Source organism: Cloacibacterium sp. DMC96, from assembly GCF_056313765.1.
On sequence record NZ_JBQUZQ010000001.1, the window covers coordinates 325942 to 383612 of the forward strand.

Genomic DNA, 57671 nt, shown 5'->3' on the forward strand with positions numbered 1-57671 from the left:
ACAAACGGCGGGCGAAATTGAAGACCGATTTGAATTGGTATTTATGGATAAATCACAAAATTCAGGTAATACCGATACAGCTTTACAAGAGGTTAGAGTGATAGACCAAGCAGACCATTACCTCGTGATTTCTAAAAATGAGAAGATACTAGAACTTTATTTGAGCAATGCTCTAGGCAATTTCAATAAAAAATATACTCCAAAAAATAAATCTATACTAATTCCAAAATCAGAATTACCACTTCCGGGAGTGTATTTCATCAAAGGGAAAACAGAAACCAGATGGTTTGAAGAAAAAATCATCAAGTAATCCCTTTACAAATGGAAGTGAAAATGAAAGTAAGCCGAGAATTCGTTCTCGGCTCTTTTTTTAGTGGTTGCTGATAAAAAAGCATCAACGATTCTTAGATAAAACACAAAAAAAGCGGTGCTAAGTGCCAAAAATGGGCGCCGAATTTTAGATTTTGAGCGATAAAAAAGCACAATGTTCTATGTGAATAAAATTTAACATTTTCTGAAAACCCCTTCATTATTAAGTAATTGATTATCAGGAAACGTTTTTTTTTATTTTATGTTAAAAAAATCATAAAGATTTCTTAAAAATGATTAATTTTATCGTCCGTTTTATTAAATAACTTACATACTCTTAACACAAATGAAGAAAACTCTACGAGTTTTATTTTCTCGCTTTGCTATACTCCTCATCTCTCTAATCTCCACTTTTGGGTGGGGGCAATATTCAATTGCTGGACTTGGTTCTGGGAATACTTATATACAAAATTTTGATACTTTTAGGGGTACCTCCGCTACTTTACCAACTAATTGGGCCGTTGTAACCGCTTCTTATAATGCTACTTATCCAATAATAACTTCTGGTGCTACAACTCCTACAGTTGCTAATGCATCTGGTAATAATTGTTATGCCGGAAGAGCATCTTCAAGTAGTACAGACTATTCTATATTACAGAAGCCAGCAACAACAGGAACAACTACTTTTACTTTTAATGCTAAAAATAATACGGGAAGTACAATTGATGGATTAACTTTAACATGGAATGTAGAACAATTTAATAAAAATGGTAGACCAGCAACTGTTGATTTTTCTTACAGTATTAATGGAGGTGCTTATGTCAATACTGGAATATCTGGGACTACACTATATACATGTAGTACTGGAACAGAAACTTTATTTAATTCAACAAGCACCGCAAGATCAATAACAATTTCTGGTATAAGTATTCCTAATACTCAGAATATAGATTTTAGATTTACAATAAATGGAACTTCAGGAACGGGCTCTAATCCATTAGTTGGGATTGATGATTTTACAATGTATGCAACATCAAATTCTTCGGGTGCATATACAGTAGCTTCTGGAGATTGGAATACGGGGTCTACTTGGAATACCGGTACAGTGCCTACTTCTTCCGATAATGCTACTATTTCTGCTGGTCATACTGTATATACGGGTACTTCTTTAACAAGAAATGCTACTACTACAGTTAATGGAACCTTCCAAATTAATGCGGGAGGTTGGGCAGGCGGTACCACAGATTTTACCTATGCTGCTGGTTCAGAACTGATTTTTAATCATGCTAATTCTACAGATTATGGACCAATAGACAATACACATAAGTATTGGCCAAGTACTAACGGACCTACTAATGTTACGCTTAATGCTAATAGCCCAATTAATCTTGGTGTGGCAAGAGCGGTTACCAATTTATACACTTCTTCAGCAATAAAAGGAGCATCTAATCTTACCGTAAATGGTATCAATCAATTGAATAGCAGTGGAGCAATCTTTGATTCAGCGCTTAATTATGGGAGTTCAGCTACTTTAGTGTATAATTCAGGTGGTATTTTTGGGAGAGGCAATGAATGGAATAATAATCCAGCCAATGTAACTTTACAAAACAGCACTGCCCTAAATTATCCTAATGGATGGGGGGCGATATCAAGAACGCTTACAGGTAATCTTACCATAGGGGCAAGTTCTGCATTATATATGGATTATGGTACTCCTGCTACAGGAGTTGGATTACTCACCATAGGAGGAAATGTAAACAATAGTGGTAGTTTGTCTTTAGGAAATCAAGCAGGTGGAGATTTGAAAGTTGCAGGCAATTGGTCTAACTCTGGTACTTTTACACCTAATAACAGAGCTGTGTTTTTTAATGGTTCTGGTATGCAGACTGTTACCAATTCTTCTGGTACAGAAACTTTTAATTTTTTAAATGTAGAAAATAGTGCTTCTCTTAAATTAGCAACAGGTACTAATGTGCTTGTGAATGGGATTAATGGTCTCACACTTTCTACTACACATGCAAGTTCATCTATTGATTTAAACGGTCAAACATTTACACTATCTGGTGGTGGTAATTTGTCTTTATCTTCAGGGAATAGATTTATTAATAGTAGTGTTACAGGTGGTATTTTTAAAATAACCACTTCAGTCATTACAGTTTCGAATGGGGGAACGCTTACATTTGGAACTACTGCCAATCCTACTTTTGCGACTTTAATTCTAGAAAGTGGCTTCAATGCTGGATCGGGTAGTGCCACTACGCTCAATAGTGTTCTTCAAATTAATAATGGAGGATTTGTAACAGGAAATACGCTTAGATACAGCACAGGTTCTTTACTTAAATATAATGTAGGAACTGTTTATAATAGAAATTTTGAATGGAATGGAACCGCTTCGCCAATTGGAGTACCTTATAATGTTCAGTTGTCGAATAATACAACGCTGAATTATGTAAATGCGGCAAACTTAGCACAGCAATACATCACCAATAATCTAACGATAGATAGTGGCTCAAATTTATATATGGATTATGGTTCCGCAACTTGTGGAGGAGCCTTGAACATAGGAAATAATCTTGTATCTTCTGGTGGGATGACTCTAGGTTTTGCATCTGGAGATGATTTGAAAGTTGGAGGAAACATAACATTCAACGCTGGCTATACTTTTAATGCAAAAGGAAGAGCTATTTTCTTTACCAAAGCTGGAACGCAAATAGTTACTGCATCTAGTAAACCTACTTTTCATTATGTTGTTTTTTCTGGAGCTACCACTACAGTACAGTTAGCTTCTGGAACAAGTTTAGATATTACAGCACCCAATGCAGGTAATGTTATTTCTTTTAATGCAGGTACCAATGTTTTTGATATCAACGGTAATACATTAACGTTAGGAACTACAGGAGTGGCCAATACAATTTCTGGAAGCGGAACTTTTAAAGGAAGTACTACATCTAATCTTACATTATTAGGAAATGGAAGTATAGGAACTTTAAATTTTACAACGGGTTCACAAACTTTAGGAACATTTACGGTAAATAGACAAACTTCAACTATAGGAGCAGTTTTAGGAACACCTTTGGTAGTAAACTCTACCTTAGTTCTTACCAATGGAATTGTAGATTTAGGCTCGAATATGTTAACGCTTGGTTCAACTTCAGGAGCAGGCACACTTACAGGAGGTTCTTCTTCATCTTACATCATAGCAGACAGAACAGCGGGTGGATCTTTTAAAAGATTTACTCCTACTATTAGCTCTTATACTTTTCCGATAGGAGATGCTTCTGGCACAGCAGAAGGTACACAATATTCTCCTGCAACAGTAAATCTTACTACGGCTACACTTGTATCAGCTTCTTTCTTACAAATGAATGTAGAAGATGCAATAGAGCCAAACAGTCAGGCAACAACGGATTATATTACCAGATATTGGAACCTAAATGGGAATAGCATAACCAATGCTACCTATAATTTTACAGGAAATTATCTCCCTGCAGATATCGTCGGAACGGAGTCTATAAGCAAATCGGGTAGATATGCTACAAGTTCAGGATGGACAGAAGGAGCTACCTTATCCTCTAACACTGTTTCATTAACTGGCTTAACTACAGGTGCTGGTGCAATAAATGCTACAGCAGACAGCAATCATTATACAGGAGGTTATCCTTTTACAAAAGCAGAAATTAATATCAAACAAGGTACTACAAGTTATGCTACAGGATCAAGTTATGCTTTTGGAAATGTAGAAGTTACAACGAATAAAGATATTACTTTTACGATTGAAAATTTAGGATTAGAGGCGCTTAATCTAAGTGCTGCCACTGTTTCTGGAACAGGTTTTTCTCTATTAACGAATTATACTTCTCCTGTAAATGGCAATGCTAACACTACTTTTGTTATTAGATTTACTCCAAATGCTTTATCAGCATTTTCAGGGAGTATTAGTATTCCTAACAACGATGTTTCAGGCTCCGAAAATCCTTATATAATTAATTTCACAGGAACAGGAATTGTCAGTTCTTTAACAGATATTATTGCTTCAGGAACAGAACAGAATACCATTTCTTCTACTGTAAATAACATTCCCATTACTGACAATACAAAAGGAGTGCAAGTATGGCAATTTACCATAAGAGATGGTGGTGCTACGGGAGATAATGATAATTTAGCAAGTATTCTTACATCATTAAATATTGCTAAAAGTGTTTCTAGTTCTATTGGAGATTTCAGAGATGCGATTTATTCTATTGGATTGTTTGATGGTTCTACATTATTAGCGACTGGTAATGTAGTAAGTGCTACTCAGATACAATTTACAGGATTAAATGTTAATATCCCTGATAATGGTTCGAAAACATTATCAGTGAGACTTTCCTTGAAATGTCCATTGGGTGCAGGTGCTGTAGATGGAGATGATTTGGTATTTAGCATTTCTAATACTAATGCAACTTTTGATGCTACGGGTTCTGGGAATGCGGCCTTTTCTGCAGCAGTTTCAGCAGATACTAAAAATATATTAGACGTAATAGCAACTAAATTAACATTTACCACCCAACCAATAACTACAGCAGTCAATCAATCTATGCCAACGGTAAGAGTAAGTGCAGTAGATGATTGTGGAAATATTGATAAAAATTATATAGGTACAGTTTCTATTACAAGTACAGGTTCATTACTTACCACACCAATTACTGCTTCACTGAGTTCGGGAGTAGCAATTTTTAATAATATTGTCCATACAGTGGTGGGTACAAGCAAAACACTTACGGCTACTGAAGGAACAAAAAGCATGATAAGTAGTTCTTTTGATATCATAGCCAATTCTTTCTTTGAAAAGGGAGATTTTATGGTAGTGGGAGTGAATTCTAATATAGTTAATTGTTCAGGTACCAATCCTGCATATGCTGCTGCGAGTGGTTTTAATTCTGGTGCTGATGAAATAAGCTTTTTCAGTTTTAAAAATATTTATAATGGTGATGTGTTTTTTATTACGGATAACGGGTATGAAAGAACTACTGCAGGAAAATGGGGAGACTCTGAAGGAGTATATAAAATTACAAGAACAGGAGGAACTATTGCTGCAGGAACGGTCTTAAACATGTGGTTATATGACTCAGCTCCGTTTCTTACGTTTACCTCACCTGATAATGGATGGACGGTAACTCGAGAAACTGGATTCACAAATCCAGTGGTTCTAAATACGAATGGAGATCAAATCTATTTTATGCAAGGGGGCTCTTGGAGTAATCCTGCTGGAACTCACGATGCAGAGTATATACCAGGAACAATTTTATTTGCATTCAATACCAATTCTTCATGGACTTCAATGACTAATTCTTCCCAGCAATCTGGATTGTATCCAGGGGTAAGATGTTTTAGTGTATTGCCTAATGCAGCTACAGATTTTCTAGAATATACAGGTCCCGTAACCGCTGCAAGCAGAAGAGATTGGATAGAAAGAATTAATAACCCAAATAACTGGTCTAATAGATTATCTTGTACAGGATATACGAGGATGCATGTAGATCAAGTATATACGATATTAAATGGGGCTACTGTAAATGGATTATGGAGAGGGAGCTCAGATGGTAACTGGTTTGATTGTTCGAATTGGGATAATTTAAATGTTCCTGATCAATCTACTAATGTTTCTATTCCTAATACAGCAACGAATGATGTTGTGATAAGTGCAGCAGCAGTAGATTCTGATTTATATGGATACATTGCAAAAGCCAATAATATTGACATTGAAAAAAAATTAACAATAGAAGGAAACGCTAATGACAAATTAGAAGTATATGGTAATTTAACTTTAAATGCTGAAGGCACTTTAGACATGGACGATAGCAATGCCACTACACAAGATGGTCAAATCTATCTCTATGGAAACTGGACGAATAATGCTGGTGATTCAAGTTTTTTACAAGGACAAAGCACTGTTCATTTCCTTGGAAACGCTACCCAAGTAGTTAATAACAATAATCATAGTAATGTTGAAACTTTTGGAAACGTAGTGTTAGGAAATAATTTTGATACAGCGGTTTCTAATGACTTATACATCGATGGAACTCTTACCATAAATGCAAATAAAGCACTAACAATCAATTCATCAAACAATTTTGTAGAAGTGGTAGGTAATGTAACCAATAATGGAGCCCTAACTGTAGAGAGTGACGGCAATTTTATACAAAGAAATGGAACTTATACTGGAAGTAGCATCACCGTAAAAAGAAATACAAACCTTAAACGTTTAGATTATAATTACTGGGGAACACCTGTTTCTGGTCAAAATCTAAAAGCATTCTCTACGGGTACTCTTTCAAGTAGATTCTATACCTATAATGAAGCTACAGATGGTTTTGTATGGATTGATCCTAATAGTAATAACTTCTTGCCAGCAAAAGGTTATGCGATTAGAGCAAGCAACACAGCTACCACTACCCCGCAAATTTTCGCTGGAGAATTCAGAGGTTTGCCAAATAATGGAACATTATCTCTCAATTTATCCTATACAGATGCAGCACATGGGTATAATTTAGTAGCAAATCCATATCCATCAAATATAGATTTAGACCAATTATACACAGACAATAGCGGAGATATTACAGGAACATTTTATTTCTGGACCAATATCAATCCTAATCCTGCGATGCAATATTCTAATTATCCTCAGTTAGGTTATTATAACAATTACGCAGTGTATAACGCTTCTGGGGGAGTACCTGCAGCTGCGCCAGCAATATGTGCAGAAGGTTGTGTGGCAGATTCGTCTACGCCAACCAATATAGTGAAGCCAGGGCAAGGATTTATAGTGAGAGCAACAGGGGTGGCTAAAACGCTAGATTTTAACAATTCACTAAGAAAAGCATCCTCTGGAATATTCTTTAATAGAATGGCAAGTCAACAAAAATCTAATAATAGGTACTGGGTACAGCTCATAACGCCTCTTAAATTAGTCAATACCATTCTAATTGCATATAAAGAAGGCTCTACGAAAAAATTTGAAGAAAATTTTGATTCCAAATTATTGGTAGAAAGTCCAGACTCCTTCTACTCTAAAGTAGATGATAATAAATTATTAATACAAGGAAGAGGATATCCTTTTAATGTAAATGATAGGGTAGGTTTAGGAACATCTTTTTATCAAGCAGGAGTTCACACGATTTCTTTGACCAAAAAAGAAGGTGAATTTTCAGATGGTCAACCCATTTATCTTCACGATAAAAAGGAAGGAAAATTGACAGATTTACAAAAACAAGAATATTCGTTTATTGCAGAGCCAGGAGAAAGTACAGATAGATTTGAAATTGTTTACAATACCACAAATAAAATCTTAGGAACCAATGAAAATAACAAATACGGATTGCAAATTTATGAGGCAAATAATAATTTTATAATTAAAGCAGATAAAGTATTTGATGAAGTAAAAATTTATGATATTTCTGGTAAACTTTTGAAAACCATAGAGGCAGGAAAAAAACAATTATTGATAGAAAAATCTATTTTAAATACAGGTACTAATGTTTTTAGCATTATATTTGCCGATGAAATGGTAAACAAAAAAATAATATCAAAGTAAATGAAAGCATTAATTTCCACACTGTTTCTTTTGTTAGCTATATTTTTTGTGAAGGCTCAAGAAACAGAAGAAAATAGATTTCAACAGTCAGAAAATGCAGCTACAGGTACTACAAATACCAGTGGTGCTTTAGGCGGTATTGGAGGAGAACAAGATGCAGGGCCAGGAAATCCACCGGGTGATGAAGAAATTCCTATTGATGATTATTTACCATTTTTGGCTATTACAGCATCTGCAATAATGGTTTATCAGTACAAAATGAAAAATCGTAAAATGGTTAAATAAATTAAAAAAAACCGGAAGTTAACTTTCGGTTTTTTATTTTTGTAAATATGCAAGAAAAAAAACTTTTTCCCTTTCAAGAAATTAAGCAAAAATTAGTCAATTTTTGTGTCTACCAAGACAGATGCCATGCAGAAGTAGAACAAAAAATGAAAGAATTTGTCCTGATTCCTGAAGCAAAGGAAGAAATAATCCTCTATCTCATAAAAGAGAACTACTTAAACGAAGAACGCTTTGCCAAAAGTTTCACCCGAGGAAAATTCTACATCAAAAAATGGGGAAAAAATAAAATCAAGCAACAACTCCGTCTCAAAGGAATTTCAGATAAACTCATTGTCAAATCTTTTTCGGAAATAGATGAGCGTGATTATCAAGATACCATTCGTGATTTTATCGAAAAACTATTACCCACTTACAAAGGATTGAAAGATTATCAAAGAAAACAGAAATTGATAAAATTCTTGATGTCAAAAGGTTATGAATACGAAGAAATTGTGAATCAATTTCAGTCTTAAAAAAATGTTAAAAAAATAACCATTCCCTGAAAAAAAAAAGTAAATTTGTGGGTTGTTATGTATAAAAAATTTTTTAAACCTTTATTAGATTTTGTGCTGTCGTTATTAGGAATAATCGTTACGAGTCCTATTTTTCTGATAGTATTTATCGCTTTATTGTTTGCCAATAGAGGAAAAGTTTTTTTTCTACAAAATAGACCCGGAAAAAACGAGGAAATTTTTAAAATTATCAAGTTTAGAACCATGAACGATAAAAGAGATGCTCATGGGAATCTCTTACCAGATGAAGAACGATTAACCAGCATTGGTAAATTAGTAAGAAAAACTTCTTTAGACGAAATCCCACAACTCATCAATGTGCTCCTAGGAAACATGAGTCTCATAGGGCCTAGACCATTACTCCCAGAATACCTGCCTCTTTATAATGATTTTCAAAAGAAAAGACATCTCATAAAACCGGGCATTACTGGCTGGGCACAAATCAATGGAAGAAATGCTGTAGAATGGGAAAAAAAATTCATGTTTGACGTTTGGTATGTAGAAAATCTGAGTTTTTTGCTTGATTTACAAATAATGTTCTTAACTTTGAAAAAAGTGCTTAAATTAGAAGGAGTAAATCGAGAAGGAGAAGCTACTAATATTGCTTTTAAAGGAAATGAATAGTCTAGTTTTATACGGTGCAGGTGGTCATGCAAAAGTGATTTACGATATCATTTTATCAAATGATATGTTATTAGAATATCTGGTAGATGACAATCCTCCTGCAGATTTTTTCCACCATCTCGAAATTTACAAACCTACAGAAGAATTATTAAGAAAGCACAAGGTAATTGTAGCCGTAGGAGATGCCAATGCCAGAGAAAAAATTGTAAATAAACTCTCTGGAATTTGTACCTTCGAAACCTTGATTCACAGAAGTGCTTTTGTTTCTAGATTCTCAGAATTAGGAGATGGAACAGTAGTGATGCCACAAGTTTGTGTAAATGCAGAAGTGAAGATAGGAAACCATTGCATTATCAATACAGCATCTGTGATAGAGCATGATTGCGTAATTGAAGATTTTGTGCATATTTCGCCTTCCGTAACTTTGGCTGGAAATATTACCATAAAAAAACGTGCGCAGATAGGAATTGGAGCGAGAATTATCCCAGGGGTAACCATAGGTAAAGATGCAATTGTAGGAGCTGGTGCAGTGATTATAAAAGATGTCCCTGCAGGAGCCACAGTGGTAGGAAACCCGGGTAAAATTATTAAATTGAGTGAATTACGTGAACAATAAATCAAAAATTTGGCTTTCTTCTCCGCACATGAGCGGGAATGAAATGAAATATATTCAAGAAGCTTTTGATGGGAATTGGATTGCTCCTTTAGGACCAAATGTAGATGGCTTCGAAAAAGACTTAGAAAATTATCTGGGACAAGAATCTCATGTAGCAGTAGTCTCTACAGGTACTGCCGCCCTACATCTTGCACTAGCCATGTTAGGCGTAGAAAAAGATGATTTTGTTATCTGTCAATCCCTTACTTTTGCCGCTTCAGCTAATCCTATTATCTATTTAGGAGGAATACCCGTTTTTGTAGATAGTGAAAAAGATACTTGGAATCTTTGCCCTATTGCAGTAGAAGACGCCATTAAGGTTTGTATAGAGAAAGGCAAAAAACCAAAAGCTATTATTACGGTTTGCCTTTACGGAATGCCGTATAAAGTAGAAGAAATAAAAGCCATTTCAGAAAAATATAATATTCCTATCATCGAAGATAGTGCAGAAGCATTAGGAAGCACTTATAAAGGTCAAAAATGTGGAACATTTGGAGATATTTCTGTCTTGAGTTTTAATGGAAATAAAATTATTACCACTTCTGGAGGAGGGGCATTAGTGCTCAAAGAAGAAATTTATAAACAAAAAGCAGTTTTTCTTTCCACTCAAGCCAAAGATGACGCACCACATTATCAGCATTCTATTGTAGGATATAACTATAGATTAAGCAATATTTGCGCAGGAATAGGGCGAGGTCAAATGGAAGTGATAGACCAAAGGGTAGCAGAGAGAAGAGCTAATCACGAGTTTTATAAAAATATTTTCAAAAATCAGGAAGGAGTAGAACTATTTACTGAACCATCCGAAGATTATCAATCCAATCATTGGCTCAATGCAATCATTATACACCCTGAAAAAACAGGAAATAAAGATAGAGAGTTCTGGAGATTGGCCTTTGCAGAAGAGAATATAGAGACTAGACCACTTTGGAAGCCTATGCATTTCCAGCCACTTTTTGACAATGAAATGTATTTTGGCGCAAATATTGCTGAGACGCTGTTCAATAATGGATTGTGCCTGCCTTCTGGCTCTAATCTTACAGACGACGATAAAGAAAGAATTAATAAGGTAATAAAAAATTTGTTAGGATAAATCTATTTGTAAATGATGCCGAACAGTTCTAAAAACAAAATGACCAGTGGGGATAATTACCTCAGAATTTCAAGTTTAAGATACCTTCCACGTTGGATGGTGTTTTTAATTGATGTCTTTATTTTATTTGTTTCATTGGGTGCTGCTTTTTTTATATTAAATAAAATCACCATTCTTCCAAAGTATTTACCCATAGAATGGAAGTATATTGTCATTATTGGCACCAACATCATATTCATGTATGTCTTCAAAACCTTTGCGGGCATTATAAGACATTCTACTTTTATTGATATTCAAAAAATATTTTGGTCGTCTTTTATAACTACAGTAAGTTTATTGGTGCTAAAGTATTCTACTTTTTGGCTAACAAAAACCAAATTATTTTACACTCCTCTTTTACTGCTGTATTTTGTAATATCTTTTACCGCATTGCTAGTCTTTAGATTAGCGGTGAAACAAGCATTTTATTTTATTAAGCATGTTAAAGCAAGCACTCAGAAAAAGAGAATTATGATTTTGGGAATCTCAGACCATTCTGTGGCTATGGCGGGAGCTATTTTAGATAATGACAATTTACCATACGAATTAACGGGTTTCTTAACCAAAAGAAATGACTCTAAATATGCTAAAATTTTAGGGCTTAAAATCTTAACTCAAGATAAATTCCTTAATAAAACTAAAGAACAAATTGGGTTAGAAGGTGTTTTAATATTGAAAGAAAGATTAACCAAGGAAGAACTGGAAGAGTGGGTGAATATTTTGCTTGATAAAGATCTAGAAATTCTTCAAGCACCAATGGTAGAAGAATTCAGCAATAAAAAAATTGAAGCCAATATTAGAAATCTTCAAATTGAAGACTTGTTAGATAGGGAACCTATTTCTATTCAAAATGAAGAAGTGATGAAACGTCATTTCGAAAAAGCAGTCTTAGTAACCGGAGGCGCTGGTTCCATAGGAAGTGAAATCGTAAGACAAGTTGCGCAGTTTAAACCTTCTCTTATTGTAGTTTTAGACCAAGCAGAAACCCCTCTGCATGAAATACAATTGGAAATGGAAGAGAAATATCCAGACATTAACTTTAAATTTGTCTTGGGAGATATTTCTAATAAACATAGATTAGAACCACTTTTTGAGAGATATAATTTCTCAATGGTCTATCATGCTGCAGCATATAAGCACGTTCCCCTAATAGAAAATAATCCTCACGAAGCTATTTTAGTAAATGTTTTCGGAACCAAAAATCTAGCAACACTTTCTTGTAAATACAATATCAATAGATTTGTCATGATTTCTACGGATAAAGCAGTGAATCCTACTAACGTAATGGGGGCTTCTAAGCGAGCTGCAGAATTATTAGTACAAGCCTTACAAGATGTGCCAGGAAACACCACCAAGTTTATTACCACAAGGTTTGGAAACGTTTTAGGAAGTAATGGCTCTGTGATACCTCACTTTAAAAAGCAAATCGAAAAAGGAGGACCCGTTACCATCACTCACCCAGAAATTGTTAGATATTTCATGACCATTCCAGAAGCTTGCGAATTAGTGCTACAAGCTGGAACCATGGGTAAAGGTGGGGAAATTTTCGTTTTTGATATGGGAGCTCCTGTAAAAATAAAGGATTTGGCGATTAAGATGATTAAACTTTCTGGACTAGAACCAGAAATCGATATTAAATTAAAATATACAGGACTGAGACCTGGCGAAAAATTGTATGAGGAATTATTAAGTGATGATACTAAAAACCTTCCTACACCTCACGAAAAAATAATGGTTTCTATAGATCCTCACATGGAGTTTGAAGAAATTGAAACACTTGCAAATAAAATTACAAAAGCTGCGTTAAGAAGAGATAAAATAGAGGTGGTAAAGCTGCTTAAAAAAATCGTCCCAGAGTTTATCAGCAATAATTCTATATTCGAAAAATTAGATAAATAATAAATTGTATATTTGCCCTGCTGAAGGGATTCTAGAAAAGGATTTTACTTGGAAAAAGTGAGTTTTTCTGGTGCTTTAATGTAGAAAATTTTCATTAAACATGCTAAATAGTAGTAATACAGATAAATTTAAAAATAAAAAAATATTGGTTACAGGTGGAGCTGGTTTTATCGGCTCTAATCTTTGTGAGACACTCTTAGATTTAGGAGCAATCGTGACTTGTCTAGATAATTTTTCTACAGGAAGAAAAGAAAATATTGAAGCGTGTCTTCAGAATCCCAATTTCACACTTATCGAAGGAGATATAAGAAACTTAGAAACTTGTAATAAAGCTTGCGAAAATCAAGATTTTGTCTTGCATGAAGCAGCGCTAGGTTCGGTTCCTCGTTCTATCAATGATCCTATTACAAGTAATGAAGTCAATGTAGGTGGTTTCTTAAATATGTTAGTGGCAGCAAGAGATGCTGGTGTAAAAAGACTCATCTATGCAGCGAGTTCTTCTACTTACGGAGATTCTGAAGCATTGCCCAAAATTGAAGAAAGAATTGGTAAGCCGCTTTCACCATACGCAATAACCAAATATGTAAATGAGTTATATGCTGATGTCTTTAAAAAGACTTATGATTTTAATACCATTGGTCTTAGGTATTTTAATGTCTTCGGAAGAAAGCAAAATCCAAATGGCGCCTATGCTGCGGTAATTCCTAAATTTGTAATGCAATTCATGAACTATGAATCACCAGTGATTAATGGAGGCGGTGAGTATTCTAGAGATTTTACTTATATCGATAATGTTATTCTAATGAATCTCTTGGCATTAACTGTAGAAAATGAAGAAGCACTCAATCAAGTTTACAATACCGCTTTTGGAGAAAGAACAACCTTAAATGATTTGGTGAAATATTTGAAAGAATACCTTTCAGAATTTGATGCAGAAATTTCAAAAGTAGAGGTAGTATACGGCGATTATAGAAAAGGAGATGTTCCCCATTCTCTAGCCAGTATAGAAAAAGCAAAAACACTATTAAATTATAATCCGAAATTTTCCATGAAAGAAGGGCTTGGAGAAGCCGTGAAGTGGTATTGGGAAAATTTAAAACAATAATCGTGATGAATCATAAAATTACAGTAATAGGTTTAGGATACGTAGGATTACCTTTGGCAAGACTATTCGCTACTAAATATCCAGTCGTAGGATTTGATATCAATGCGGCAAGAGTAAAAGAACTCAAATCAGGAAAAGATGCAACCTTAGAAGTAGAAGACCAGTTGTTACAATCAGTTTTATTAAATGAAAATCCTTCTAAAGACAAAACTGGACTTTTTTGTTCAGACCAAATAGAAGATATTGCAGATGCGAATATCTACATCATTACCGTTCCTACTCCTGTCGATAAAAACAATAGACCAGTTTTAACACCTCTATATAAGTCCAGCGAAACCGTTGGAAAAGTGCTAAAAAAAGGAGATATTGTTATTTACGAATCTACCGTTTATCCTGGTGTAACAGAAGAAGAGTGTATTCCAGTGCTTGAAAAAGTTTCTGGACTTACCTTTAACGTAGATTTCTTTGCCGGATATTCTCCAGAAAGAATCAATCCAGGAGACAAAGAACATACTGTAGAAAAAATTCTGAAAGTAACATCGGGTTCTACCCCAGAAATTGGGAAAATTGTAGATGATTTATATAAATCTGTCATTACAGCAGGAACGCATTTAGCTCCAACCATCAAGGTGGCAGAAGCAGCTAAAGTGATTGAAAATTCTCAAAGAGATATCAATATCGCTTTTGTAAATGAATTGGCTAAAATATTCAATCTCATGAATATTGATACGCATGAAGTGTTGAAAGCTGCAGGAACCAAATGGAATTTCTTGCCTTTTAAACCTGGTTTGGTTGGCGGACACTGCATCGGAGTAGACCCATATTATTTGGCTCAAAAAGCACAAGAATTTGGCTATCATCCAGAAATTATTTTGGCAGGGAGAAGACTGAATGATTCCATGGGGCAATACGTGGCAGAACAAGTCATCAAAACCATGATTAAGAAAGACATCAATGTAAATGGTGCCGAAATCTTAATGTTGGGAATTACCTTTAAAGAAAATTGTCCAGATGTAAGAAATACCAAAATCGTAGACGTAATTAGAGCGCTAGAAGATTTCGGGGTAAAAGTAACGACTTTTGATCCATGGGCAAATCCTGAAGAAGTACACCATGAATATAAATTAGAGTGCCAAAATACCATTCCAAATAAAAAATTTGATGCCATCGTTGTAGGTGTTGCACATAAAGAATTTTTAGATCTGGATTTTTCTGTATTTCAAAACAAAAAATCAATAATTTATGACGTTAAAGGAGTTTTAAAAAATAGTACTTTTAAACTTTAATTACTTAATATGAAAAAACAAATCATTATATTTTTAAATCTTCTATTTTTATTTTTTATTTCTTGTACCCCCAAAAAAGATTTAAATTATATGCAAAATATAGAAGATATTGCATTAGAAGCCACTATTAAAAATGCTAAATCTAAAATACAAGCTAATGACCAATTAGTAATTTTAGTAACTGCTAAAGATATGGAAGTAGTAAAACCTTTTAATCAGAACTATTCTTCTGGTCAAATTTTACAATATTCCATCCCAAGCTCAAATGCCCCTACACAAAACCAAACAAGTTTTTCAGGACCTACATATGTTATTGATTCAAAGGGGTTTTTAGATTTCCCGATTATTGGTAAAATCAATACTGAGAATCAAAACACCGAAGAATTAAAAGAGGTTCTAAAAAAAGAATTATCAAAGTACATTATAAATCCTCATGTTTCGATAAGAAATACGAATTATAAAGTAACAATTCTGGGAGAAGTAAATAGACCAGGAACTTATAATATTCCAGAAGCGCAAACTACTTTATTAGGTGCTTTAGGAATGGCGGGTGATCTTACTATTTATGGTAACAGAAACGATATTTTGGTTCTAAGAAATTCAGATGGGATAATAAACAAAGAAAGAATTGACCTTACAAAAGCAGATTTTATCAATTCACCTTATTTTTATTTGAAACAAAATGATGTGGTGATAGTGAGTCCTAATGAAACAAAACAAAAAGTGTCTAGATTAGATCCGAATGCAGGAATTTATATTTCAGTAGCCTCAATTGTAGTAACCATTTTAGCTTTGATTTTTAAAAATTAGAAAATGAACAATAATCCTATAAATCATACAGAAGAATTTCAAATCAATGAAATCATTAGACCTTATATTACGAGGTTAAAATGGTTTGTGTTTAGTGTTGTTATAGCATTGTTGGCAGCCTATTTCTTTCTTAAAACACAAAACCCTGTCTTTGAAACTATTTCTACTGTCCTAATTAAAGATTCAAAAAGCGCGATGGGAGGTCAAGATTTTGAAATGCTAAGAGATCTGTCAGGATTGGGTAAAATGAATTCTGATGGAGTAGAAAATGAAATAGAAGTTTTTAAATCTAAAAAGTTAATGACTAGTGTAATTAGAGATTTAGGGTTAGAAACAGATATTTTTACTTCTGGATTTTTTAGAGATACAGAATTGTATGGTGCAACTTCTCCAATAGTTGTAAAAATTGTAAACGAAAAAAAAACAAATAAACCAGTTCCTCCTATTTCTTTAAAAATAAAAGGTGAACAGATTATTTTATCTTCTGATGAATTAGGAACAATTAAAACAGAATTTAATAAAGTAATATCATTACCGAATGCAAATATTATAATCCTCAGAAATAAAAATTTTGTACCTACAAAAAGTTTAGCTCAAAAAGAGCTTTTAATTAAAGTTTCTTCTCTAGAGTCAAAAACTAAAGATTTTCAAAATAGATTGAAAGTAGCTCTGGTAAACAAAGATGTTACAGTTATTAAAATATCTATAGATTATCCCAATGTGGATAAAGCAAAAGATATTATCAATCATTTGGTAGAAGTATATAATGCAGATGCTATAAACGATAAAAATGATGAGTCAAAGAAAACAGCAGAATTCATAGAAGAAAGAATTGCAAACGTTGGAAATGACTTAGGAAATGTAGAAGCTAAAAAAGAACAATTTAAAAAAGCAAATCAAATTACAGATTTACTTATAGAAGGAGAAATTGGACTTAAAACATCAGCAGAGGCCAGAGCTAAACAATTAGAATTAGTATCTCAACTAGAATTAACTAATAGTTTAATCTCTTTTGTGTCTAAACAAGGAGGTTATCAAGTGATTCCGAATAATATAGGCTTAAACAATCCTGGTGCAGTTACAAATATTACCAATTATAATCAATTAGTTCTAGAGAGAAATAAACTTCTAGAAAATGCGACTCCTCAAAATCCATTAGTAATCGAGGTGACCAACCAAATCAATAACCTAAGACCTACCATTTTACAAAATCTCCAAAAAAATAGAGAAGGTTTACAGTTGGCGGTAAACAGTTACGAAAATGAACAAAATTTGGTTTCGAATAAAATTTCAAAACTACCTACACAAGAAAAACTTTTTAGAAGCATAGAGCGTGAACAACAAATTAAAGAATCATTATACTTACTTTTACTACAAAAGAGAGAGGAAACTCAGATCTCTCTTGCTGTTACTGCTCCTAAAGCTAGAATTATAGACAAAGCTTTTAAAGGAAACCAAGTAGCTCCCAAAACTGCGATTATTCTTTTAGTAGGATTAATTATAGGACTTCTTATTCCATTCATTTTTATTTACTTGTTTGAACTTTTCGATAATAAAGTAAAGTCTAAACATGATATTGAAAAATTATCGCATGGTAAACCGGTTATCGGTGAAATTCCTCAACTAGAAAAAGGGAAAGATGAACTGATTAAAATGAATGATATGTCTCCTATATCTGAGGCGTTTAGGATATTGATTACCAATATGAATTTCATGACCAGAAAGAAAAAAGGGAAAGTTATTTTTGTGACTTCTACCGTAAAAGGAGAAGGGAAAACTTTTGTTTCAGTAAACTTAGCTTTAACTATTGCGAGTCCTACAAAAAAAACAGTCATCATTGGTGCAGATATAAGAAACCCACAACTACAGAGATATAATACTGATAGAAGAGGGCTTATAGGTCTTACAGAATTTTTACATGAAGAAAAAACAAAAATAAATTCGATTATTCACCAAAGTATTTTTAATCCTTATTTAGATGTGATTTATTCAGGAAGTATTCCCCCGAATCCTACTGATTTACTTTCTAATGGTAAGTTCGAAATATTGATAGACGAACTTTCTCATACATATGATTATATTATTTTAGATACAGCTCCTTTAATGCTAGTAACAGATTCATTCTTAATTTCTGATGTAGCAGATGTAACCTTATATGTATCTAGATCTAAGTATACCGAAAAATCACTTTTAGATTTTGCTAATAAAAGTATTGAATCTCATAAAATTAAAAATGTAGCTTTTGTATTAAATGATGTAGATAAAGATTATTTGGGATATGGTAACAAATATGGATACGGATATGGTCAAAAAGAACTCAGTTTTTTTGATAAATTAAAACATAGATTGAAACTATAATTGGAAGCGTGTTAAACAAATCAAATAACATTAGAGGTCAATACATGTTAATAAGATATATGATAGGTTGATTTTGTTTTTATTACGAGTCAATCTAGTAATACTAATATTGTAATTTGTGAAAAGTATCTCGATATATTTATTAAGTTTTTTTCTTTTTTCTGGTTACTATATTGGGCTAGAAGTTATAATTGCGACTGGATATTCAGAAATGTCTAGATTTTACTCTGTTCCTATTAGGGTTTTGCAGTTTTCTCTGATGATATATCTCTTCAGATTTATAATACTAGAAAAAATTAAAATTCATTATTTTTCGGCATTTCTTTTTTTCTCAATACTATATCTTTTTAAAGTGTTTTATACAGATAATCAGTTGTATACATCAGAATTTATGCCCCTTAAAAAATCATGGCAAGAGTATATTTTTTATTTCGTAATCATGACTTTCTTGCCATTAATATCCTTTGCTAGTTTTGATTTTAGAAAATACAGCAAATTGGTTTTTAATGCAATAATACTGTCTACATTTTTATTGTCTTTAATATCCATCTATTTTTATTCTGATGCCATTGGTTCTGGCGTAGGTAGAATTAGTCTTTTGGTATATCAAGACTCAGATACAGAATCTACCATAAGTCCACTTGCACTTTCTTATGGTAGTGCACTTGGTATTTCCCTTTGTATATATGCCCTTCTCTTTCAAAAGAATACTTTCTATAAAAAAGTTTACCTTTTTTTAGTGATTAGCTCTGCTTTGATCATTTTTTTCCTCGGCGCTTCAAGAGGTTCTTTAATAGCTATTATTGCATCGGTTGCAGCAATGGTTTACTACAGTAATTTTAAAAGAAAAATTTTGTTAATGGTTTTGAGCATTATTTCAATTCCTTTATTGATTAACATAGCGGATAGGATTGGAAGTAATTTATTTGAAAGAGCAGAAAACACATTAGAAGGAGGGGATAGCAGTGGTAGAAATGAATTATGGGCAGATGCTTGGAATCATTTTACAGATTACCCTTTATTAGGTGGTAGAATAGAAGTCTCTGGAATATACCCTCATAACATGTTTTTAGAAACTTTAATGGCTACTGGTTTGGTGGGATTTTTGCTTTTTGTCCCACCGATAATTAAAAGTTTTATCAATGCATCAAAACTTGTAAAAAATGATAAAGTCTTTTTAATTGCACTTATTTTGTTAATTAATGGTTTTTCTCAGAATATGTTTTCAGGTGCAATATATAATATGATGGTTTTGTCTTCAGGAATGGGGATTTTGCTATCTTCTAAAAACATAAAATGAGAGAATTTTAGGGATGTTAAAACTTAATTCAAATAATAATTCTTTTTTAAAAGGGGTAACTATTTTATCATCAGGGACGATAATTAGTCAAATCGTTGTAGTATTTTCTTCATTACTATTGGCGAGAATTTATAATGTAAGTGATTTTGGTATCCTCTCACTGTTTACTAGTATTAATACCATTTTAGTAATATTATTCACTGGGAGATATGAACTCGCAATAGGCTTGCCAGAAAAAACACATGAAGCAAAAAAAATCATCACTTGGATTGCTGTAATTGGTTTTCTATGTAGTCTTTTGTATTTTGTGGCGCTAATGATTTTGAAGTATCAAATGGATATTTCTTATTTCAAAAATTTTTTGAGTAGCAATATTGTATTTTTTGGACCTATTTATACTTTTTTGATTGTTTTAAATTCCTCTTTTTTGTATTGGTGTCAAAGAAATAAAAAATATAAAAAAATAGCATTTTCTAATGCTTTACAGGTTATTTCTAATACTCTTTTTACAATTTTATTAGGATATATGAATATCAATAATGGATTAGTTTTTGGGTTAATATTTGGCGTTGCTTTATCCGTAACTTTTTTGTTTTTTACTGAGTTCTCATTTTCAGAATTTTCTTTGGATAAAGAAGTGTTAAGTGTAGCATATAGATTTATTTCTTTTCCTAAATATTCTTTATGGTCTGATTTATCAATTACCATAACACAACAATATATCCCAATGATATTTACTTTTCTCTTCAGTGCTACAGTAGTGGGGCTATATTCTTTTTCCAATAGAATGCTGAGACTGCCAAATATTATTATTACCAATTCAATTTCAAATGTATTCAGAAATGAAGCAATAGACACAATAAGAACTTTTGGAGAATGTAAAAAGTTATACATCAGTACTTTTAAAAAATTATTTTTTCTAGGGCTACCTATTTATTCATTTTTATTCTTTTATTCTCCTTTTTTATTCAATTTGTTTTTTGGAGATAAATGGATTGATGCAGGATATTACTCTAAAATCCTTTCTGTTCTGCTTTTTACAGAGTTTATTACCATCCCATTCAATACACTTTTTCATATAAGAAATAAACAAAAAAAAATAATGCAAATTCAATTTGCTAATTTTATAGTAGGTTTTATAATGATTTTAATAGGAGGAATACATTTTAAGAATCCATTTTGGGCTTTATCATTGTATTGTTTAAGCAGTTCTATTTTTAATTTTATTTCTTTATACCAATCATATTCTTTGTCAAAAATGAAAATAGAGCATTAAAACTATAAACTTTTTATGAATAATTCTAAATCTATCAGTATAGTTATTCCATTTTTTTCTGGAAAAATATGGTTAGATGAGGCTTTAAAAACAGTTTTCAATCAGACTTATAAAAATTTTGAAGTTCTATTAATAAATGATGGATCTACAGAAGATATTAATGATGTTCTGCTAAAATATCAAGACATTAGATATTTTAAAATAAAAAATAGCGGTCCAGCAGTAGCTAGAAATTTAGGGATTGAAAAAGCTACGGGTGATTATATATGTTTCTTAGATTCAGACGATCTTTGGGAACTCAATAAATTAGAGTTACAAATAAAGCATTTAGAAGAAAACAATAAAATTTGGGGAGTTACCGCTTATCAGTTTTTTGAAGACGGAACGAAAAAGTTATTAAAAACTAAAAATGAAATTATCAGTGGTGATGTTTTTCAGAAGTTTCTTTTTAGTTGTAATATTGCCACACCTACAGTAATGATTCGAACCGAAATTTTAAAAAATAATAAAACACTTAGATTTATAGAAAATACAAGGTTTGGTGAGGATACATTATTATGGTTTAATTTGTTGTCACTTTATCCATTGCATAAATTGAATAAAAAATTAACATTGGTAAGAGTGAGGGGGGGGAATGCTTCCAAAATGGCTTCAATTCAATTAAGAGCTAGACATTTTATATACATTTACCTAAAGAATGAAAATTTTACGTTAAATGGGAAAAAAGTAAATTTTGTAGCAAGAACTCTGTATTACTTTTCCTCACGGATAAACAAAATTAATCCAAAAAATAATGAATTTTTTTCCAGATTAATTTATTTGCCGGTTTGGTTACTTTTTAAATTATTTTATAAACTTTTTTAATAAATGAAGATTATACATATATGTCTAACAGGTCAGTTTAATGAAAATTTCACTTATCAAGACAATTTACTTACAAAATATCATAGCCTACAAGGACATGAAGTATATATCTTAGCTCCTATTTTTAAATTAAGTGAAGATGGGCGAAAAATGGATGAGGTTACTCCTGGAGTTTATGATATTAATTACAACATTAAGTTGATAAGACTACCCCATGCTTTCTCTAATTCTTTCACAAAGAAATTTAGAATCTATAAAGGATTGCTGAAAACACTTAATGAAATAAAACCAGATTTTTTATTTATTCATGGTACTCAATTTTTGAGCATTTTTACCGTAATAAAATTTTTAAAATCATACAGAAAAATAAAAGTGGTTGCAGATAGTCATGCAGATTTTTATAATAGTGGTAGAAATTGGTTGTCCTTAAATATTTTACACAAAATTATTTGGAGGAAATGCACTAAAATGATTGAACCTTTTTGTGAAAAAATTTATGGAGTAACACCTATTAGATGTAAATTTCTTCAAGAGGTTTACAAGGTTAATCAAAATAAGTTAGAACTTTTACCTCTAGCTGCAGATGATTTTTTAATTAAAGAAATTACAGAAAATAATACAAAAAGCGAACTAAGGGAAAAATACGCTCTAGATAAAAATGATTTTGTTTTAATATCTGGAGGTAAAATTGATGACTTTAAAAACTTACACCTTTTAATTCAAGCTTTTACAGAGGAAAATAAGAATCTAGAAAAAAAGGTAAAACTAATATATTTTGGCTCTTTTTCTGAAAATATTAGCCCTGCTGTTAAAAAAATTATATCCGAAAATACAGATAATAAGACAGTAATAAATGCAGGTTGGTTAAATAGTAAAGAAATCAATGAATTATTTTTTTGTTCTGATTTAGCTGTATTTCCTGGAACACATTCTGTGTTGTGGGAACAGGCTATTGCAAATAAAATACCATGCCTATTTAATGGCATTGAAGGGATGCATCATGTGAATGTAAATGAAAATTGTGTCATTTTTAATGGAAACAACATTCAAGAAATTAAATATTGGCTAAGAACTATAATTTTAGATAAAAAAAAATATTTTAATTTGCTTAAAAACACTATTTTAGCTGCTGATTTCTTTTCTTATAGTAAGCAGGCAAAAAAAGTGATAAACGATGAATAAAATTATTTTTTTTATATGTCTCTCTTTAATGATTTTATCTTGTGATGATTCAAATATGACTGGAGAACATAAAACGGAACCTATAGCGTTACCTAAAACAAACGTAGAGTTCTTTTCTATGGAATTAGAAAAAGAAAAACTTACTTTTAATACAGTAGCGGTAGGTAGAGAATCCTACTTTGGAGCAAATGATGGTCCTACTTTACAGCTTTCTACATCGGGTATTGCACATCCAAGTATTATTTATATTCCTCAAGGAGTAAATGGTTATAAATATTGGTGTGCGATGACTCCACATTTCGGCATTATTGCACAACAAAATGATGGTGATGCTTATGAAAATCCACATATTCTCTGTTCTAAAGATGGATTAAACTGGGTAGAACCAAACGGAATTAAAAATCCAATTGATAAAGCTATTAAAGGCCCATATCATAACTATTGGAGTGATACAAATTTGGTCTATTTTAATAATACTTTTTACTTATACTACAGAGGGTGTGGTTTTCCAAAAAATTTTTTTGGAGATAATAATTTATATCTTCGGGCTACAGTAGTGAAGCAGTCAAATAATGGAATAGATTGGTCTAATAGAAAACTTTTGTATGCATCAAATAAAATCACGCCGGGTATAGACGATGCCTCTATTATTGCAAGTCCATCTTTCATAGAAGATAAAGGGAAATGGTATTGTTATGACGTAGTATATTCTACTGTTAAAAATCCTTATCCTCCTCAAGGGAATCAGACAACCGCTTTTGTTTTCAGAAGAGAAGATACAGTACCAGATGGTACTTTTGGGACTTACAGTGCGGAGAATATTTGTTCGTTTGACTCTAGACCATGGGGGGAAACCTTTGATCCATGGCATATAGAAGTGGTAAAGTATGACAATAAATTTTTTATGTTAATTAATGCTGGTTTGGTAGGACTATCTAATGGGCAAAGTTTATGGTTAGCTTATTCATCAGATGGTAAGAATTTTAAAGTTTTACCAAATCCATTATTTAAAGAAAATACATATAAATCTAGTTTATTACCTATTTCAACTAATGACAAATTCAATACATTCATGCTTTATCAAAGTGACAAAAGAGATGGCTCGATAAATGCTTATAAATTAACGTTGAAAAAAATATAATTCTCAGGAGGAAAATTTATGGAGCAAGTAATATTTATTATATAGGATCAATTATTATTCTTAAATAAAATAAAAGGTATGGTATTTTACCCAAATTACGCTTTATTTTTATAATTTTGGTGAAATGAAAAATATCAATTTTAATAGTGTAATGATTTTGATTCTATTAATCTCGAGTCAATTTTATTATGGTCAATTTAAAGTTTTCTTTGCCGGTGAGCCATCCAGCAAGTCTCAAAAGAGTTTTATAAAAAACAATAATTTAATTTTTTTAGATTTTTTTTATGAAGATGAATTTGTTACGAACGGGAGAATTGATTTTAAAAAGCTAAATGAATCTTTAAATAATAAATTTCCCATGAAGGATACTAAAGCATATTTAGTATTGGATTGGGAGGGGAAAGTATATGATGATTTATGGTCTAAAAATAACTATAAAGAATCCATGAGTCAATTTATTTCTGCAATTGATTTTATCAAGAAAAACAGACCCAATATTAAGGTAGGGTATTATGGTGTTCCTTCTAGAGAATTTTGGAATCCTGATGCAGTATGGCAAAATAAAAACCTTCTTCTTGCTCCTCTTTATAAAAAAGTAGATTTTTTGGCCAATAGTGTTTATATGTTTTATACAGATTCAGAAGTAAAATCTGTTTTAAATACTAATTATATAAAACAAAACGTAGAATTGGCGCTTACCATTGGAAAAAAATTTAATAAACCAGTGTATCCAGTTATTTGGCACAGGTATCACCCTAGTAATCAGCATTTCGGTTTAATGAACATTCCTTTACAATCTTTTCGTACTTATATAAATGATATTTTAGAAACTGAAGTGCAAGGAAAAAAAGTGAGTGGTGTTTTTTGGTGGCAAGCAGATATTTATTATAGAAAAACAGAGATTAATAATAAAAATTTACAAAAAGAATATATGGATGTTAAAAATTTTGAAGAGTATGATGTGAAATTGTTTAAAAAATACTTAAACGTAATATTGCAAATTACATCTTCCAAAAGCCATTAACTCATGAAGTTATTCTTTAATTATTTTTCTTTATTCAAACAAAAATTTATGGAGTCGCTGAAAAGTGATAAAATAGAGCTTTGGTATTTTGTCCTAGCCACAGTTGGGTATTTTGTAATAAGTGGGGTGGCAATACCCTTGAAAATTGAAAATTCAAGATTATTTTCTATACCTTTTAGATTTTTTATTTTCTTTTTTTCTTTAATTATCATTATTCGAAATTTTAAGTTTGAAAAATTAAAAAATATCAGTATTATCGCTTTTATTGCCTTTTGGTTTTTTTATATCCTAAAGCTAAACTATTCATTGCAAATTGATTTTTATACAGATACGTTTTTAAGTAGAGTTGATGAAGTTCATATAAGGATTTTAGCGATTGTAGTCTTTCCTTCACTAGCATTCATGATGATTGATTATAGTAAAATAAATTTTGAGAAAGTTTTCAAAGCCTATTTTTTTATATTATTAGTAATGTTGTCCTTAAATTTATTATATGGACTATTGATGCCATATCAGAATTTTGAGTTGAAATTTATTTTTAGTATGTACTATATCTCATATGGGCATTTAGGAACTTTATTGGCAATTATTTCTTTTTATTTTCTCTTTTTTAAAATAAATTTTTTATCCAAATACTTTTACTATTATGGCTTTTTTCTTGGTATTTTGACCATAATCGTAGGTACAGCAAGAAGTCCATTTTTAGCACTTGCAGTAGTATTGTTATATTTAATTATGTTAAATAAAAAACTCAAACCGATTCTTATTTTTTTAGGGATTTTGTTTGGGATAATTCTATTGTTTTACTTATACAATATGTTGGGATTTACACAAATTACTTTTATTAATAGAACAAACAATTGGATTTTTTTTGGTGATACAAGTGTAAGAACGCCCTTATTTAAAAAAGCAATAGAGATTTTCAAAGATCATCCTTTCTTAGGAGGCAGGGTGCTTTTTGAGGATGGTTTTTATCCACATAATATTTTCTTAGAACTGCTTATGGCTACGGGGTTAATAGGAATAATCTTGTATTTTTTAAAGTTTTTTTATGTAATTAAAACTTTAAAAATATTTTTCAACCCAGTCCATGTCAATGCAAATATTTTTTTCATGCTTTTTATCCAGTATTTTGTTTTGGTATTAACATCTTATAGTTTATTTGGAGTCTCTGAATTTTTATATTTCAGCGCAATTATTATTGGAATGGTTAATACAGCAAAGGAGAAAAATTCGTATTTATTTTTATAATTTGGCTTTTTAAAAATGTTTAGTTGTCTTTATTTTAAAAAGATTTTTTAATGAGAATTCTATTGACTAGTTTTTATTTGTATCAATCGTAAAAGAATGTAGAATGGGTATTACCCATTTAATACAAGAATGTATTAAATTTGTAACTTAATCTAAACAAAAATTTTTAAAAGCACCAAGTTAATTTTGAAATGAAAAATAAAAAAATTTATATCGCTGGACACAACGGAATGGTAGGCTCTGCTATCTGGAGAAATTTTAATGATAATGGATATAATAATTTAATTGGATGTTCTAGTAAAGAACTTGACCTTAGGAATCAAAAAGAAGTGTTAGATTTTTTTGAAGCAGAAAAACCAGAGGTTGTTATTGATGCAGCTGCTAGAGTAGGGGGGATTTTAGCAAACAATAGTTTCCCTTATCAGTTTCTAATGGATAATATGCAAATTCAAAATAATTTGATTGATACCGCTCTTAAATTTAATATAGAAAAATTTATATTCTTAGGCAGTTCTTGTATTTATCCCAAGTTCGCTCCTCAGCCATTAAAAGAAGATTGTTTATTAACATCCTCACTTGAGCCCACAAATGAGTGGTATGCAATTGCTAAAATCACAGGAGTGAAAGCATGCGAAGCAATTAGAAAACAATTTGGTAAAGATTTTGTAAGTCTAATGCCTACTAATTTATATGGTCCTTATGATAATTTTGATTTACAAACCTCTCACGTTTTGCCAGCTATGATTAGAAAATTTGAAGATGCTAAATTAAACAATCATGAGCCTGTAGTTTTATGGGGTACAGGAAATCCTATGAGAGAGTTTTTATTTGTAGACGATTTAGCAGGAGCCGTGTTTTTCGCTCTAGAAAATAATCTAGGAGATAATCTTTATAATGTAGGAACAGGTAAAGATATTACAATTAAAGAACTTGCCGAAATGATCCAAAAAATTGTTGGACATCAAGGACAAATTATTTGGGATGATTCAAAACCCGATGGCACCCCTAGAAAGTTAATGGATGTTTCAAAACTAAAAGATAAAGGTTGGAATTATTCTACCGAGTTAAAAGAAGGGATTCAAATAACATATGAGTGGTTCTTAGAAAATAAAACAAATTTTAAACAAGTCAAAATATAATATGAAGGTAGCATTAATCACGGGAATTACAGGGCAAGATGGATCATATCTAGCAGAACTATTGCTGGAAAAAGGATATATGGTTCATGGGATTAAAAGAAGAGCTTCTTCTTTCAATACCCAAAGAATTGATCACTTATATGTAGACCAACATGAAAATCATGTTAATTTTAAACTGCATTATGGTGACCTTACTGATTCTACTAATCTTATTAGAATTATTCAAGAAGTTAAGCCGGATGAAATATACAATCTTGGGGCAATGTCTCATGTTAAGGTGTCTTTTGATTCACCAGAATATGTGGCAAATGTAGATGGTATAGGAACTTTAAGAATTCTAGAAGCTGTGAGGATTTTAGGCTTAGAGAAAAAAACTAGAATCTATCAAGCTTCAACTTCTGAACTTTTCGGTGGTTTAGAAGAAAATAAAAATGAAAAAGGATTTTATGACGAAAATTCTCCTTTTTATCCACGTTCACCATACGGAGTAGCAAAAATTTATGGTTTTTGGATTACTAAAAATTATAGAGAAGCGTATGGCATGTTTGCATGTAACGGTATTTTATTTAACCATGAATCACCAAGGAGAGGGGAAACTTTTGTAACCCGAAAAATTACTAGAGCCGTTGCAAAAATTGCTTTAGGATATCAAAATACACTTTTTATGGGGAATCTTGATGCGCAAAGGGATTGGGGACATGCAAAAGATTTTGTGGAAGCTATGTATTTAATTCTTCAACAAGATAAACCAGAAGATTTTGTTATTGCTACAGGAATGACAACTAGAGTAAGAGATTTTATTAAAAAATCCTTTGCATTGATTGGATTTGATATTGAATTTAGAGGAACAGGAATAGATGAAGAAGGAGTTTTGATAGCTATAGATGAGGAAGTATATAAGAAAAATGTGAGTCCAGAAATTTTAAATAAAGTAAAATTAGGGGATGTGCTCGTAAAGATTGATCCGAGATATTTTAGACCTACTGAAGTGGATTTACTAATTGGAGACCCTTCAAAAGCTCAACAAAAATTAGGTTGGAAACCAAAATACACTTTAGATACCTTACTTCAAGAAATGATAACTTCAGATATAGATTTATTCAAAAAAGATTTAGAATTAATAAATGCAGGTCATCAGGTTAATATTCACCAAGAGTAATATAAATGAGTTTGAAAATATCAATTATTACGGTGTCATTTAATAGTGGTGCAACCATTGAGGATACCATAAAATCTATCGAAAGACAATCCTACAAAAACATTGAATATTTAATTATTGATGGACAGTCTTCTGATAATACATTGAGTATAGCAAATGAATATCCTCATGTGGTTACAAAAATTATCAGTGAAAAAGATAATGGATTATATGATGCTATGAACAAGGGCATTACTATGGCTACTGGAGATGTTGTTGGAATACTAAACTCTGATGATTTATTCTGTGATGAATTTGCGGTAGAAAAAGTAATGAAAATTTTTAATAATAATCCAAGCCTTGATTCTGTCTATGCCGATATATTTTATGTAAGTAAAGATAATACAGATAATGTGGTAAGAAAATGGATATCAGGAGAACAAAAACCTTTTAAAATAGGTTGGCATCCTGCACATCCTACTTTCTATGTGAAAAAACATGTGTATGATAAATGTGGTGTTTTTAACCTAAATTATAGATTAGCGGCAGATTTTGAATTAATGCTTAGATTTCTTGAAAAATATAAAATATCTACTCAGTATCTGTCTTCTCCTTTAATTAAAATGAGATTAGGAGGAGAAACCAATAAAAGTTTTAAAAATATTATAAATCAAAATATTGAATGCTTACGTGCTTTTGAAGAAAATGATATTTCTGTAAATAAGCTTTTTTATCCTTTGTTTAGAATAATTCCCAAATTTCTTCAGTATTTAAAATAATTTCTAAATAATGAACATTCTATTCACTGGCGCTAATGGTTTTTTAGGTAAAAATGTAATACCTAATATTTCAAAAGATTATAAGGTTTATTCTCTTGATTTATCTAATGCAGATTTTTTGTTTAATATTTCTAATCAAATACCAGACTTTGAGGATTGTGAATTTGATGTTGTTTTTCATGCTGCAGGAAAAGCACATAGTATTCCCAAGACTTTGGATGAAAAAAAAGTATTTTTTGATATTAACGAAAAAGGAACTGAAAACCTTTGTACAGCATTAGAAAAAAATAAATTACCCTCAGCATTTATTTTTATAAGTACTGTGGCTGTTTATGGTTTAGAGTTTGGAGAGCTTATACATGAAAATAGTCCGCTTAACGGGCAAACACCTTATGCACAGAGTAAAATAAATGCGGAGTTTTTTTTGAAAGATTGGTGTGAAAAAAACAAAGTGAAATTAATTATTCTTAGGCCATCATTAATTTCTGGGTTAAACCCTCCTGGGAATTTAGGAGATATGATAAAAGGAATAAAATCAGGCAAATATCTTAACATCGGGAAAGGAAATGCACAAAAAAGTGTTTTTTATGCAAATGATTTTGCCTATATTATTAATAATGTTTCTGCAATTAATGATGGAGTTTATAATGTTTGTGATTCTCATCATCCTACTTTTTATGAACTTTCAGAGAAAATTTCATTACTTTTAGGGAAATCCAAACCGTTTTCAATACCGTTGTTTATTGCTAAATTATTGGCTTTGGTTGGTGATTTGATGGGGAGTAATGCTCCTATAAACTCTTTAAAGCTAAGTAAGATTACCAATTCTCTAACTTTTTCTAACGAGAAAATTAAAAAAGAATTAGGATGGGAGCCTTCAGATGTTATTAATAATTTTAAAGTTTGAGTATGGAGTTCATCATAGTAACGTTTATATTGTTGGTCTTAGAACTGCTTTATTTTAGAATAGCAGATAAATTTAATATTATAGATAAACCCAATCATAGAAGTTCTCATACGCAGATTACACTTCGTGGAGGTGGAATTATTTTTCCCATTGCATTTGTACTGTATTTTGTGGTGAGTGCTGCGTACAGAAAAGATTACTTTTTACCGGAAGATTATTGGAGTTTTGGGTTGGGATTAATAGCCTTATCTACCATTAGTTTTCTGGATGATATTTTAGATTTATCGAGCAAATTGAGATTATTATTTCATTTTGTAGCCGTAACTCTGCTGATTTATTTCTTAGGATTATTCACCTCTGCACCTATTTGGTTCATTCCTTTGGTGTATATTTTTGTAATAGGAGTGCTCAATGCCTACAATTTTATGGATGGCATCAATGGAATTACGGGAGTTTACAGCTTGGTTATGTTGCTCACGTTTTATTACATTAATCAATATGGAGTAACATTCACTGATGCTCATTTTATTATCTACCCGATTTTGGCAAGTTTGGTGTTTTTATTTTTCAATTTTAGAAAAAGAGCCAAATGTTTCGCAGGAGATGTTGGAAGCATGAGCATGGCATTTTGGGTTTTAGCTTTATTAGGATTGTTGATGGTAAAAACCGAAAATTTCACATATTTATTATTCATCGCAGTGTATGGAATAGAAGTGATTTCAACCATTCTTCAAAGAATAAAACTAAAGGAAAATATTTTTGAAGCACACCGTCATCATTTATATCAGTTGTTGGTCAACCAAATGAAATGGTCACATCTTTTGGTGGCTACTTTATATGGAGGAGTTCAGTTATTGATTAACGCTTGTGTAATAAAATTCGGACTCAACTTCTGGGAAGGCACATTGTATTTAATTCTGCCGACCTTCATCATCTACATATATTCCAAATATTACATTTACAAAAAAACAGGAGCTTACTAAAAAATACCAGAACCGAATTTTCGGTTCTTTTTTTTATCCAAAATCACTTATTATCAATTTTCTCATTTTCAAATTTTCAAATTTCCAAATCACCAAATCACCACATCACCAAATTATCACCTCATCACCACATCACTTCAAATCCATAGATACTCCATAGATAAAGCATGGATAGTGCATGAAAAGTGCATGAAATGAATAAGCAAATTTTACCTCAAAAAAACTCTTTTCTAAAGTTCCTTTTTAATTTCATAAATTTGCAACCTTAAATAATTCAATACTTACCATCCATCAATTATCATACATGAGAACAAAATCTGTAGGCAAAAAGAAAATTAACATCGTAACCCTAGGCTGTTCAAAAAACATCTACGACTCAGAAGTCTTAATGGGACAACTCAAAGCAAACGGCAAAGATGTCGTACACGAACAACGTGGAGACATCGTAGTGATTAACACATGCGGTTTTATCGATAATGCCAAAGAAGAATCCATCAATACTATTTTAGATTTTGTAGAAGCTAAAAATAGAGGAGAAGTAGAGAAAGTCTTCGTTACAGGTTGTCTTTCAGAAAGATATAAGCTAGATTTAATCAGAGAAATTCCAGATGTAGACCAATATTTCGGGACTAGAGACTTACCGATTTTATTAAAACATTTAGGAGCAGATTATAAACATGAATTAGTAGGAGAACGTTTAACGACTACTCCAAAACATTATGCCTACCTTAAAATAGCTGAAGGTTGTGATAGACCTTGTGCATTTTGTGCTATTCCATTGATGAGAGGAGGTAATGTTTCTACTCCAATTGAAAACTTGATAATAGAAGCGCAAAAACTCGCAAAATCTGGCGTTAAAGAATTGATTTTAATTGCTCAAGACCTTACCTATTACGGTTTAGATTTATATAAGAAAAGAGCATTAGGAGATTTATTAAAGGAATTGGTAAAAGTAGAAGGGATAGAATGGATTCGTTTGCATTATGCATTTCCTTCAGGTTTTCCAGAAGATGTATTAGAATTGATTAAATCAGAGCCTAAAATTTGCAATTATATAGATATTCCGCTTCAGCACATCAATACAGAAATTTTAAAGGCTATGAAGCGTGGAACCACTTATGAAAAAACCAATGCTTTATTGGATAAATTCCGTGAAAAAGTTCCAGATATGGCTATTAGAACTACACTAATCGTTGGTTTCCCAGGAGAAACGGAAGAAAAGTTCCAGGAATTAAAAGATTGGGTTCGTACGCAACGTTTTGATAGATTGGGTTGTTTTACCTATTCTCATGAAGAAAATACAAGTGCTTATGTGTTAGAAGATGATGTCCCAGAAGAGGTAAAACAAGCTAGGGTAGAAGAAATTATGGAATTACAGTCTCAGATTTCTTGGGAAAAGAACCAAGAGAGAATTGGGAAAACTTACAGATGTATTTTTGATAGAAAAGAAGGGAATTATTTCGTGGGAAGAACGGAATATGATTCTCCAGATGTGGATAACACGGTTTTAGTGGAAGCAAAAGACACTTATATTTCCATTGGTGAATTTGTAAATATTAAAATTACTTCCGCAGAAGAGTTCGATTTGTATGGTGAAATTGCAGAATAATATTTATTTTTTCTTTACGGAAAACCATAAAATTTACATTAAGTTAAATTTAAATTAATGCAATTAAAAATAAAAAATCATCAATTAATTGATGATTTTTTTGATTTTATTCAATTGTTTTCGTTGATAATGTTTTTGAATTGATAAAAAACAATGTATTAAATAGTTAATAATGTTAACAATTTTAACGTATTTTTTAACATTTTTTAACATTTCCTCTCGTTTCCCATGAACACGTAGTTGAGAGAGTTGTTTAACAAATTTTTAACATAAAATTAATAAAATTTAACAACTTGGTTGTGTGCTAAAAGAGGTTCATGATAACTTTGCGCCTGTAAAACCCACAAAAAATATTCAAAATGATGAAAAGAGCAATTCTCGTAATCATAATGATGATTTCAACTCTTGGTTTATATTCTTTCAAATATAATACCAATGATGCTAAAACAAGTTTTGCATCGTTCTACCACGATAAATTTAACGGTAGAAAAACCGCAAGCGGTGAAGTTTTTGATAACACAAAATTTACTGCTGCGAATATGAGATTACCATTTGGAACACAAGTAAAAATTACTAACTTAAGAACAGGAAAATCTGTTGTAGTTAGAATTAATGACAGAGGTCCATTTCATAGAACTAGAGCTTTTGATATGACAAAAGCAGCTTTTAATGAAATTGGTGATCATAGTTCTGGAACTATTCCTATAGAATATGAAATTGTCGATTAACGATTAAAACCACCTTTTAAGGTGGTTTTTTTATTTCAACATAAGTTCATTTTAAGTTTGTTGTCTTTTTTGTAATTTTTTAAAAAATGATCATCTTTGCATTGAACTAACAGTTGTTAGTTTGGAGAAAAACACAAATGATCTTAAAAAATGAACCAACTTATTATAAGTTGGTTTTTTATACATAAGTAGTAATAACTCTCTGAAGGTTAGGATTATAGTTATCCCAGATTTTCCATTGCATATCCTGGTCTTTTTTAAGAAAATAAGTTTGGAAATTCATCACTTTATAAAAGAACACTTTACCTTCTGCTGTTTTCAAAACTAAATCCCAAAATTCATGTGCTTTTAGCACTTTTAAATCTTCTTCGTCTGAAAGAAGTTCACAATCCAATAATTCAAACTTTGCAAACTCATAGTCGAAGTCAAAATGGTATTCTGCATCTTTGTATCTCTTCATATATTCCTTAATTCTCCTTAAAATTGCAGAATCTTCGAAAACATAAGGGTAAATATCGCTTAAATCAATTTCAGGGAGTTTTTGGATGGCTTTAAACTCATTTTGACAAAAGGTTTCAATGATTTTTCGGTAAGGTTCTATTTGTTCAGAATCATCATCAGAAATAGTCAGTAGTTTGCTATTCAATATATATTCATTAAGGTCATAATGACCTAAGAAAATACATAATTTATCTAAGGTTTTGATGAACCGTAAATCGTTTATAGCAGAAGTTTTATAACTGTTATCGAAAAATCTTTGGAGGGTAATGTACGAAATGGTATTTCCGAGTTCAAATTTTCTCTCACCTTGTAAAAATTTTGAATGTGATAATTCTTGCGAAACAATTTCGGCCAATAAAATGTAATGAGTTCTCTTCCAAGATACAACATCTTTCAGAACGCTGTTTTTAACGTTCTGATGATTCTTTATTTCTTTCTTTATTTCCTCAATTATCGTTTTCATAGAAAAAAGTTAATTAAAAGTAAAATTTTTCCATGAAAAATAAAAATTTTTTAACCTAAATTTTAATTTCAACGAAAACTGGGCAATGATCACTGTGTACAGCTTCTTTTAAAATTAAAGCTCTTTCTAATTGGTTTTCAAGGGATTTTGTAATGAAATGGTAGTCTAATCTCCAACCTAAGTTTTTCGCTCTAGAGTTTTGTCTATAACTCCACCATGAGAATTCTTGTTTATCTGGATGCAAATAGCGGAAACTATCAATCAAATTACATTCTTTTAGGAATTTTGTCATCCATTCTCTTTCAACAGGCAAAAATCCTGAAGTATTTTTTAAACCTTTCGGATTGTGAATGTCTATTTCTTCATGGCAGATATTAAAATCTCCACAAATCACCAAATTCGGGATTTCTTTCTGTAAACTTTTAATATATTCTAGAAAATCATCGGCAAACTGAAGTTTAAAGTCTAATCGCTCAATATTAGAAGCACTCGGAACATACACGGAAAGCACCGAAAAATCCTCGAAATCTGCTCTTATAATTCTGCCTTCGTTATCGTAATGTTCTATTCCGCAACCGTATTCTACGTGTTTTGGTTCTATTTTGCTGGCAATTCCAACTCCAGAATAACCTTTTCTCACTGCAGAATGCCAATAACTTTTGTAACCTACCTTTTCTAGACTTTCGATGTCTATTTGGTCGTTTCCAGCTTTAGATTCTTGAATGCAAATAATATCAGGATTGGCAACTTGCAACCAACCGATAAAATCTTTGGTAAAAGCCGCGCGAATTCCGTTAACGTTGTAAGAGATGATTTTCATAGTTATATAAATAATCCTTCGAGGATTTTAATTCCTTGAAGGATTGAATTAAATTTATAAAATTTCGATTTTATTTTTATAAAATTCTTCCGTTTCTTCTAATAATTGATAAAATTCTTCCAAACTTAAAACTTGCAAAAATTTGGTTTTGAATTCTTTAAAATGAGAAATTCCACGGAAATAATTGCTGTAATGTTGTCTCATTTCTATCAAGCCTAATCTTTCGCCTTTCCATTCTGCGCTCCATTCTGCGTGTTGTTTTACGGCAAGAAGTCGGTCTGAAATCGTAGGTTCCGGTAATTTTTCTCCCGTTTCAAAGAAATGTTTAATTTCATTAAAAATCCAAGGATAACCAATCGCAGCTCTACCAATCATCATTCCGTCGCAAGCATATTTTTGTCTGTATTCCAAAGCTTTTTCGGGAGAATCGATGTCGCCATTTCCAAAAATTGGAATTTCAATATTAGGATTTTGCTTAATTTTAGAAATATATTCCCAATCTGCTTCGCCTTTATACATTTGAGAACGAGTTCTTGCGTGAATGGTCAACGCTTTAATTCCTGCATCTTGTAATCTGAGTGCTACTTCTTCTATGTTAATAGTTTCTACATCCCAACCTAACCTCGTTTTCACCGTAACAGGAAGATGTGTAGAATTTACTACTGCTTTTGTCAATCGAACCATTAAATCTACATCTTTCAAAACGCCAGCTCCAGCTCCTTTGGAAACTACTTTTTTCACAGGACAACCGAAATTAATGTCCACAATATCAGGATTTACGGTTTCTACAATTTTGGCAGAAAGCGACATTGCTTCTTCGTCGCCACCGAAAATCTGAATTCCAACAGGTCTTTCGTAATCAAAAATATCGAGTTTTTTCCTAGATTTCATCGCATCACGAATCAAGCCTTCAGAAGAAATAAATTCTGAATACATTAAGTCTGCGCCGTGTAATTTGCACAATCTACGGAAAGGAGGATCACTCACGTCTTCCATTGGTGCCAATAAAAACGGAAAATCAGGAAGTTCTATGTTGCCTATTTTTACCATTTTGCAAAAATAAGTTTTTTTTTGTTCCCGCAGATTTCGCAGATATTTTAAAAAGATAATTTTTTAAAATTTTGAATTTTAAAATAAGATGAATAATTTAGTAAATGACAAAAATTAATAAACCACAAAAGTGACAAAAGAAATGATTGAAAATAAGTATTTCAAAAGTAAAAAAAAGTTAAATGTTTTGTTTTTTTTACTTTTGGATAGCTTATAAACGACGGAAATCTTTTGTCACTTTTGCGGTTAAAAAAATCATTTTAAAAAATTATTATGTATAAAATAATTTAAAAATGAATTGATAAATCAATAAAAATCTGCGGGAAACCTAAAACGAAGCTCTAACTTGCACACTTCCGATATGAATTGTTCTTTCGCCAGAATTTCTACCTTCATAATTCACGTTGAGTTGAAGGAATGAGTTTAATGCTTGTTGCAAAATTACGCTCCAAACTTGGTTTTTGCCAGGTTTTAAACCATCAAGCATTTGATTTCCTACGATACTGAAAGCATTTCCCGTGAAATCATTATTGATGAAACTGAAATTTCCACGGATAGAAGTTTTCTGTTTTTCCCATTGTAAAGTTCCGGTTAAATCGAAAGTTTTTAAGAATTCCTCGCCGTCTTTTCTGTCCTTGATTTTGTAAGCGGTAGAAACTTCGGTTTGTATGCTTTCCGAAAGTTTGTAAACCAATTTGGGCTTGGTTTCGTATAGGTTTAAAGTGTAATCTCGTGTCTTAAATAATTGCGATGAAGATTGGTAATTCTGCAACTGATTTTCCCAATCTGCGCGGAGATTTTTATTAAACCAATATCCAAAATTGACCAAATGAGTTTGCGTATTTTTCTTTTCTATGCTGAAATTGGCATTGACTAAATTTTGATTGTCGATAAAACGGTAATTTCCGTTCCAGCCAGATTTTTCGGTAGGATTGAAAAGTACAGAAAACAATAAGTTCTGATTTTTTAAAATTTGATTATTTTCGGTTTTAAATGGATTAAATTCTAAAACTCGATCTTCTTTGAAGAAGGAATTTTGGGCATTGAGTGAAACGTTAAAATTCCAACGTCTTAAAAACTGATTGTCTGAATTAAAAACAATGTAAGGATTCACCGAAAGCGATAGTTGCAATTTATTTTTGTTGGAAGGCGTGTATTTTACCGTATTCGTGTAAACTCTAATGTATTGCGCCAAATCTGAATATTCTGCAATTTCGAACTCATCTAACTGCTGAATTCCGTCGCCGTTATAATCCGTCCATTTGTAAATTCCTTGTCCGTCTGTTACTTTTAAATATTGAAATTCTCGCTGCGCTTCTTGTCCGTTTCCGAGCTCATAAAACGCTTGCAAACGCATTCCATTTTTGAAAAATTGTTGGTTGTACTGAATATTTCCAATCACAAAATCTGAATTAAATTGCGTTTTTAATTCATTTTCGTAGAAAAATTTTCGGTAATGAACGAGTGTGGAAAGTTGCGTTTTTTCGGTTCTAATCAATTGACTTTCGAGCATTAAACCGAGAATGTTATTCATTTTTTTCAAGGAATTATCGCGCACAGAATCATTGGTTCTGAAATAAGATTTTGCCAACAATTTCGTGCGTAAACTATCGCCAATTCTTTTTTGAACAAAAACTTCTTTCCAAGAAAAACTCGTCACATCAAGCGTTTTGGTTTGGTTGAAATTCTTAAGATTATGCTCGAAACTTCCGCCAAAACTCCAACTTCCTTTTTTGCCCAAAAATTCAGTAGAAACATTTCCTCTTGCAAATTGGGTGTCTTGAAAATCTGAAGTGGTATTTAGGTAAGATAAATTCCCTCTAGTTTCTGTTTTTTTCCTTAGAAATTTAAAATCCAAATCGTTTTTAATTCCGTTGTAGCTTTGTTTTTCGTTGAGGTAATTCAGTTTGTAATTGATAAAATTGGTGTTTTTCCACTGATTTAAAAAGCTGAAAATCAATCTATTTTGAGTGATTTGATTGAATTCTTGAGTTAAATTAAAATCTCTAGAAAATTCCACATCATTAATTCGGTCTAAAATATGAAACTGCGAAGAAATTCTCTGAAATTCTGCGCCAACTGTTCCGTTCCAATTGTTTTTGGTAAAGATTTTATTGCCGAAAATTCTTCCTGCAAAACCTGTATTTTGGTCGTTGTTTTTAGATGAAAAAAGATTGACATCATAATTGCTTAATGAGAAATCTCCGCCAATTTTTCCTTTGTTAAAATTATATTCCGCACTTGTAGAAAAAACTTGAGATTTCTGTGGAGAAGGTAACTTTCGGAGAGCAGAATAGTCTCCGTTTCCAGCACCTACAAATTCAAAAACTCTTCCGTTGTTGGTAGATTGTTTCAGTTTGTAATCGCCTTTTCCAACTCCGAAATAAGTGAAAGAAACGTTGTACAAAGTTTCTGCTTTTTCAGTAGAAAATTCATAGTAATTTCCTTGTGGATTCTGCACCAATTTGTAGAGAATTTTGTTCACATCATATTCCGTAATCACAGCAGAAGGAGCGTACATTAAATCTTGATTGTTTCCTGCATTGGCGAGAATTTGCTCGTCTTCTTTCGATAAATTTAAGGAAAGTGGAGCATTTTTATTATCGTTTTCCAAGAAAGCATCGAAAGAAAGTTTCAGTTTTTCGGTTTGATGTTTCACCGAAGAAGTGACGATGAAACGGTTGTAATTTCGGTTGGTGTAATTGTATGAAATGGTGATGAAATTCTGTTTAAAAATCGGTCGGAAACTCGTAAAAGTAATTTCTCCCGTGTTGTAATTAATGGTGTAATCTTGGTTTTCACCACGTTTCATGAGAATTCCATCGATGAAAACCTGTTCAGAACCAGAAAGGATGGTAATGAAATTTTCACCGTTTTTTCCATTTAAACGATATGGACCTTGGTTTCCTTCTACTCCTTGAAAGCGAATTCGGTGAAATTCACTTCTGGCAACTCCCGCTGAAAAATCTAGAAAAGTTTTGTTGTCTTTCCCAAAATTGGTCTGAAAACCAATTCCCATGCTTCTGCGTTGATATCTTCCAAAGTAAGTTTGGTCGTCTTGTAAATCAAGATGTCCCGCTTTTAAAATGCTTCTGTCTTTAATATTGAGTTGAAGATAAATTTTATCAAATTCCTGCAAAGTTTGCGTGTAACCATCCGCTTGAATCGGCAAATTATGGTCTGAAATACTAGCGAGAATAGAAACATCTTTGCTGAGTTTTCCTGCAATTTGCATATCCATAGAAGATTGCACAGATTGACCTTGGTTATTGCCAAAAGTAATTCCTCTGATGATGGAACCTTTTGCATTTAAATCGCCCAGAATTTGTGAACGAGAATTTTTCTTAACCAAAACGGATTCATCATAGAGAATTTTTTTTTCTTTCCAGGCAAAATTGGCGGTATCTTTTTTAAAAAACTCGCTATTAAGTTTTTTTGAAACAATAGAGTCGGTTTTTAGTGAATCTTGAGCAGGTAAATTAGGGTTTTTCCATGTGAAAATCTGTGCTTTTGCCCAAAAAGCACTCATTAAAATGAGAAAAAAAAATAATTTTTTTGTCACCGAAATCTTTCTAAAAACCGCTGTGTAAAAGTAACTAAAAAAAATAAGGATTATTGTGGAGAAAAATTAATAGAAATTTAATGATTAAAGTCATTAATTCAATAAAATGTTTGTATTTTTGGCTCTAGTTATATAAAAAAATATCTTATGAAAAAAATTTTTACTCTTTTAAGTCTTACATCAATGTTTTTTTTAGCAAATGCTCAAACACAAGTTGTAAATGAAACTTTTACATTTACAGGTGCTTTGAAGGATAATAGTTGGACTACGCATAGCGGAACGACTGGACAGTTATCAGCTAATGGTTCTAAAGTGAATCTAGTTGCAGGTAACGGTGAAGATGTGAACAAAGCATTTTCTGCTGATTATATTATAAATCCTGCAGAATTAAATAAAACAGAATATACTTTTACTTTGAATGTTCCTTCTCAAACAGGATTAGCTGGAAGTACTGCAGCAGGCGAATACTTTTTAATGTTAAGTAATCAATCAGGAACTACAGTTTCTAATTTTTATGGGCGTTTGTTTATTAGAAAAAGTTCTGGTACAGGATATGTTTTAGGTATTTCAAATAGTACAAGTACCGCAGTATATTCTACAGTTGAATTACCAGTTGCAACTGATGTTTCTGTAAAAGTTGCATTTTCTGTTTCTGGTACGAATAGTACTTCAACTTTAACAATTAATAGTGAGACTCCTATAACTTCTACAAGTGCTGTTGCTCCAACTGTTTTAAAGTCTGTAGCTATAAGACAAGCTGGTACTGCAAGTTCGGGAACAGGAAACGTTTCAATAGATAATTTAGTAGTTACAACTTATCCGTCAAGTGTATTAGCAACTAAAGATGTCATAAAATCAAAAAACATTTTCCTAAAAAATACAATGGTTGATAATACTTTATCATTCCAAGCAAAAGGAAATGCTTCTGTAAAGGTTTACAATGCAAACGGACAATTAGTAAAATCTGCTACTATTTCAGCTCAAAATGCTAATGTAGATGTAGCGTCTTTACCAAAAGGTAATTATGTAGTTACTGCAGAACTAAATGGGGAAAAAATTTCTCAGAAAGTAATTAAAAAATAAATAAATTTAATTATATTGAAAAACTAAGGCTAGATGGAATTTCATCTAGCTTTTTTGTTGATAATTAATTAATGTTAAAATGGAGTGAAAAGTCCTATATATAAGAAATTCTTTGTAATTTTGAAAAATAATATTTAAAAAAAACGTTATGAAAAAAATCTTTACTCTTTTAAGTTTAGTGACTTTAGGTGTTACAGCTAATGCACAGATTGTTATTAATGAAGTTTATGGTGGAGGTGGAAATAGTGGTTCAACATGGAAAAATGACTTTGTTGAGCTTATAAACATAGGTGCTACAACAGCTACGTTAACTGGGGCAACACTTCAGTATACTTCTGCTGCTGGTACATTTAATACTTATCAGACTTTACCAAGTATTACTTTAGCCCCGGGTCAAAAGTATTTAATTCAAGAAGCAACTGGAGCAGGAGGTACAACTAATTTACCAACTCCTGATTTTGTTGGTACAACTTTAGTAAATTTTGATGCATCAACTAATAACTCAACAACTGGTTTTGCGATGTCTGGTACTAACGGGAAAATTGCTCTTGTAAGTAATGCCGTGCAAATTACAGGTCCAACTGATTCTAATGTTCTTGATTTTGTAGGATTTGGCAGTGCAAATCAGTTTGAAGGATCAGCAGCAGCGCCAGTAATGTCTAATACTACTTCAAATTCAAGAACAAATGGAATTGACACCAATAATAACTCTGTAGATTTTACTACTGGAACACCAACTCCAGAAAATAAAAGTACTAGTTTGTCAACAGGTGATATTGCTAAACTTAAATTTAATCTTGTTAGAAACTCTAAAGTAACTAATGAAATTACCTTTGGTGAAAAAGCAAATATTAAAATTTATAATGTAAGTGGTTCTTTAGTAAAATCTGCTTCTGTAGAAAAGAATACTTCTCTTAATGTTTCTTCTTTACCAAAAGGAGTTTATGTAGTAACAGGTGAAGTAAATGGTCAAAGTATTTCTCAGAAAATTGTTAAAGAATAATAATTCTTAGAATTAATAATGACAAAGGTTGCTCTTTTGAGCAACCTTTTTTATTTAGTACCAGCCTCGTCTGAAATATCCAATTAGAGCGCCTACATTTAAGTTAAAGGTAAATCGTATTCTATTGCCGTAATCTTTGAACTTCGGTTCGAAACCAAGGCTTGATTGCATAGGGAAATAGACTTCTATAAAATCTGGAATTACTTTAAATTTAATGCCACTGTCCCAAATAAACTTTGGAGAATGTTCGCGGTTCTTATATACTCCAAAATCTGCGTAAACGTCTATCATCTTCCAAACGTTTGCTTCTACATTATGCGTAATTAACCATTGGTCTACACTTCCGTTGATATAAGATTTAAAACCTCCTTCTGCCATGATAAACTGTTGAGAAAGGATTCCGCTTATTGCACTTTGAGCTAATAGATTATAAGAGAAAGCGTAGTTGGAAACTTTAGAAATTCCAATATCGAAATTATTATTTCTGGTATGATTTCTTAAAAAATAACCGCCATACAATCGTAAGCTCAGTTTTTTATTTTTGGCATATTCTAGTCTGTAGTAGCTTTCTGCAGTAAGTTTTGCATAATCTTCCATGTATTGGAAATTCCCGAAAATATACTTTTCTTTAATCACATTATTGTCTGAATAGACAAAACCTAAGTTCCAAATGTTATATTTAGCGTAGTCATTTTCTGCAATCATTTTGGGGCTTAAATCTCTTTCGAAGAAATTATAAGAAGCAGACAAAATTCTAGAAATTTCACTTCTAGGATTCTTGTTAAAAGACATATTCCCAGAAAAACTGATTTTTTTGTAAGACAACCCAAAATCATAATTGTATTTGGCAGTTGCAACACCTAAAGTAAGTGTTCTGTAAAAACTTTCAGCAGGTTGAATTTTATAAACAGCATTCATGGATCCATTAATATCCTTACTTCCTGTACTGAAAAACGGCGAAATAAGATATTGAAACCTTTTGTCAATCAGTGATTTATTTTTAAATCGAATACCCAATAAGAATTTGTCATAATTATTCCAACCGATTCCTGGTGTAAGATAAACTTCGTTAATTTCTGCATTTGGATTGTCTGGAATGAGTTTAAATCTTAGTTTTTTAGCATTGTCTTTAATTCCTTTGGTGTAAAGATAATTGTCTCTAAAATTATTCTCAGGGAAAGCATATAAATCATTGATGACAATTTTTACTGCTTCATTATCTGGAATTACATAACCGCAAGAGTTTTCTTGATAATTCGTGTCATACCAAAAGGTTTTTTTACTGCCATCTTCATGAAAAGTTTCTAATTTAAAAGGAATATTCTGCGCTGTATTTTTAGAAACATTAATGTTGATGACGTTATCTTTTCTCTCGAAATCGTTGAGTTTAAAATTGATTCTTTGCTTTCTTTTAACATATTTTTCTAAAAATTCAGAAGAGTAACCAGAAGCTACCGTGAGTTGGTCTAGAAAATCTCTTTTGTCTAATTCTGAAGTGTGATTTTTGGAGATATAACCTTTTAAGAAATTTTCAAAATAAGAAGTTCCCATTTTTTCGGCAATCAAGGTAAAAAGGCTTCCCGTTTCGAATTGGCTAATCGCCATTTCATTAAAATTACTTAAATCCGAAAATTTTTCGTCAATTTTTTGGTCAAGATTTTGCGCTGTAATATATTGATAAGCGAGACCGTATCTTTCAATCAATTTCAGTCGAGAAGCAAATGAAAGTTTTAAGGGTTTCATTCCCAGTATTTTATAGTCAGAAAGTGCTCCAAGAATTTTATGATCAGGATAATTTTTTTTCAAATACTGAATTTCTAAATAGGTTTTAAGTCCGTTCGTAATCCAGTGATTTTTTTCTTTGTCAGACACGAATAATTGCTCTGCAACTTGCTGAGAAACAATGCTGAAATAATCCATATCTATTTTTTCGGCATCGGTAAACATTTGGAACTTAAATTTCCAAAATTTAATGTCATCATTCCCGAAGAAATCATTTTTGGACTTAAATTTTTCGCTGATGAAGATTTTTGCTGGCAAAAATCCCGTTTTTTCTTTGATAAAATGAAGATGAAGCGGTAGATAAAACGCAATCAGTTCCTTTTCTTTTTCGGTGACAGGATAACCCAATTCTACCAAATGTTTTTGTCCGTCTACGATGGTTTCTAGCTGATAGTTTTCTTGGTCAGCAATCAGAAATTCTACATCTTTATTCAGTTTTCCTTCAAAAATATTAGGAGCAACTTCAGTTAAATTACTGCTGATATTTTGACCGGAATTTTCAAATTTTACTCGGTAAAAAGTATTTACATTTACGTTTTCTTCTAAATCTTTGTAATATTTTTCAAGGAAATTATCTCGGTCAAAACTGTCTGGAACCAAGAAAAAATATTTGAGCAAAGTATTATTTTTTCCAATTCCATAACCTGTAAACTGAGCACTCGGTAAAATCACAGAATATTCCAGCGAAAGTTCAGTAAAAGCATTTGGAGCTAAAGGTTTTGGGAGTTTTATAAAAAGATTTTCATCATCTAAAACACCTTCATACGGTTTTTTGTCTATCATCAGATAAACCAATCTGCCTCTTTCATTGGGTTCTGCGTAATATAAATCCTTTTTTCGGTCTTCTAATTTTCTTCTGACTAAAGGCGTATTTCTGCTTTTGTAAGCTGCCGTGAAATTTTGAAGTTTAAGATGTGTGAGTTCAATTTCGGAGGTGTTTTGATAATAGATTTTTTCTCTTACAGTAAGCGTTCCTGCAGAAATTTTTGCATCAATAATGATGGAGTCTTTCTGCGAGAAAGCAAAAAGATTAAGCAGTAAACACAGTAAAATGATGGTCTTCTTCTTCATTGATTTTAGAAAATCAAATATAGAGAGAAACTATTAAAATTGCTTATATAAATCTGAAAAAATATTACATTTTATCAACAATTTTTGAATTTTATTGACAATGGATTTTGAGAATTATCATTCCTTTCTCGGATGAATATTTTCTTGGGAATAAATCGGAAGTTTTTATCTTTTTAAATTATAAAAAAGGCAGTAGTAAATGCCAAATTCCCACGGTAAGGATAGATAGAGGAATTCCCATCGCAACCATCAAGTTACAAAATTTAGGTTCTAAATCATGAGCCGAAGCAATAATCGCCGCTGTAATCATAGGCGCCATCGCTGCTTCTAAAATACAAATGTCTATAACGTCTCCACTTTGATGGAAAATATATTTGTAAATCACTAAAATCAATAAAGGCAAAAGAACGAGCTTGAAAAGTAAACCGATGAAAAGATGAAATCCTTCTTTTTTCTCAATTTTTTTCCATTGCATTTGACTTCCTACAGAAACCAAAGCGAGTGGAACAGTAGTTGCGCCCAATTTCATTAAAACTTCGTCAAAATCTTTTGGAATTTCTATGGAGAAAACATTCAGCAACAAAGCAATTACAAATGCAATAAATGGCGGAAATTTTAAAATTTTAGAAAGATGTTTGAGTAGAGAATCTTTGCTTCCAGAATAAAAATTGGCGACTAAAATTCCTACAGTAGAAAGAGCGACGAAACCAGGTTGGTCTACCAACATCACGGTTTTTAAACCTTCTTCTCCATACATGGCTTGAATTAAAGGAATGCCTACAAAAGAAGTGTTTCCGAAACCTGCACACATAATTAAAGCGCCAATTAAAGAAGATTTCCAGCCGAAAATTTTTCCTAATCCTGCAAAAAATAAAATCGCAGCAAAAATTCCTATCCAGACCACTAAAACGGGATAAATCACCGAGATGTTGAGTTCTATTTTTGAAATATAATACAGAGAAAATGCAGAAAGCGAAATGTTAATCACAAATGCATTCAGTGAAGTATGAAAATTATCGGGAATTATTTTAGATTTTTTTAAAACAATTCCTATAATCAGACAGACAAAAAGTAAAATTAAGTTGCTCAATTTCTTTAGCTAGACGTATAAATAAATAGATAAAAAGTGACAGAAACTCCCTGCTAAAACAAAAAAATGGAAAATAGCATGATTGAATTTTATTTTCTTAATGCTGTATAAAATGGCACCAATGGTATATAAAACACCGCCAAGAATTAGGTAAAATACTCCTTTTTCATGTAAATGAGCAGTAAGATCTTGGAAATAAAAAACAATCAGCCAACCCATCAAAACGTACATCGCTGTAGAAACAATTTTAAATTTTCCCGTGAAAAATAATTTGAGAATAATTCCTGTAAAAGCCATCACCCAAACCATTGAAAAAATAAGCCAACCCGTTTCTCCGTTTAAACTGACCAATGTAAAAGGCGTGTAACTTCCTGCGATAAGAACATAAATAGCAGCATGGTCGAAAACTTTGAGTTTAAATCTCTTTTGAGGTTCTTTTGAGGCATGATAAAGCGTAGAAGCAAGGTATAATAAAATTAAACTCACCCCAAAAATTGGGAAACTTATCATCATCCAGATATTGTCTTGCTGCACCGCCTTAATGATTAATAGAACCAAAGCGATGATGCTCAAGAAAATCCCAAAAGCATGAGACCAAATATTTAATTTTTCTTCGGTAGGCGAATAGAGTTGTATGTTCGTTTTTTTATCCATTTAGAGCGATTTTAGGTAGGCGTTCCAAGATTCTAATTTGTAGAGTTTTGCAGATTTTTCTACATTTTCAGCTTTATAAATTCCGCGTCCTACAATCACGAAATCTGTATGTAAATTTTTGAAAACATGTTCTGGCGTATTGTACTGTTGGCCTTTGTCATCTCCTTTGGAACTGATATTTACTCCTGGTGTAAAAAGTAAAACATTGGCAGGAACTTTATTTTGAGCCACACAACCGATAATGTTTGGATGCGTTTCTACAATTTTTAAAGCTTCTGCTCTGTAATTTTGGTCAGTAAGCGCACCTTTCGAAGACATAGAAAGAATAGCAATTACTCCAGAATTCATAAAACAATCAATGCTTTGATAGCCTGCAATCACGTGAGAAGTAACCAAATCTGCCCAATGCGAAATTTTATACATTCCGCCTCTGTATTGTAATTCCTGAGTATTCCCGATGTCGCCGAATTTTCGGTCTTCCATCAGAAGGAAATTATGCTTGGTTGCTAAATCTTTTAGAGGAAGAATGGTTTTATCACTATCAAAATCGGAAATAATGTCAATATGCGTTTTTAGAGCTACAATATGTGGACCTACTTTTTCTGCAAATTCTAGCAATTCTTTGGTGGTAGTAACATCTGCAGAAGCGATAAGGTTAGATTGTTTAGAAATAGCAATTTCTAAGATTTTTTTTCCAACAGAATGTTCGCAATTTTCTAATTTTTGTTCGTAAGAAAGTCTTTTTTCTTCTTTGAATTCAATTTTATTTCCTGCGATAAATTCATTAATTCTTAGAACTTCTTCTTCCGTAAGATGGTCTACTTCTTTTAAAATTTCTACCACTTCAGAAATGCTGAAAAGCGTATGAACATGATAACCTTTCTCTTGTAAAAGTTGCTTTCCGCCTTGTTCACGGTCTAGAACCACTACAATATCAGAAACTTTTAACCCTTCATTTTCTACTTCGGCGATGGTTTCTACCAAAGATTTTCCAGAAGTGATTACATCTTCTACTAGTAGACAGTTTTGTCCAGATTTATAAATGCCTTCAATGAGTTTTTTGGTTCCGTATTCTTTAGCTTCTTTTCTCTTGATAATCAATGGGATATAGCTTTCTAAAGACATGGCGGTTGCCATAGGTAATGCAGCGTAAGGAACACCGCAAATCACATCAAAATTATCCAAAGGAAGCATTTCTAAAAGATAATTAGCCAAATGTTTTAAGATTTTTGGCTCAGAAGCGAGAGGTCTTAAATCTACATAAAACGGGCTTTCAATGCCGGATTTCAATGTAAATCTACCGAATTTTATAATCCCAAGTTTATAACATTCTAAGAAGAATTCTTTTTTACTTTCCATTTTACTTTTTTACTTTTTACAAAGGTAATATTTTTATAAGTACGAAGCGTAAAGTTAAAAGTACAAAGTATAGTTGTAGAGTGGGAGAATTGTAGAATGGGAGAGTACTTAACTTTAAAATAAATATATCAAACCAAATTATAGATTTTGTTAATGATAAATTGACCTATTTTCGGGACTTTTTTGCTATTTTTGGGAAATTCAATTTTTAAAAATTAAATCTTTATAGATATGAAAAAATTAGTTCAATGGGCTTTTGTAGCCATCGCTTTTTCTGCGGTTACTTCTTGTGTAGCGGTAGTGGGAAATACGGCGCAACCTGTAGTGAATGTAGAATCTACAGATTATGGCAAACCTTCTGATGTTACTGCAAATGAAGGCGCTTTCAAAATAAAAACACTGAAATATAATTATGATGCTTTTTCAAAATATGTAGATGCTAAAACCATGTACATTCACTTTTCTAAGCATTATGTAGGTTATTTGAACAATTTAAATAAAGCGGTGGAAGGAAAACCTCAAGCGAATATGACGATTGAGCAACTATTGAAAACGCTTGATACGAGCAATGCAATGCTAAGAAATAATGCAGGTGGTTATTACAATCACAATTTGTATTTTGATTTGATGACTCCGAATTCAACAGGAAAACCAACTGGGAAATTAGCAGATGCCATCAATAGAGATTTCGGAAGTTTTGAAAATTTCAAAAAGCAGTTTTCTGACGCAGGAGCGAAACAATTTGGTTCTGGTTGGGCTTGGTTGGTTACTGATGCTTCAGGAAAATTGAAAGTAGGTAGTACCGCAAATCAAGATAATCCATTAATGCCGGGAATGTCTATTTCTGGAACTCCAGTTTTGGCAATGGATGTTTGGGAACACGCTTACTATTTGAAATATCAAAACAAAAGAGCAGATTATATAGACGCTTTTTTCAATGTAATAGATTGGAGCGTGGTTTCTGATTACTACGAAAAAGCAATGAAATAGAATTTAGAAAAACTTATTTTCTTCGCAGATTTGACTGATTATTATCAGTTTAATCTGCGATTTTTTTTTGAATCATTCTTCGTTTTGTTCTACAATTTCGGTTTTTAAAGATTTGTTTTTGAGATAAAAGTTATGACGAAAATCAAACGCCCAATCTGTTTCTGGCTTTGAAATCGTTCCGAAAAATTGAATCTTTTCATGATCAATTCCATCTAACCAATAACCGTGGAAAACTGCAATTTTTTGAAAATTTTTATCAATATAATTATTGAAATTTTCTTTTCTAAATAAAGTATCTAGAAGAATTTTATTGTCTTGTTTTATTTTCAGCGAAATTTCAGCGTCTCGGTATTTATCCACCTGTTTTTTGCCTTCATTTTCAAATTCATTGGTTACAAAACTATCTAAATAAGATTTGGTGATGCTAATTTCTAGGTTTTTGTCAATGATTAAAGTATCAAATTTTTCCACTGTTTTTTCTTTCGGGAAGAATCTATCAGTAGAATTTTCATTTGAAATAATGGGTTTGTTGAAGACTTCTATTTTTTCTTCTTGTTTTTTGGAGCAAGATAAAATGGCTATAAGTAGAATTGGTATGAGATAAGAGGTTTTCATAGTATAATTTAGTTAATTCAAATTTCAAAAAAAATTTAGATGCCACCATGTATGGTTTTAGAATAGACTAATTTTCCATTAAGATTTTCAAAATATACTATTGTCCAATCACTTACCGTTTGATTAAAATTATTTTTTTTTTAAACTTGTTAAATATGGAGTAATATTTATATAATATTCACCGTTTTTTTCTTTTAATTTAAAAACTTCAACGAGTAAAATTGATTTATTTTTCAGGACAATTTTTTTCTTATTATCATTGTTAATCTTTACAATTTTATAACCATTAATATTGTTAGGAATATCTTTCAAATAATCTTTTTCTTCAATAAAAATTATTTTTTTCTTATTTTGAAAATAAAAATCAGTTGTATAAAATTCGTCTATCTGTTTTATATATTCTTCCAATGCAATTATGTAAATTTTGTTGTCAAAATTATTTTTGCAATTTTGAGTTAAAGAAAAAATGGGTAATAAAATGAATAATAAAATCTTAAATGTTTTCATTGGTTGATAATTAACCCAAATTTACAAAAAATCTTACCTTTACAGAAATTCAAAAAAATCAGCATGAAAAAATCATTTTCTTTGTTCTTTATTCTTTGCTCATTATTCTTTTTTAGTCAAATTTCAGAGCAGAAACTAGACGAACTCATCCAAAATACTATTAAAACTTTTGATGTCCCCGGAATGTCTGTCGGTGTTCTTAAAGACGGTAAAGTTATCTATTCAAAAGGTTTCGGAGTGCGTTCTCTTAACAATAATTTACCGATGACGCCAGAAACTTTGGTGGGAATTGCTTCTAATTCTAAGGGTTTCACTTGCACTGCTTTAGCGATTTTAGCAGACGAAGGAAAACTCAATTGGGACGATAAAGTGACTAAATTTTTACCCGATTTCAAAATGTATGACGATTATGTGACGCAAGAACTTACCATCAAAGATTTGGTGACGCACAGAGCTGGTTTAGGTCTTGGACAAGGAGATTTAATGTTTTTTCCAGAAGGTGGAACTATGACTACAGAACAATTATTGCACAATGTTCGTTATTTGAAACCTGCGCATTCTTTCAGAAATACAATGGATTATAACAATGTGATGTTCATTGTAGCTGGAGAAGTCATTCATAAAATTTCTGGCAAAACTTGGGCAGAATTTATCGAAGAAAGAATTATGAAACCTGTTGGGATGAACTCAAGTTTCGGTTCTTATAACCGTGCAAAATCTATAGAAAATAAAATTGACGCTCATGCTCCAGTCAATGGAAAAGCAGTTGCAGTTCCTCACGATTGGAACGAAACAGCCAATGCAGCTGGTGGAATTTTGAGCAACATTACAGACATGACGACTTGGGCAAATTTCTTAATGAATGGTTTTGTAACCAAAGACGGAAAACGTTTGGTTTCTGAGAAAAACGCAAATATTTTGTGGCAAATTCAACAACCGATTCCTATGGCTGCTAAAAATCCTTATGATACTAAATTTTACGGTTACGGTTTAGGTTGGTTTATTTCTGATGTAAAAGGTCACCGTCAGATTCAGCATACAGGTGGTTTAATCGGTACAGTTACGCAATTTACGTTAATTCCAGATTTGAATTTAGGAATTGTAGTGCTCACGAATCAACAACAAGGGGTGGCTTTTAACACGATTACCAATACGGTAAAAGATGCGTATTTAGGAATTGAAGACAGAAATTGGTTGAAAACCTATGCAGAAAGATACGCAAAAGGAAATGCTCAATATGACAAAGAAAAGGCGGAAACTTATGCTAAAGCATTTGCTTACCAAAAAGACAGAAGTGCAAAACTAGCTCCAGAACAATTTGTAGGGACGTATAGAGATACTTGGTTTGGTGATGTGGTAATTTCTAAAGAAAAGAAAGGTTTCAGAGTGATTTGCAAGTCTTCAGAACGATTAAAAGGTGAAGTTTTGCCTTATTCTAAAGATACTTTCGTTATCAAATGGGATGATAGAAGTTATGATGCAGACGCATTTTTTACCCTTACCTTTGATGAAAACGGAAAAGCAGTTTCTGCCAAAATGAAACCGATTTCAGATGTTACCGATTTCTCTTTTGACTTTGGAGATTTGGATTTGAAAAAAGTAGATTAGTTTTAAACCACAAAAGGCACAAAAGATTTTCTTTGTGTTTAAGAAATACAAAAGAGCAAAAAGTAAAAATCTTTTTGCTCTTTTTTTTGCTTTTGAAAAGCTTATTTTCAAACTTTTATTTTGTACCTTTTGTGGTTTATAACTACTATTTCAAATACAAGTCAAAATAATCAGTAACTTTTTCCATTAAATGTACTCTGTCTTTCCCAGAAACATTGTGAGGATGACCAGGATAAACGAAATAATCTAACTGAACGCCTTTGTCAACGGCAGATTTCAGGAATTTTACAGAATGTTGCCAAACCACTACATCATCTTGCGCACCATGAATCATGAGTAATTTTCCTTTCAAGTTTTGAACTTTGTCTAAAAGATTAGCTTTTGCGTAACCTTCAGGATTTTCTTTTGGAGAATCCATGTAACGTTCTGTGTACATAATTTCGTATAGAGTCCAATCGATTACAGGTCCACCTGCAACTCCCGCTTTGAAAACTTCAGGATATTTCAGCATAAAACTTGTGGTCATAAATCCACCAAAACTCCAACCGTGAATTCCCATTTTTTCAGCATTTACAAAAGGCAAAGATTTTAAATATTCTACACCTTTTAATTGGTCTTTCATTTCAGTTTCACCTAGGTTTCTGAAAACCGCTTGTTCAAACTGTGTTCCTCTGTTAGAAGAACCTCTTCCGTCCATCGTAAAGACAATGTAGCCACGTTGCGCCATATATTCGTACCAAAGATTTCCAGAAGCTGGGAAGTTATTGGTAACCAATTGTAAATGAGGTCCATTGTATAAATAGACAATTACAGGATATTTTTTAGTTTTATTAAAATCAGTCGGCAAAATCAGTTTTCCATAGAGTGGAGTTCCGTCGTCTGCTTTTAGTGTGATGTTCTGAATTTCAGGTCTTTGGAAGTTTTTCAGAGGGTTTTCTGCGGTTAAAATATTTTTGGTTTGAAGCGATTGCGTATTGATAATATTGGCAATTCTTGGAGTAGAAGCATTGGCAAAAACATCATATAAATGTGTTCCGTCTTTGCTCAAAATTCCATTGTGAATACCAGCGTCTTTGTCTAATTTGGTGATTTTAGTCGTTTGCCAATTTACTTTGTACAAATGTTTTTCAAGTGGAGTTTCTTTAGTCGAAGAGAAATAAATTTCTTTTTTCTTTTCGTTAAAACCTAGAATTTCATTCACCAACCAATTTCCTTTGGTAATTTGTTTTACCAAACCTTTGTCTGTGTTGTACCAAAATAAATGATTATAACCCGTTCTTTGACTTTGCCAAATAAAATCTTTATTTGAGCCAGGTAAAAAGGTTAATGGATGCTGTGGTTCTACATATTTTTCATCTTTTTCTTCGAAGAGCGTTTTAACTAAATTTCCTGTTTCTGCATCATATTGATTCAGTTTCATGTGGTTTTGAGCTCTGTTCAGCACCGCTACGAAAATAGATTTAGAATCAGGGCTCCAAGTTACGCAGGTTAAATATTGCTCTTTGTCGCCTTCGATGTTTAAGAATTTTTTGGTTTGAGTTTTTACATCAAAAACACCGATGGAAACTTCGTGAGATTTATTTCCAGCCATAGGATATTTGATATTATGGTTTTCTGCAGGAGTTACGCTCCAATCGATGATTGGGTAGTCTGTAACCATGCTTTGATCCATTCTGTAAAATGCAATTTTTTGAAAATTTGGCGCTGCAAAAATTCCTCCATCGATTCCAAATTCATTACGGTGAACCGATTGTCCGTTGATGATATTTTCGTTTTGGTCATCTGTAATTTTCAAAGTCTTTCCATTAACATTTACAAATAAATTATTTTTGATGGTGTAAATAATCGTTTGATTATCAGGAAGAAGTTGAGCGTTTTCTGCCTCTTCAGGAATAGAAGCAAATTCTGTTTTTTGCCAAGAATTTCCCGTTTTTTGAAGCCAAAAATATTTTCCTTTTTGAGAAAAATAAGCTTTAGAATTGTTCAAAAATTTCAGTGGAGAAAGTGCTTTCAGTTTTTGGTCTGCATTTAGATTTTGATTTACTTGATACAAAGAAACCAAAGTATCTGTCTTGTTGGTCGCAATATCTGTGATGAGATAAGCATTTTTAACCATTTGAAGATAAGATTTGCCATCATTGCTGAAAGAAAAATCTCTAATGTTTTTCACGGCAAGATTGGTTCTAAGTCCTAAAACGGCGTCGTTCATGGTAAATTGCTGCGTTTGCGAAAAACCACAAACCGAAGCCAAAACCAATGTTCCTAATATTTTTTTAAAGTTCATAAATGTTGAAAAATTTTGAGGGTAAATGTATGTTAATTCATTAATTTCTGAAGAATTTTATAAATGTTCTTTGTATAAAATCGTGAGATTGTCTTTTTCTGATTTTTTGTTCCATTGATATTGATGCGTCCAATAAGCGATTTTGGTGGATAAAATTCCCAAACCAGCTCCGAAAATCACATCACTCCAATAATGTTTGTCGTGAGCAATTCTCAAAACGCCCACTCCAGTTGCTACAGAATAAGCAACATAGGGTACCCAACGGTAATTTTCACCATATTCCATAGAAAGCATTGTAGCGCCAGCAAAAACATTCGCAGTATGACCACTCGGGAAACCAAATTCATTGCTTCCGTCTGGACGAGGTTTTTTAATGGCTTTTTTCAAAAGATAAGTACTCCCAAAAACAATAATTTCAGATTTTGCCAAAATAGCAGTTCTATTCCAGAAGTCGGTTTTAGGTTTCATTCCTGCCCATTCAAAAGCGTAAAGTGAAACAAGAGGCGCAAATTGAAGGTAATCTTCGGGATAACCTCCAAAAGCCAAGAAATTTTTGTTTTCTGTAACGCTGAAATCTCTATTTTCTGTAGATAAAACGATGCTTCCTGCTGTCATTAAAGTAGCTGGAATAATGAGTTGCTTTGAAGTGAATTTTGGTTGTTCTGAAAAAACTAAACTGTCTTTCTTCTGTGAAAAAAGAATATTTGAAAAAACCAAAAATGCTAAAAGTATGTTTCTCATTTTTTAACGCAATGGCGTAAAATTATTTTTAAAATTAAAATGTTTTGAAGGCGCAAGAAAATCAGAGATTTTCAAAAATTAATTCTCAATAGCTTTCTTTTTCAAGAATTTATACGTTTCTATTTGACTGCGGAATGGTTTTTTATTGTTTTTCACATATTTATTGGTCAAATCTTCATCTAGAAATCTGGCTTTTACATTGCCTTTCAATTGAAGTTCTAATAAATCTTTTAGTTCTTTTTTAAGATTTTTTTGATTCACTTTTACGGCAGCTTCTATTCTGTAATCTAGGTTTCGCGTCATCCAATCCGCTGAAGAAAGATAAACATCTTCAATGCCTTTATTGTAAAAATACATCACCCTAGAATGTTCCAAATACTCATCTACAATACTGATAGCATGAATTTTTTTCTTGAACGTTTTCTGTTCTACAGCACAGAAAATTCCGCGAACAATCATTTTAATTTCCACACCAGCTTCCGCTGCTTCATAAAGTTTTTTAATCAAACCTTTATCAGAAAGTGAGTTTACTTTTATTATCATTTCGGCTTTTCTGCCTGCTTTTGCTTCTTCAATTTCTTTGTCGATATGCCATTCGATTTTTTCTCGCATAAAATGCGGACAAACTAATAAATGATTACAAGATTTCAATGCTAAAACGGGGTCTATTTTTGGTTTTCTGAACACATTGAAAACTTTATTAATGTCTGCCATAATTGCTCTGTTAGAAGTCATGAGCAAATGGTCTACATAAATTTTGGCTGTTTTTTCGTTGAGGTTTCCAGTGCTTACAAATCCGTATTGAATGGTCTTGTTGTTCACTCTTTTTTTGATGACACAAAGTTTTGCGTGTACTTTTTTATTGGGTAATCCTACTAAAACTTTTACGCCTTCTTCTTCTAATCTTTCTTTCCATTCTAGGTTGTTTTCTTCATCAAATCTGGCGCGCAATTCTAGCATTACGGTGACTTCTTTTCCGTTTCTCACGGCATTAATCAATGCATTTACAATTTTGGAATTGCTGGCTAATCTATAAGCCGTGATTTGAATAGATTTTACATCAGGATCCATTGCAGCTTCTCTCAACAAGTCAATAACAGGTGTAAAAGTGTGATAAGGAAAGGTAAGAAGCACATCTTTTTTTACGATAACATCTGTAATTCTGCCTTCATGGTCAAATTCTGGATGCGTAAAAGAACTTCTCTCTATTGGTTTTTCATAATTTTTAAAAACATCTGGAAAATCCATAAAATGTCTGAAATTATGAATTTTTTGACCCGGAATAATGCTGTCTCTTTTGGTAAGATTGAGTTTTTTGATGAGAAATTCCACCAAAGATTTGTCCATGTCTTTGTCAAAAACAAAACGGGTAGGTTTTCCTTTTCTTCTGGATTTGATGCCTTTTTCAATTTTTTCTACAAAGCTGGTTCTGATGTCATTATCGAGGTCAAATTCTGCATCTTTGGTCACCTTAAAAGAATTTGCTTTGAAATCATCATATCCAAAATACGAGAAAATATGCGGTAAATTAAAAGCGATGACGTCTTCTAGAAGCATTATGTCAGTTTCCTCAGGATTTTCGGTTGGTAAAATGACAAATCTTCCATTGGCTTTTGCTGGCACTTCTATAATCGCGAATTTTGTACCAAATTTCCAATCTTTTCTGCGCATTGCAATGCCTAGATAAAGGCTTTTTTCTCGCAAATAGGGCAGTTGAACATGGTCATGAAGCAGAATAGGAATGACGTTGCTTTCTACTTCTTCGTCAAAATATTTTTTTACAAATTCCTTTTGTTTTTCGGTGAGTTTTTTAGGAGTTTTAATGAAAACTTTTTGCTCTGCCATTTCTTCTTGGATTTTGTCCCAAGTTTTTTCAAAATCTTCCTGTTGTTTGATGACAATTTTATTGATTTTGTCCAGAATTCTTTGAGGTTTGTCAAAAAACGTTTCTACTGCAAGTTTATCTTTAAGTTCTAGTGCTCGTTTTAGTCCCGCAACTCGCACTCTGAAAAACTCATCTAGGTTATTAGAAAAAATCCCTAAAAATCTAATTCTCAGGTGTAATGGAACGGTTTCGTCCATCGCTTCTTGCAAAACTCTTGCATTAAAACCTAACCAGGTAATGTCTCTAGGATTGAATTGTGGCATATCTGTAAAAAGTTTTAGCCAAATATAATGATAAACATGTGAATAGAGAAGTGAAATGGAGAATTTAAAAGATGACAGTTTTTAAGAAAATGTCAATTTGTCACAATTTTCTCAATGGTATAAAATTGGAGAAATCCAAGTCAAATTAGTTAAGTAAAAAATAAAATATAAATATTATGAGCAAAATTATCGGAATTGATTTAGGTACGACCAACTCTTGCGTTGCGGTAATGGAAGGTAAAGATCCTGTAGTTATCCCAAATGCAGAAGGTAAAAGAACCACACCATCTATTGTAGCATTTACAGAAGATGGCGAAAGAAAAGTAGGTGATCCTGCAAAAAGACAAGCAGTAACGAATCCTACTAAAACTGTTTATTCTATCAAGAGATTCATCGGAACACAGTTTACTAAAGATAAAGAAGAAATTTCTA

44 protein-coding genes (2 of these 44 only partly in view) are annotated in these 57671 nt (G+C 31.9%); 31 read left to right on the forward strand and 13 right to left on the reverse strand.

Features of this window, described 5'->3' with window-relative positions:
* The 26 genes from ACT53I_RS01435 to ACT53I_RS01560 all read left to right on the forward strand — a co-directional run.
* Positions 1-310 carry the 3' end of a choice-of-anchor D domain-containing protein gene (locus ACT53I_RS01435; RefSeq protein ID WP_476078101.1) on the forward strand. 4169 nt of this gene lie to the left of the window's left edge, so the window shows 310 of its 4479 coding nt (coding positions 4170-4479); its start codon lies beyond the left edge, outside the window; it ends in the stop codon at positions 308-310.
* A gap of 345 nt (positions 311-655) precedes the next feature.
* Positions 656-7882 carry a beta strand repeat-containing protein gene (locus ACT53I_RS01440; RefSeq protein ID WP_476078102.1) on the forward strand — a complete coding sequence of 2409 codons (7227 nt, stop codon included), beginning with the start codon at positions 656-658 and terminating at the stop codon, positions 7880-7882.
* A gap of 30 nt (positions 7883-7912) precedes the next feature.
* Positions 7913-8167 carry a hypothetical protein gene (locus tag ACT53I_RS01445; RefSeq protein ID WP_476078103.1) on the forward strand — a complete coding sequence of 85 codons (255 nt, stop codon included), beginning with the start codon at positions 7913-7915 and terminating at the stop codon, positions 8165-8167.
* 47 nt (positions 8168-8214) lie between these two features.
* Entirely contained in the window at positions 8215-8679 is a 465-nt protein-coding gene (locus ACT53I_RS01450) for a regulatory protein RecX (RefSeq protein WP_476078104.1), read from the forward strand.
* Positions 8680-8736: 57 nt separating this feature from the next.
* Positions 8737-9342 carry a sugar transferase gene (locus ACT53I_RS01455; RefSeq protein WP_476078105.1) on the forward strand — a complete coding sequence of 202 codons (606 nt, stop codon included), beginning with the start codon at positions 8737-8739 and terminating at the stop codon, positions 9340-9342.
* Positions 9335-9958, forward strand: coding sequence for an acetyltransferase (locus ACT53I_RS01460; protein ID WP_476078106.1), 624 nt, complete (start codon positions 9335-9337; stop codon positions 9956-9958). Before ACT53I_RS01455 ends, ACT53I_RS01460 begins: the two co-directional genes overlap by 8 nt.
* 28 nt (positions 9959-9986) lie before the next feature.
* On the forward strand, positions 9987-11090 hold the full coding sequence (locus ACT53I_RS01465) for an aminotransferase class I/II-fold pyridoxal phosphate-dependent enzyme (RefSeq protein WP_476079361.1): 1104 nt from the start codon (positions 9987-9989) through the stop codon (positions 11088-11090).
* Positions 11091-11102: 12 nt separating this feature from the next.
* Complete coding sequence (locus tag ACT53I_RS01470; RefSeq protein ID WP_476078107.1) at positions 11103-13028, forward strand: polysaccharide biosynthesis protein; 1926 nt, start codon at positions 11103-11105, stop codon at positions 13026-13028.
* 100 nt (positions 13029-13128) lie between these two features.
* A complete protein-coding gene (locus tag ACT53I_RS01475; RefSeq protein WP_476078108.1) occupies positions 13129-14133 on the forward strand; it encodes an SDR family oxidoreductase in 1005 nt (334 codons plus the stop codon).
* Positions 14134-14138: 5 nt separating this feature from the next.
* A complete protein-coding gene (locus ACT53I_RS01480; protein WP_476079362.1) occupies positions 14139-15419 on the forward strand; it encodes a nucleotide sugar dehydrogenase in 1281 nt (426 codons plus the stop codon).
* Between the two features lie 90 nt (positions 15420-15509).
* Complete coding sequence (locus tag ACT53I_RS01485; protein WP_476078109.1) at positions 15510-16229, forward strand: polysaccharide biosynthesis/export family protein; 720 nt, start codon at positions 15510-15512, stop codon at positions 16227-16229.
* Between the two features lie 3 nt (positions 16230-16232).
* Positions 16233-18587 carry a GumC family protein gene (locus ACT53I_RS01490; protein WP_476078110.1) on the forward strand — a complete coding sequence of 785 codons (2355 nt, stop codon included), beginning with the start codon at positions 16233-16235 and terminating at the stop codon, positions 18585-18587.
* Positions 18588-18960: 373 nt separating this feature from the next.
* Positions 18961-19887 carry an O-antigen ligase family protein gene (locus tag ACT53I_RS01495; RefSeq protein WP_476078111.1) on the forward strand — a complete coding sequence of 309 codons (927 nt, stop codon included), beginning with the start codon at positions 18961-18963 and terminating at the stop codon, positions 19885-19887.
* Positions 19888-19900: 13 nt separating this feature from the next.
* The gene (locus ACT53I_RS01500; RefSeq protein ID WP_476078112.1) at positions 19901-21163 is read left to right on the forward strand and encodes a lipopolysaccharide biosynthesis protein; all 1263 of its coding nucleotides are present in this window, start codon (positions 19901-19903) and stop codon (positions 21161-21163) included.
* A gap of 15 nt (positions 21164-21178) precedes the next feature.
* Positions 21179-22027 (forward strand): glycosyltransferase family A protein, encoded by an 849-nt coding sequence (locus tag ACT53I_RS01505; protein WP_476078113.1) that lies wholly within the window; start codon positions 21179-21181, stop codon positions 22025-22027.
* 3 nt (positions 22028-22030) lie between these two features.
* Entirely contained in the window at positions 22031-23209 is a 1179-nt protein-coding gene (locus ACT53I_RS01510) for a glycosyltransferase (protein ID WP_476078114.1), read from the forward strand.
* Between the two features lie 55 nt (positions 23210-23264).
* Positions 23265-24350 carry a glycoside hydrolase family protein gene (locus ACT53I_RS01515; protein WP_476078115.1) on the forward strand — a complete coding sequence of 362 codons (1086 nt, stop codon included), beginning with the start codon at positions 23265-23267 and terminating at the stop codon, positions 24348-24350.
* 124 nt (positions 24351-24474) lie between these two features.
* A complete protein-coding gene (locus ACT53I_RS01520) occupies positions 24475-25374 on the forward strand; it encodes a hypothetical protein (protein WP_476078116.1) in 900 nt (299 codons plus the stop codon).
* 3 nt (positions 25375-25377) lie between these two features.
* Positions 25378-26625, forward strand: coding sequence for an O-antigen ligase family protein (locus tag ACT53I_RS01525; protein ID WP_476078117.1), 1248 nt, complete (start codon positions 25378-25380; stop codon positions 26623-26625).
* A gap of 191 nt (positions 26626-26816) precedes the next feature.
* On the forward strand, positions 26817-27764 hold the full coding sequence (locus tag ACT53I_RS01530; RefSeq protein WP_476078118.1) for a GDP-L-fucose synthase family protein: 948 nt from the start codon (positions 26817-26819) through the stop codon (positions 27762-27764).
* A gap of 1 nt (position 27765) precedes the next feature.
* Complete coding sequence (gene gmd / locus ACT53I_RS01535) at positions 27766-28923, forward strand: GDP-mannose 4,6-dehydratase (protein WP_476078119.1); 1158 nt, start codon at positions 27766-27768, stop codon at positions 28921-28923.
* Between the two features lie 5 nt (positions 28924-28928).
* Complete coding sequence (locus ACT53I_RS01540; protein WP_476078120.1) at positions 28929-29681, forward strand: glycosyltransferase family 2 protein; 753 nt, start codon at positions 28929-28931, stop codon at positions 29679-29681.
* A 10-nt stretch (positions 29682-29691) separates the two neighbouring features.
* Entirely contained in the window at positions 29692-30588 is an 897-nt protein-coding gene (locus tag ACT53I_RS01545) for an NAD-dependent epimerase/dehydratase family protein (RefSeq protein WP_476078121.1), read from the forward strand.
* Between the two features lie 2 nt (positions 30589-30590).
* Complete coding sequence (locus tag ACT53I_RS01550; RefSeq protein ID WP_476078122.1) at positions 30591-31571, forward strand: MraY family glycosyltransferase; 981 nt, start codon at positions 30591-30593, stop codon at positions 31569-31571.
* Positions 31572-31875: 304 nt separating this feature from the next.
* Entirely contained in the window at positions 31876-33180 is a 1305-nt protein-coding gene (gene rimO, locus ACT53I_RS01555) for a 30S ribosomal protein S12 methylthiotransferase RimO (protein ID WP_476078123.1), read from the forward strand.
* Positions 33181-33539: 359 nt separating this feature from the next.
* Complete coding sequence (locus ACT53I_RS01560; protein WP_476078124.1) at positions 33540-33908, forward strand: septal ring lytic transglycosylase RlpA family protein; 369 nt, start codon at positions 33540-33542, stop codon at positions 33906-33908.
* 178 nt (positions 33909-34086) lie between these two features.
* On the opposite strand, the gene ACT53I_RS01565 is transcribed toward ACT53I_RS01560, so the two are convergent.
* The 4 genes from ACT53I_RS01565 to ACT53I_RS01580 all read right to left on the reverse strand — a co-directional run bounded on the left by ACT53I_RS01565 (position 34087) and on the right by ACT53I_RS01580 (position 40271).
* Entirely contained in the window at positions 34087-34872 is a 786-nt protein-coding gene (locus tag ACT53I_RS01565; RefSeq protein WP_476078125.1) for a hypothetical protein, read from the reverse strand.
* Between the two features lie 55 nt (positions 34873-34927).
* A complete protein-coding gene (locus tag ACT53I_RS01570) occupies positions 34928-35692 on the reverse strand; it encodes an exodeoxyribonuclease III (protein WP_476078126.1) in 765 nt (254 codons plus the stop codon).
* Between the two features lie 54 nt (positions 35693-35746).
* Entirely contained in the window at positions 35747-36742 is a 996-nt protein-coding gene (gene dusB, locus ACT53I_RS01575; protein WP_476078127.1) for a tRNA dihydrouridine synthase DusB, read from the reverse strand.
* 328 nt (positions 36743-37070) lie between these two features.
* Positions 37071-40271, reverse strand: a complete 3201-nt coding sequence (locus ACT53I_RS01580; protein ID WP_476078128.1) for a hypothetical protein — start codon at positions 40269-40271, stop codon at positions 37071-37073.
* Positions 40272-40487: 216 nt separating this feature from the next.
* On the opposite strand from ACT53I_RS01580, the gene ACT53I_RS01585 reads away from it, so the two are divergent.
* Positions 40488-41387: a T9SS type A sorting domain-containing protein gene (locus ACT53I_RS01585; protein WP_476078129.1), complete on the forward strand. Its 900-nt coding sequence runs from the start codon at positions 40488-40490 to the stop codon at positions 41385-41387.
* Between the two features lie 148 nt (positions 41388-41535).
* Positions 41536-42390, forward strand: a complete 855-nt coding sequence (locus tag ACT53I_RS01590; RefSeq protein ID WP_476078130.1) for a lamin tail domain-containing protein — start codon at positions 41536-41538, stop codon at positions 42388-42390.
* Between the two features lie 54 nt (positions 42391-42444).
* On the opposite strand, the gene ACT53I_RS01595 is transcribed toward ACT53I_RS01590, so the two are convergent.
* The 4 genes from ACT53I_RS01595 to pyrF form a co-directional block, all read right to left on the reverse strand.
* Positions 42445-45243, reverse strand: a complete 2799-nt coding sequence (locus ACT53I_RS01595; protein WP_476078131.1) for an aminopeptidase — start codon at positions 45241-45243, stop codon at positions 42445-42447.
* 178 nt (positions 45244-45421) lie between these two features.
* Positions 45422-46333, reverse strand: coding sequence for an AEC family transporter (locus ACT53I_RS01600; RefSeq protein WP_476078132.1), 912 nt, complete (start codon positions 46331-46333; stop codon positions 45422-45424).
* A gap of 9 nt (positions 46334-46342) precedes the next feature.
* The gene (gene trhA / locus ACT53I_RS01605; protein WP_476078133.1) at positions 46343-46987 is read right to left on the reverse strand and encodes a PAQR family membrane homeostasis protein TrhA; all 645 of its coding nucleotides are present in this window, start codon (positions 46985-46987) and stop codon (positions 46343-46345) included.
* On the reverse strand, positions 46988-48346 hold the full coding sequence (gene pyrF, locus ACT53I_RS01610; RefSeq protein WP_476078134.1) for an orotidine-5'-phosphate decarboxylase: 1359 nt from the start codon (positions 48344-48346) through the stop codon (positions 46988-46990). It abuts the gene before it with no gap.
* A gap of 231 nt (positions 48347-48577) precedes the next feature.
* On the opposite strand from pyrF, the gene ACT53I_RS01615 reads away from it, so the two are divergent.
* Positions 48578-49336, forward strand: a complete 759-nt coding sequence (locus ACT53I_RS01615; RefSeq protein ID WP_476078135.1) for a superoxide dismutase — start codon at positions 48578-48580, stop codon at positions 49334-49336.
* A gap of 72 nt (positions 49337-49408) precedes the next feature.
* Here ACT53I_RS01615 and ACT53I_RS01620 read toward each other — a convergent pair whose 3' ends face one another.
* Together ACT53I_RS01620 and ACT53I_RS01625 are read right to left on the reverse strand one after the other, a co-directional pair.
* Positions 49409-49951, reverse strand: a complete 543-nt coding sequence (locus ACT53I_RS01620) for a DUF4738 domain-containing protein (protein ID WP_476078136.1) — start codon at positions 49949-49951, stop codon at positions 49409-49411.
* A 129-nt stretch (positions 49952-50080) separates the two neighbouring features.
* Positions 50081-50458: a hypothetical protein gene (locus ACT53I_RS01625; RefSeq protein WP_476078137.1), complete on the reverse strand. Its 378-nt coding sequence runs from the start codon at positions 50456-50458 to the stop codon at positions 50081-50083.
* A gap of 63 nt (positions 50459-50521) precedes the next feature.
* On the opposite strand from ACT53I_RS01625, the gene ACT53I_RS01630 reads away from it, so the two are divergent.
* Entirely contained in the window at positions 50522-52066 is a 1545-nt protein-coding gene (locus ACT53I_RS01630; RefSeq protein WP_476078138.1) for a serine hydrolase, read from the forward strand.
* A gap of 145 nt (positions 52067-52211) precedes the next feature.
* On the opposite strand, the gene ACT53I_RS01635 is transcribed toward ACT53I_RS01630, so the two are convergent.
* From ACT53I_RS01635 to ppk1, 3 genes are all read right to left on the reverse strand, one after another.
* The gene (locus ACT53I_RS01635; protein ID WP_476078139.1) at positions 52212-54350 is read right to left on the reverse strand and encodes a S9 family peptidase; all 2139 of its coding nucleotides are present in this window, start codon (positions 54348-54350) and stop codon (positions 52212-52214) included.
* Between the two features lie 57 nt (positions 54351-54407).
* Positions 54408-55091, reverse strand: coding sequence for a phosphatase PAP2 family protein (locus tag ACT53I_RS01640; RefSeq protein ID WP_476078140.1), 684 nt, complete (start codon positions 55089-55091; stop codon positions 54408-54410).
* Positions 55092-55169: 78 nt separating this feature from the next.
* On the reverse strand, positions 55170-57239 hold the full coding sequence (gene ppk1, locus ACT53I_RS01645; RefSeq protein ID WP_476078141.1) for a polyphosphate kinase 1: 2070 nt from the start codon (positions 57237-57239) through the stop codon (positions 55170-55172).
* A 176-nt stretch (positions 57240-57415) separates the two neighbouring features.
* On the opposite strand from ppk1, the gene dnaK reads away from it, so the two are divergent.
* Positions 57416-57671 carry the 5' end (the start) of a molecular chaperone DnaK gene (gene dnaK / locus ACT53I_RS01650; protein ID WP_476078142.1) on the forward strand. 1643 nt of this gene lie beyond the right edge of the window, so only the first 256 of its 1899 coding nucleotides appear in the window; its start codon is at positions 57416-57418; the stop codon falls past the right edge of the window.

Bases quoted from the DNA above. Each gene is read 5' to 3' on its own strand.
- ACT53I_RS01565 (WP_476078125.1), bottom strand. From the start codon at position 34,872: ATGAAAACGATAATTGAGGAAATAAAGAAAGAAATAAAGAATCATCAG.
- ACT53I_RS01505 (WP_476078113.1), top strand. From the start codon at position 21,179: ATGAATAATTCTAAATCTATCAGTATAGTTATTCCATTTTTTTCTGGA.
- ACT53I_RS01520 (WP_476078116.1), top strand. From the start codon at position 24,475: ATGAAAAATATCAATTTTAATAGTGTAATGATTTTGATTCTATTAATC.
- ACT53I_RS01480 (WP_476079362.1), top strand. From the start codon at position 14,139: ATGAATCATAAAATTACAGTAATAGGTTTAGGATACGTAGGATTACCT.
- ACT53I_RS01540 (WP_476078120.1), top strand. From the start codon at position 28,929: ATGAGTTTGAAAATATCAATTATTACGGTGTCATTTAATAGTGGTGCA.
- dusB (WP_476078127.1), bottom strand. From the start codon at position 36,742: ATGGTAAAAATAGGCAACATAGAACTTCCTGATTTTCCGTTTTTATTG.
- ACT53I_RS01635 (WP_476078139.1), bottom strand. From the start codon at position 54,350: ATGAACTTTAAAAAAATATTAGGAACATTGGTTTTGGCTTCGGTTTGT.
- ACT53I_RS01530 (WP_476078118.1), top strand. From the start codon at position 26,817: ATGAAAAATAAAAAAATTTATATCGCTGGACACAACGGAATGGTAGGC.
- ACT53I_RS01490 (WP_476078110.1), top strand. From the start codon at position 16,233: ATGAACAATAATCCTATAAATCATACAGAAGAATTTCAAATCAATGAA.
- ACT53I_RS01560 (WP_476078124.1), top strand. From the start codon at position 33,540: ATGATGAAAAGAGCAATTCTCGTAATCATAATGATGATTTCAACTCTT.
- ACT53I_RS01515 (WP_476078115.1), top strand. From the start codon at position 23,265: ATGACTGGAGAACATAAAACGGAACCTATAGCGTTACCTAAAACAAAC.
- pyrF (WP_476078134.1), bottom strand. From the start codon at position 48,346: ATGGAAAGTAAAAAAGAATTCTTCTTAGAATGTTATAAACTTGGGATT.
- rimO (WP_476078123.1), top strand. From the start codon at position 31,876: ATGAGAACAAAATCTGTAGGCAAAAAGAAAATTAACATCGTAACCCTA.
- gmd (WP_476078119.1), top strand. From the start codon at position 27,766: ATGAAGGTAGCATTAATCACGGGAATTACAGGGCAAGATGGATCATAT.
- ACT53I_RS01485 (WP_476078109.1), top strand. From the start codon at position 15,510: ATGCAAAATATAGAAGATATTGCATTAGAAGCCACTATTAAAAATGCT.
- ACT53I_RS01580 (WP_476078128.1), bottom strand. From the start codon at position 40,271: ATGAGTGCTTTTTGGGCAAAAGCACAGATTTTCACATGGAAAAACCCT.
- ACT53I_RS01470 (WP_476078107.1), top strand. From the start codon at position 11,103: ATGATGCCGAACAGTTCTAAAAACAAAATGACCAGTGGGGATAATTAC.
- ACT53I_RS01615 (WP_476078135.1), top strand. From the start codon at position 48,578: ATGAAAAAATTAGTTCAATGGGCTTTTGTAGCCATCGCTTTTTCTGCG.
- ACT53I_RS01475 (WP_476078108.1), top strand. From the start codon at position 13,129: ATGCTAAATAGTAGTAATACAGATAAATTTAAAAATAAAAAAATATTG.
- ACT53I_RS01625 (WP_476078137.1), bottom strand. From the start codon at position 50,458: ATGAAAACATTTAAGATTTTATTATTCATTTTATTACCCATTTTTTCT.
- ACT53I_RS01590 (WP_476078130.1), top strand. From the start codon at position 41,536: ATGAAAAAAATCTTTACTCTTTTAAGTTTAGTGACTTTAGGTGTTACA.
- ACT53I_RS01570 (WP_476078126.1), bottom strand. From the start codon at position 35,692: ATGAAAATCATCTCTTACAACGTTAACGGAATTCGCGCGGCTTTTACC.
- ACT53I_RS01640 (WP_476078140.1), bottom strand. From the start codon at position 55,091: ATGAGAAACATACTTTTAGCATTTTTGGTTTTTTCAAATATTCTTTTT.
- ppk1 (WP_476078141.1), bottom strand. From the start codon at position 57,239: ATGCCACAATTCAATCCTAGAGACATTACCTGGTTAGGTTTTAATGCA.
- trhA (WP_476078133.1), bottom strand. From the start codon at position 46,987: ATGGATAAAAAAACGAACATACAACTCTATTCGCCTACCGAAGAAAAA.
- ACT53I_RS01550 (WP_476078122.1), top strand. From the start codon at position 30,591: ATGGAGTTCATCATAGTAACGTTTATATTGTTGGTCTTAGAACTGCTT.
- ACT53I_RS01620 (WP_476078136.1), bottom strand. From the start codon at position 49,951: ATGAAAACCTCTTATCTCATACCAATTCTACTTATAGCCATTTTATCT.
- ACT53I_RS01510 (WP_476078114.1), top strand. From the start codon at position 22,031: ATGAAGATTATACATATATGTCTAACAGGTCAGTTTAATGAAAATTTC.
- ACT53I_RS01450 (WP_476078104.1), top strand. From the start codon at position 8,215: ATGCAAGAAAAAAAACTTTTTCCCTTTCAAGAAATTAAGCAAAAATTA.
- ACT53I_RS01545 (WP_476078121.1), top strand. From the start codon at position 29,692: ATGAACATTCTATTCACTGGCGCTAATGGTTTTTTAGGTAAAAATGTA.
- ACT53I_RS01630 (WP_476078138.1), top strand. From the start codon at position 50,522: ATGAAAAAATCATTTTCTTTGTTCTTTATTCTTTGCTCATTATTCTTT.
- ACT53I_RS01525 (WP_476078117.1), top strand. From the start codon at position 25,378: ATGAAGTTATTCTTTAATTATTTTTCTTTATTCAAACAAAAATTTATG.
- ACT53I_RS01585 (WP_476078129.1), top strand. From the start codon at position 40,488: ATGTTTTTTTTAGCAAATGCTCAAACACAAGTTGTAAATGAAACTTTT.
- ACT53I_RS01500 (WP_476078112.1), top strand. From the start codon at position 19,901: ATGTTAAAACTTAATTCAAATAATAATTCTTTTTTAAAAGGGGTAACT.
- ACT53I_RS01455 (WP_476078105.1), top strand. From the start codon at position 8,737: ATGTATAAAAAATTTTTTAAACCTTTATTAGATTTTGTGCTGTCGTTA.
- ACT53I_RS01465 (WP_476079361.1), top strand. From the start codon at position 9,987: ATGAGCGGGAATGAAATGAAATATATTCAAGAAGCTTTTGATGGGAAT.
- ACT53I_RS01595 (WP_476078131.1), bottom strand. From the start codon at position 45,243: ATGAAGAAGAAGACCATCATTTTACTGTGTTTACTGCTTAATCTTTTT.
- ACT53I_RS01460 (WP_476078106.1), top strand. From the start codon at position 9,335: ATGAATAGTCTAGTTTTATACGGTGCAGGTGGTCATGCAAAAGTGATT.
- ACT53I_RS01440 (WP_476078102.1), top strand. From the start codon at position 656: ATGAAGAAAACTCTACGAGTTTTATTTTCTCGCTTTGCTATACTCCTC.